Raw genomic sequence first — 57,671 nt, forward strand, 5'->3', positions numbered from 1 at the left:
GGTTTGCTGGCTGCCCAAAGCAACCAATGCCTGGAGTGAAGGTGTTATGCCAGGCATTGGAGCGTTTTTATTACATCAAAATAGGCTATGGACTTAATCCCAATTAAAACCCCTACAAGATTAGGTTGTAGGAGAGGGGGCAGGGGGTGAGGTGAATTCCACAGCTGCTCAATACCGTATTTCCCAATACGGGTTATTATGCACAACCATTTGCTCCGAAATGTATTGGCGTATCACTTTATCGTAAGCCGCGTCGTTAATTTTTTTCCCTTTTACCTTGGGCAGCTTCAGATCCGTTGGCGTGAGGGGCCGGAACGTAACGTTTGTCGCTTCGATAAGCACCGTTCCATCATCGATATCCATTTCCAGAATCAGGCCGGGCAATCCACACATCCGCTCGGGACCAGCCGAAACCGGAATATCCTGCGCAAACCAGGCTGTAATTTTCTGATTCTTTATGGGGTCTTCAGTCTCGGCTTTCATACAAATGAAACCCGAGACTTCTTTGATCTGATTGCCTATTTTCCAGACAGGCGCATGCACCGAGTCTTCAACAACGTAGGTTTTACCCAGCATTTCGATGATGTCGGTTTTCTGATCTTTTTCGAAATTTCGATACAACTGCAATTCGTACTGCCGCCAGGAATACCCACCCTCTTCGGGCTCCGTACTGAAATAGGTATACAGACTTTCGTTGGCATTAAAGGCCATCTTCATTTTTGTGCCTTTGTTGTTCTCTTCCCAGTTCTTCCGTAGCTGCGTCTGACGGTCCTTTTGTTCCTGATTCAGGAACGTCAGCCGATTGATCATTTTGCTCCAGTAGTCTTTCCGAACGTAGGTCACTACACCTTCTGTTTTCTGAGCCATAGCCATCGAGCTGACCAGGAGGCATAGGAATAGCACTAATTTCTTCATAGTTGATAGGTATGTTTAGAAACACTTAAAATCAGCAGGACTTTCGCAGAAAGCCATGCCACGGTTCTCTAACCCATAAACAACCGTGGCACGGCTTTCTGCGAAAGTCCTGATCAATAATAATCACGACGCATTTTTGCCTGAACACCGCGCATGTTGTACGTAAAGCTCAGCATAAAATACCGGGCTAGCGACTGAATGCGTTCGGTACTGGTGTAGTTCTGCCCGGCATACTGCGACACCACCACATTCCGGTTGAGCAGATCGAAGCCCGACAGACGAACCTCGGCTTTCTTTGCTTTCCCAACGATACGATAGAGTGACGAACTTAACAAGGGAATCTGTTGATTGAAATTCAGCTTCTCGTTTTTGTACGCGTTGTAGTTCAGCGTCGTGTTGAGATAAAAACCACCAGGCAATTTCAGGTTCAGATCACCCCGAACGCTATTGTTGTAAATGGTCTGGTTCTGCGTCGTATTGATCGAATACTTGGTATTGGTAATGCTCATATTCGCATTGCCGTAAAACGTGATCCAGTCTTTAGGGGTTAACTCCAGCCGAACACCGAACGAGTAATTCTGGTTGTTCGTCTCATTGAGCACCTCATTAATTCGGGTCAGGTTATGGCCAAAATTCAACTGGGTATTTAAGTTGAGGGTTGCCTTCGTCTTTTTCAGTGGGAAGCCAAATCCGATATACGATCCCAGATTTCTACCACCCGTCAGGTTTTCGGGCATCGTCGTCGTAATCAGGGTTTTCGGATCAACGGTCTGGCTATATATGATCTGGTTCACGAAGTAAGTCGTATAGATATTCGACCAGAAGTTAATGAAGCTGCCAGGATTGAAGTAGCTAAAATAGGCGCTCAGATTATGGCCCAACTGGGGCAGTAGATTCGGATTGCCACGGGTGATCGCCAGGGGATTGCTGTTGCTGGTTACCGGTTGCAAATCGCGCGAAGAGGGTATTTGCACCCCTACATCATAACTGGCGTTGAGGTACCGGTTATTTTTCAGATCGTAGTTGAGCGAGAAGTTCGGAATGACCGTCGTAAACGTCCGGTTGATGGGCTGGAGCGGCTGGCTCTGGTCGCGGGCAAACTTCCCGTCAAGCTGGAATTGCTGCCCCGCTACACCGGCCGATATATTCAGTCCTTTGTAGGAGTACCGAATACTACTTCCCAGTCGATTGAACAGGTAATTATTCTTGTAATACAAACTCAGCGAATCAATCTGCCGACGACTGTCGTTCAGATTCGATACATCGCGGTCTACTTCATCGGAACGAAGGTTGAAGTTATAGAATGTCTCCCAGAAGAATTTTTTGGCGAAGGGTTCTACGTAGAGCAGATTGGCTTTATACTGATTACTGGTCGAGTTGGTTGCCTGATCCTGATTGATTATCCGCAGCATCTCGTTAACGCTGGTTGCCTGATAAAATTCGTTCCGGGCTTTCAGCAGTAAATCGCCATCGTTTTTATTCACCTGAAAGGTTGCACTGGCGCCAAAGTTGCGCCCTTTCTTCTTGAATTTAAGCCGATACAGCAGCGTATTGGCCATAGCGAACTGGTTAGCCGAGGTGTTGTTGGTCGATTGACTGTACGTAGTCGGAATTTCTGCGCTATTGGCTACACTCTGGAACACCCGCTGCTGGCTTTGCAGGTTGCTGCTGTTGACCCCAAACCGGCTGTTACTAATTATCAACAGCGTTTGCATGGAATCAAGCTGCTTTTCCAGCCGGAAACTGATTCGGTGATTCGTCGTCAGGTTAGCCTGGCTGCTGGTATCCGTTTTCCGCAAATTGGTTGAGCCGGGCAGGTAGCTTTTATTTTCCCGAAGCGCGTCCAGGTTTAGCCGGGTCTGGTTGAAATAATAGCTTGTACTCAGCTTGGTTTTCTTGGTATCGTAGTTGTAGTTAAGGCCGCCTGCTGCGTTTTTGGTAAAGCCCCGTCCATTGCCCCCACTGATCGGGATAGTCAGGCTTTCATTGTCATCGCCGAAGTAAAGAAAGCGATTCGAGCCGCTGAATCCAAAATCGGCATTGTCGTTCCAGTTGAACGAGTTACTCCCTCTAAAGTCCTGATAATCATTAAATGAAATTCCCTGCTGGTTGGTATTGTTCCCAAGAAGTAAGGCAGAAAATTGTTGTTTACTGTCAAACTTGTTGTAGCTCCCTTTGCCCTCAAACCGGGTCGATACGTTATTCGAAGCAGGTCCTGCACCAGCCGTTACTTTACCGAAACCGCCTTTTTTAAATTCTTCTTTGAGTTGCAGGTTGACGGTTTTTTCTTTTTTACCATCGTCAACACCCGTCATTTTAGCCTGTTCGGTCTTATCATTAAAGACCTGCACTTTGGTGATAGCTTCAGCTTGCAGGTTCTTGGTCGCCAGCTTCGGATCATCCCCGAAAAAGCTCTTCCCATCGACGGTTACTTTCTTGACCTCCTGCCCCTGCGCCCGAATGTTTCCGTCCTGATCGACCTGAACGCCGGGTAGTTTCCGCAGTAAATCTTCCACCGTTGATCCGGGGGGGACCTTAAACGAACTGGCATTGTATTCGATGGTATCGCCCTTGATGGTCAGCGGAGCTTTTGCCGTTCGGACCACCACTTCCATCAGCTCGCGTGTGATCGGCTTCAGCTTCAGCGGCCCTAAGTCCATGACCGGCTCCCCCGCCGACTTAATCAGCTGATTGTACGGAATTAAGCCCACAAACGAGATTTTAAGAATATAGGTACCGGCCTTTATATTTTTAAACGTAAACGCACCGTTGTCGCCCGTACGGGTAAAATTGACCATCGACGAATCTTTGGCACTGAGCAGCATAACCGTCGATGAAGGCAGCGGAGCCGATGCGGTATCGACAGCGCGGCCCTGAAGCGTAAAACGAGTGGCAGCCGGTGGGCTTTGCGCAAAAAGCGAAGCCGTAAGCAGGCACAATAAGGCCAGCAGGGAAAGGTTTCTCATGGGGGATCGAATAGAAGATAACGGGATAATGAGAGCAAATATAAAAATCGGTTGATAAGTTGATTACAATCTTAACGATTTTTAACTAAATCCTTAGTGATTTAACTATTTTTATAGGAATAAACCCAATAACTTGCTCAAATAAGTGAAAGAGTCTTCTGCCAATAAAAAGGTTGCATCCTCTGATTAGTGAAGAGAAAAAACAGAGGTAGATTGCATAAAGCCGCAGAAAGTATTGATTAAACGGTAGTAAATCGCTCAATCACCTCCCGAATCGCCTTCGCTTTTAGCAGGCATTCGTCCCATTCCTGTATGGGATCGGCATCGTAGGTAATGGCACTACCTACTGAGAACGAAGCATAACGACTTTGTGCATTATACAGGAGCGTGCGGATAACCACACTGAAGTCAAAGTCACCCTCAGGAGTAATGAAACCAATGGCTCCCGAATAAACCCCTCGCCTACTCACTTCCAGTTCATCGATCAATTCCATCGCCCGAATTTTAGGCGCTCCGGTCATGCTCCCCATTGGAAAGGCGTTCCGAATTGTTTCAGCCCAGTTTATGCCGTTCCGCAATGTTGCCGAAACCGTCGAAATCATCTGATACACCTGCTGAAAGCCGTAAATGCCGAACAGTTCGTCAACCTGCACAGAACCCGTTTCGGCGCTGCGGGCCAGATCGTTACGAACCAGGTCAACGATCATCAGGTTTTCAGCCCGCTCTTTTTCAGATTGCAGCAGTTGAGCGCGAAGTGCCAAATCCTCATCGGGTGTTTGGCCCCGCCGAATCGTTCCTTTTATGGGTTGCGATAGAATTTTCGACCCTTCTTTTTTCAGAAACCGCTCGGGCGATGCCCCCATAATGTACTGCTCACCGATTTTCAGAAAACTGGAAAACGGCATGGGCGACCGTTGGGACAGAGCCCGGTAAATTGTCAGCGGGTCCAACTCAATAGCTTCAGCAAAAAACTCGATGCAGTAGTTCAGTTCATAGACATCGCCTGCCAGAATATGCTGCTGAATCCGACGCACATTGGCCAGATATTCCTCGTACGAAACCCGGCATTGAACAGATTGGGAATGTGATTTTAGGCTTCCTAGTACAGAAAGTGGCTGAAAATCTACAAGTTGCTTCCACAACGCATGACCATCTCCGTTACCACGAATTAGTACATGACCGGTCTGATTTTCAGACGATTCGAAATCAATAATCCAGAAAGGTTCAACAAAATAAACGTCGGGAAATCCCAACCGATTTGGGTTACGACTTTCCAGCGCTTCAAGCTGATTTTTCAGGTCATACCCAAAATAACCGACCAGAAACGAGGGCCGCTGAGCATGTGCCTCCGCCAAGTCATAAAACACATCCTCCGAAAATGAAATGACCCGTTCTGCCCCGACAAAGAGTCGATTCGGAAACGGGTCATTCGGATAGGCAATACCATTATTGGACAGGAAAGCGACAAAACCAGCCTGGTCATCCTGCTGTGTAACAGCCCAGGCCAACGCCCGCCAACGAACCGATTCAATATCGTCAACAGCTATACGCAGGACATTCATGCTTTACTGACGCAATAACCGAACGTCAATAGCAATGTCTTTACCTTCGGCATTCTGACCAATTGAGAACTCAACTTCATCGTCGATCTGCAATTCATTGAAATCCGTATCGACTAAACTTGTATAATGAAAAAACAGGTTGTTGGGCGGGTAATTCACAAAGCCATAGCCTGTTTTTAAACTGCGAATGGTGCTGATCTTACGCCCTTCCGGGTCATCATCGGCCAAATTATAATTAGGCTCAACAGATGAGTCATACGTATAATCGCTATCCAGTGATACCTGTCCATCATACGCTACGCCATTCGTGTACCCATGGCCATTGCCACTGACAGCCGAAAACGTTGGCCGTGGGGTCTGTTTGACAAACAAATTCTGAATACCTACATCATTCCGGCGACTACGATCATCGATGATGCCATGCATGGCTACCGGATACGACACTTCTTCCAGCAAATCCTGTGAGGTGCGGGTCACTTGTTTTTCGCCCTGTTCATTCAGGAACTCGAAATCCCAGCTCAGCACCATAATTCGGGAGCCAAGCGTATTAAGTTTACGAATAAGCGGCACATAATCACCATCTGAGGTAATCAGTACCACCACATCGAATTTTTTATACTGAGCCAGCTCGAAAGCTTCGAGGGCAAGCCATACATCAATGCCTTTTTCCTGCCGGTATCCCTGATACGTTTTTACGGGCAAATAATGAGTAACGACTCCCTCCGACATAAGGATATCGTCGAACAATCGATCATAAAAAAGCTGATTACCACGTTGGTTAGCCTCATGAGCATTTAGCCGCCCACGGAAATAGTGTGCATCTACAATCTGACACAGGCGTTCGTTCACCCCTTCTTCCTCTGCTACCTGACGCCGGATAAACGCGTGAAGCCCTGAAATACTAATGCGGCTGCGACGTTCGTGCGAATAATTATAGTAGTTGCTTACATGTAGAAAATAATTACCGTCATAGAAAACCCCAATACGGGTTAATCTTGATTCTGCTGGCATGCTGTACTTGGATGTTTATAATTGTATGACTATGTAAAAGAATTCTTTAAAATATCCTTTTGTATGGGGCTGACGGGTGGTATATGGATGGTATGCTACGAAGAAAAAGACGTATTGAATTCTATTTTATTCGTACTAAATACTACTTAAGAACAAGTTACTCAATCTCTAAGCAATGAACTTTATTGTATAGACTTTAATAGTTGCCGTAGGTAACAAAGAAAAAGGCTAATCAATGCGGAAATTATGAAAATACGGTAAAGAATATGATGCAAACATAATAATTTTTTAAATGCTTTCTACCCTACCCGTATCTTTGTCCGCTTATTCCCGCGTGTTATGCAAAAAATATTATTCATTGACCGTGACGGTACTCTTATCATTGAACCTCAACCCGATCAGCAGGTCGATTCGTTAGCTAAACTCGATTATATTCCGAAAGCAATTTCGGCCATGCGCAACATAGCCGAAGAAACAGATTATGAACTGGTTATGGTTACGAACCAGGATGGACTCGGCACCGATTCATTTCCTGAAGACACCTTTTGGCCAGCCCATAACAAAATGCTGACCACCTTCGCCGGTGAAAATATCCATTTCAAAGCAGTTCATATCGATCGCCATTTTCCGCGCGACAATTCGCCTACGCGTAAACCGGGCATTGGTATGCTGACTGGCTATTTTTCCGAAAACTATGACCTCCCTAACAGCTATGTGATTGGCGATCGACTCACGGATGTACAGCTAGCGATAAATCTGGGCGCAAAAGCTATTTTATTTCTTCCTCCAAATGGGCTGGCAACGGTACAAACAGCCGATGTAGCTGGTCTGACCCCAGCCATGCAGGAAGCCATCGTGCTCACTACCAACGACTGGGACCAGATTTACGAATTCCTGCGATTACCGGCCCGCACAGCCTCGGTTGAACGGAATACCAAAGAAACGCAGATCCGCGTCGACCTGAACCTCGACGGCACCGGCAAAGCCGACATTCATACGGGACTGGGCTTTTTCGATCACATGCTCGATCAGGTGGCTAAGCACTCGGGCGCGAACCTGAGTATTCATGTCAATGGTGATTTGCATATTGATGAACACCATACGATTGAAGATACGGCACTAGCCCTTGGTGAAGCGTACCGGCGCGCTCTAGGCGACAAACGGGGTATTAGCCGGTATGGATTTTTACTGCCGATGGATGAAGCGCTGGCCCAGGTAGGCATTGATTTTTCGGGTCGTCCGTGGCTCGTCTGGGATGCGGAGTTCCGTCGGGAAAAGATCGGCGATATGCCTACCGAAATGTTTTTTCATTTCTTCAAATCGTTCTCCGATACGGCACTCTGTAACCTGAATATCAAGGTCGAAGGTGATAACGAGCACCATAAAATCGAAGCGATTTTTAAAGCCTTTGCCAAAGCCATCAAAATGGCCGTCCGGCGCGACATCAAAGAACTCGATAATCTGCCTAGCACAAAGGGAGTTCTTTAAATTGATAGTCGCTAGTCGTCCGTCAATAGCCATTCGCGATTTTAGAAGTAAACGACTATTGACGGACGACTAGCGACTGTCGACTTTTCCTATTACTTTTGCATCTGAATTCAACCGAACATCGACATGGATTTATCAACTCCTTTGACCATTCTGTTCTACGTTGTCCTGCTAACTGCTTCGTTTATTACGGGCCGTTGGCTGGAGCGTAATGACCGGAAGTATTAATTTTAGTCACTAGTCATCAGTCAATAGTCGTTAGTCCGTTTCACTGTGCGCTATTAATTACTATTGACTGACGACCAGCGACTATTGACTAACTATGCTCAGTGCCATTGCACGTTGGTTGTTCAAAGTTGCCGGATGGCGATTAGAAGGTGCCGTTCCTCATCTTCCAAAAGATATTTGGGTAGTAGCTCCACACACCACCAACTGGGATTTTTTCGTGGGGCTCGGTGCCCGGGCGGCCACTCATGTCTGGATTCAATACCTTGCCAAAAGTTCACTCTTTACGTGGTATTCAGGCTGGCTTTTTCGTGCGCTGGGCGGAAAACCGGTTTACCGGGATAAGTCGCACAATCTGGTTGACGCGATCGTAGACGTTTTTAACCAGAGCGATCAACTCCACGTTTGTATCGCTCCTGAGGGCACCCGCAGCAATGTAGCCAAGCTGAAGACCGGCTTTTATTACATCGCCCTAAAAGCCAATGTTCCTCTAATACTAGTTGGTTTCGACTGGCCTCGTAAGGTTGTCATTTTCAGCAAACCGTTCTACGTGACAGGCAATTACGAAGCCGATATGGTTCCCTTCTACGAGTTTTTCTCAACCGTTCACGGCGTCAAAAAAGACTGGCTAAAGCGCTGGGAAGAAACGGGCGTGATTGGATAATAAGAATGAAGAATGAAAAGTGAAGAATAGGCTGACGCAAACTATTCTTCACTTTTCATTCTTTACTTTACCACTTAGGATAAATCTAAAAAAACGGACCAAATTCGTGGTTTGCGGTATTTTTACCGAAAATGGAGATAAATCATACTCCGTCGTTACAGTCATAGCATCAGCCCGGTGAGAAGCCGTGATCAGAAAAGGAAACTTTTTTGAGAATCTATTAGTGGGTTGGGAACTAGAAACGACCGTCGCAGATCTGCTTTTTCGTACACAAGCAAACGTTCGTTTGCCAATGCCCACCTTGGTACGCTTACAGGTACGGTGGTCTATGTAATAACACATCTTCCGTGGCGAGGAGTCAGCGGGCAACTGGTGGGCTGACAAAGGCCGCATTCGCAGCAAAAAGGTGGTCAATACCTAGCTTTGATCAAGTTATAGGCATAGGCTCTTATACGCTTAGCCACTTCGCAATAAGGCGATTTCTGTATTTATTCTTCCAAAATATACCACAAAAGTCTAGCTACGTTTATAAATGACTCATTAAAGGAGCTGGGTTACCAGGCTATTTATTCAATCGTTATTAGCTACGCGGTTTACTTACCTATGTTCTAAAAGTACCTGAGTGGGGAACAAGGTATCTAACATTATTGCCCAGATGGAGTTTACCTCATCGTACTAATCACTAATTATATTACTGGATTATGAAAATGAGAACCACGTATTTATCAATTTTGATAGCCCTTCTGTTAGGGCTCGCGACGGTGATCTCGTGCAAAAAAACAGAAACTGACTTAACGCCTACTTCGGCATCAATTTCTGGTCTTACCTGCGGATTAGCCACGTTTTCTGCCACTGCTGTTAGCGGTACCTCTACCACTATTACCGCTGTAGTGCCCTATAAGAATGGCAATGGGGCCTCTTATGCCACTGGCAGTGCCATCCCATCAAGCGGGGTGACAGGCCTGAATGCGACTTTGGTATCCGGTAATCTGGCTAATGGTGATGGGAGTATCGTCTATAATATCACGGGAACACCATCAGCAGCGGGCACGGCCAATTTCGCGCTCAATTTTGGCGGACAAACCTGTACACTGGCTCTACCCGTCACTACACCCGGTTCCACTACCGTATCACCAGCGATTGCTGGCCTTACTTGCGCATCAGCCACGTTTTCCGCTACTGCTGTTAGCGGTACCTCTACCACCATTACCGCTGTGGTGCCCTATAAGAATGGCAATGGAGGGTCGTATCCCGCGGGCAGTGCCATCGCATCAAGCGGGGTGACAGGCCTGAATGCGACCTTAATATCCGGTAATCTAGCCAATGGTGACGGGAGTATCGTCTATAATATCACGGGAACACCATCAGCAGCGGGCACGGCCAATTTCGCGCTCAATTTTGGCGGACAAACCTGTACACTGGCCCTACCCGTCACGGCACCCGGTTCCACTACCGCATCACCAGCGATTACTGGTCTTACCTGCGCATCAGCCACGTTTTCTGCTTCTGCCGTTAGTGGTACCTCTTACACCGCTACCGCTGTAGTACCCTATACAGGTGGTAATGGCGGATCGTATCCCGCAGGTAGTGCCATCGCATCAAGCGGGGTGACAGGCCTGAATGCGACCCTGGTATCGGGTAATCTGGCCAATGGTGCTGGCAGTATCGTCTATAACATCACGGGAACGCCATCAGCAGCGGGTACAGCCAATTTTGCGCTCAATTTTGGCGGACAAACCTGTACACTGTCTATACCCGTCACGGCACCCGGTTCCACTACCGTATCACCAGCGATTACTGGCCTTACCTGCACATCAGCCACGTTTTCTACTTCTGCCGTTAGCGGTACAGCTTATACCGCGACTGCTACGGTGCCCTATGTAGGTGGCAATGGCGGATCGTATCCCGTGGGTAGTGCCATCGCATCAAGCGGGGTAACAGGTCTGAATGCGACCTTAGTATCGGGTAATCTGGCCAATGGTGCTGGCAGTATCGTCTATAACATCACGGGAACGCCATCAGCAGCGGGTACAGCCAATTTTGCGCTCAATTTTGGCGGACAAACCTGTACACTGTCTATACCCGTCACGGCACCCGGTTCCACTACCGTATCACCAGCGATTACTGGCCTTACCTGCACATCAGCCACGTTTTCTACTTCTGCCGTTAGCGGTACAGCTTATACCGCGACTGCTACGGTGCCCTATGTAGGTGGCAATGGCGGATCGTATCCCGTGGGTAGTGCCATCGCATCAAGCGGGGTAACAGGTCTGAATGCGACCTTAGTATCGGGTAATCTGGCCAATGGTGCTGGCAGTATCGTCTATAACATCACGGGAACGCCATCAGCAGCGGGTACAGCCAATTTTGCGCTCAATTTTGGTGGGCAGACCTGTACACTGGCTCTACCCGTCAAGTAAAGGGGCTATGGTTAAGCAGGGCTGTTGCTTTTCAAAGCCAGCAGCCCTGCTTAAATCACTATACTTAAGTACTGGTTATGTTAATTTTTGCGTTGAAAAAGTCAATCGTACGTTTCCAGACTAACTCAGCCGCTGCTTCGTCATGATGAATTTGGCCCGTTTTTTTAGGTTTATCCCACTTAGCTCAACCGATCTTTAAAACTTTCGTAGCCATAGGTTCGCACCAGTTGGAATGACTCTGTTTCTTTCCAGATGCCAATAGCGGGTAGGTTCACTCCGTTGAAGGTAGTAGTTTTCACCATCGTGTAGTGAATCATATCGTCGAACACGATTTTGTCGCCCACGTTTAACGGCTCATCAAACGAATAATCGCCCATAAAATCACCAGCCAGACAAGTCATGCCACCGAGCCGATAGGTTGGTTTTCCAGCCACAGGCTCGTGATACGAATGAATGATTCGGGGCTTGTACGGCATTTCGAGCGTGTCGGGCATGTGAGCCGCAAAAGACGTATCCAGAACTGCAACATGAATCCCTTGGCTATCAAGCACATCCAAAACGCTCGACACCAGAACGCCCGTTTGCCAGGCAATGGCTGAACCCGGTTCCAGAATCACATCGACATTATATTTCTGACGGAATTTTGTAAGCAGACCAATCAGGTGTGCCGTGTCGTAGCCTTCGCGGGTCATCAAATGACCTCCCCCAAAATTGACCCATTTTACCTGATGGAGCAAATCAGCAAAGCGCGTTTCGAAAGCTTCGAGTGTTCGTTCGAGTGTGAAGGAGTCGTTTTCACAAAGGGTATGAAAATGAATGCCTTCGAGTCCGTCGGGTAGTTGATCGGGTAACTGATCGCGAGTAGCGCCCAGCCGCGAACCGGGTACACACGGATTGTACATGTCCGTTGCCACTTCCGAATACTGTGGATTGACCCGAATGCCACACGACACGCGCCCGACAGCCCGATCCTTAAACCGCACCCACTGGTTCCACGAATTGAACGTCAGATGGCTGCTACGTTCCACCACTTCATCAAATTCATCGTCCCGATAGGCGGGTATGTAGGCATGTGCTTTTACGCCCATGTAGTCATTAACAAGTTTGATTTCGTTGAGCGAGCTGGCCGTGGCACCACTGAGGTATTCGCGTACTAATGGAAATGCACTGTACATCGAAAACCCTTTCAGGGCCAGGATAATCGTTACGCCAGCCGCTTTCTGAACGGAATCAATCAGTTCCAGATTTCGACGGAGTTTAGCTTCTTCCAGGATAAAACAGGGGGATGGAATTGCCGGATCGGCCAGATGTTGCAGCAGGTTTGTATTCATGCGGCAAAGGTACATGGTTCACGGGCAAAATTGTTAGGAATTACGTTATACTGCTCCGTGCTTATCGGCATCCTCCTCCTTGAGCAACACGTGAACATCGTCGATTACCCGTTCATAATCGGGCTTTTGAGTAGCGTTGTAAATACCTCGTATCCGGCCTTTTTTATCGATCAGCAGCATCGATTCGGTATGCAGGAACGAGGTTGAATCCTTTTGTAACCCTAATCCTTTTTCGGCAAAATATGATGTTCTTCCCAGAGTGTAAATATGCTCCTTACGGCCGGTAAGCAGGTACCAGCGAGTTGGATCGATGCCGCGACTTTGTCCGTATTTTTGTAATCGACCAACCGAGTCAACCCAGGGCATCACCGTGAATGAAACCAGTTTTATTCGCGGATTAGCAGCAAACGTATCCTGAAGGGTTTTGAAATTCCCCATCATTTTAGGGCAGATCCCCGGACAAACGCTATAGAAGAAATTGGCCACGTAAATATGGCCTTCCAGCGAGTCGTTGGTAATCGTATGACCCAACTGGTTGGTTAGCACAAAAGGAGCTATGGTATGAATGGTCGGGTAACGAGCATCCTCTTTACTAATCCATTCGGCATCAAATTCGGCGGTATTATAAAAAGGCAGTGTTTCCTGCTCATCTGGTGCTGGTTTCTGACAAGCCCACGCCATCAGCACCAGAAATCCCAGCAGGCTATTTTTGATAAATCGACATGCAATCGTATCGACCAATAACGCCATATAATTTCCCATTTTTTACTGTGAAGTTATTAACAACCCGTCCGCTGTCGTTCCAGGTTTTTTGTTTGCCTTCCTCATACCCGTGAACATACTGGAGGCTTTGCCAGCGATGGCCGCTTTCAAAAAATGTCTTTTGCTCTCCCTCGTATTTGTCATCGTCAAACCAGTACAGGAATGCCAGTTGGCCATTCGGATACCATCCCCGATGTACCCCTTCCCGATTCCCCCTCCGGAAACTTCGTTCGTATTTCTTTCGTCCATTGGCATACCAGCCTAGGGCAACGCCCTCTTCGCGCCCGTCGACCACCGGTAATCTGGCTATTATTCGATGCCGATCTTTTTCGATGATATACCCATTGAACGGTTTTTGTCGAAATAGCCAAACTCCATTTAGTTGTTGAAGAGCTGGATTGGTTCGCTCAATGGTTATGGCTGGCGGCAAACGTATGGGTGCATCAGGCGATGTAGTACATGATAAAAGCAACATAAATATGGCCGCAGCGATGTAGGCGATGTAGCTAAGTACATCGCTGCGTAAAAGGCACCTTCCTATCCAGCACGTCCTCATGATTTAATTCACGGTGCCTTTTGTGCCATAATATTTACCTCCGTTGATATACGGTGCGGCCAGTTTCAGATCGGTGGGTTTGCTGGATGTGGCCGAAATAACGTGGTAGTGATAGATTTTATCGTTCGGAAAATCTTCCGTTGCGCTCACATGTCCATTGTAGCTGTCGAGCATAGAGGTCGTAATTTTTACCCCATTTTCGTAGGGACCATACACAGGAAACCCATCCAGCAGAAAACCCATAAACGACGAGTTTCCGAATTTGGTGGTCAGGTATTTAGGCTCGTAATGGTAATGATACTGGGCTCCAGCGGCTGAAGGTGTCGGGTGCCCCAGATACTGATCGGCATTGTTGATTTCGAGTTCATCCAAAGCCGCATTGGCCCCATTATACTGATTAAAAAACACGACCCCATTTCGGCCAATACCGATTGGGCCACCCGTTGTGGATACATGATTAGAAGTTACGGCCGGATAACGTGGTAGTGTAAACGTCAACGACTGTGAAAGCAAAGTAGGGTCGTTAATGGTCCCGTTCAGATTGATCTTGGTACTAAAATTCGGGTTGTCGCCATTATACGCTTCATACTTGGCGTTGCCCACTCCGAAAAACGGACTTTTATGATCGGGCAGATCGGTCGTTTTGATAATCACATTGGCTGTACCACTGGTATCAATGGACGTAATATTGTACATTTTTTTGTACAGACGTGAAAAATTGTTGGTAGTGGTACCATCGGTACTGGTGTTGGTCGAGCTAGTAACTTCGGCGTCTTTCTTGCAGGCGGCCAGACTTAATAGAACGAAAAGTACGGTGGGTATTTTCTTCATGGTTCATCATCGTTTTTAGCTTAGACGACAACCATAGACCATTCCTACGCTGAATCTGTTTTTTTTCGGGCCTGTCGCTTGTGCTGATAGGGCATGCACAGAGGAAACAAACATACTGATTATCAACAAGCAAGAAGTTATAGTTTGCATAGCTCAAAACGAAGTGCTTATTCCAGCGTAAATGCAATGGGCAGATTAAATTTGACCCGAACAGCCCGGCCCGACTGTTTCCCCGGTTTCCAATGAGGCATTTTCTGCATGACCCGAACAGCCTCTTCATCGCAACCAAAGCCAATGCCTTTTAGGACTTGTATATCCGTCAGGCTACCATCCGTATTGACGACAAAGCTGACATAAACCCGCCCGGCAACCCCCGCCGATGCCGCCGAACGAGGGTAATTCAGGTTCTTACCCAGAAAGTTTTTGAGAGCCTCTAACCCACCAGGATATTCGGGTTGCTGTTCGACCGTGATAAAGGGCGTTTCGGGAGCTTTTTCGACCTCAACCGCTTTTTCCTGAACAGTTGGTGCGGAAGCTTCCGGCGCCATAATTACCTCTTCTTCACCAGTACCTTCGGCGGTTTCGGTTCCTGATGTAGCGTCTTTTAATTCATCGGTAGTGGGCGGCAGGTTATCCTCGATTACCTCGTCTTCAGGCTTAACTTCGAGGGGTAGATTTCGAACGGTATTTACTGTAGGGGCGGATTTCTGCTCCGGCAATTTCATAGGTTTTTCAACTGGTGCTTCCTTAACCTTCGTTAGTGAGACTTCAGTCATTACCAGATTATCAGTTGGCAAACTTTTGGGCCAAAGGCGGTCATATAGCATAGGCCCGACTAACCCGGCTAAAAACAAACCGACACCCAGCCCTAAAGCACGGCTGAGCGTCGGTCGGTATTGCTGGCGCAGCACAAATGCACCATAGGCCTGATTACGGGCCTGAAAAATAATGTCGTCGTACGTGGGCGCGACAGAAAGAGATGTATTGGAGCGAAGCATAGCGGTAAACGGTTTATACCGCTTTGATGTCTGTGCACGCCCAATTCCACAAATTGTTTACAAGCTGTCGTATTGTTTCAGGAGAGCAATTGCGTCGCTCTCTGTTTTCAACGCATGCTTTTTGTCTGTAGAAAATGCCTTAAGTGCTTCCCTTTTGTCGCTCAATGCGTTCAGCAATTCCTGCTTTGAGAGTTTAACTTTTGTCAGGGTTTGATCGGGCCTAAGCAAAAAGTAACTTTCATACTCTCGAAACTCATCATACCGAATACCGGGAGAATAGGGCATTTTGTAATCGGCGGGCTTGAATCGTTTCTCAACCCGCTTCAGTAAGCTGGTTTTCCCCTCATAAAGCACCTGAAAATACGCTTCGTTTAACGTACCGTTATCGGCTTTGACCGGCTCGGGCAATTTTCTGAACCGATACAACTGTCCGTTATCGGCTACAAATTGAAATGACTTTACCTGATCAGCATCGACAATTGTTGAATCCCGGCCAGGCCATGCACCACCGTTAGCCAAGGTTCGGAGGAGGAGTAACTGCTGACGAAAGGCGTCAAATTTGAGGAGTACATCGGTATATGTCTGACCACCTGTCGTTTCAATTTGCCCTTTGTTCCATTCTGGCAAAAAATAAGGCGTTCCTCGTAACCCTTCATACCGAAGATCAACCGTATTAACAATTGCCCCAGGTGCTTGTCCAGCACCCGTTACGGCATCCGAACTGGTATAATTTTCATACCCATTTCGCCGACTGTTCGGGTTATAGCCTATCTGCTTAGGCTTCCGTATTTTGGTTGAGTCGGTGGTTTGTGCCACGCCGGTTGTACAGGCCACGGCCAATAGCATTATAGGGCATAGTCGTTTCATAGCAGACATGGTTTTACCCTTAATAAGAAGCAATAAACAGCAAATGGTCACATCGACAAAAACCTATACAATGTGACCACCCTCATAACCGACTGATTTTGAGACTTCTGTTCAAAGACTATCGTACTTCTGAATAAGCTGAATGGCGTCGTTTTCGGCTTTAAAATTCAAATCTGCCTGTTTCACATACGCTTTCAGTTCGTCTTTATGATCGCCCAAGGCCTCGATCAACGATTTGTCGGATAGTTTCACCTTTTCCAACGTCAGATCGGGCTTTAGCAGGTAATAGGAGATTATATCCCGAAATTCATCGTAGCGCGTGCCGTTCGAATAGGGGTTTTTATAATCAGCCTGTTTGAACGCTTTGGCAATCCGTTTGAGCAAAGCAGACTTCCCCTGATAGAGTACCATAAAATAGCCTTCTTTTAAGGTTTGATCGCTGGTTTTAACGGTCGGTATATGACGGAACAGATAAAATTGGCCATCACTGTTTTTCAGCTGAAACGACTTCACCTGATCAGCATTCACAATGATGGAGTCACTACCTGCCCAGGTCCGCAGCAAAATCAGATGCTGCCGATAAGCGTCGAACTTGATAGGCACTTCTTTGTAGTTCTGTCCGGCCACCATTTCAATCTGTCCTTTATTCCACTCTGGCAGAAAATACGGTGTTCCCCGTAAACCCTCATACCGATGGTCGATGGTATTGACCATGGTATAGGGCCCAGCTCCCACAATCTGACTGGTCGACTGGTAGGTTTCGTACCCATTCCGCCGGTCATTGGGATTGTATTGTGGTTGGTTGACAGGCTTTGTTTTGGTCGAATCTGGTTTTTGGGCATAACTAGCTGTGCAGGCCAGCATGACCATAGCGGATAGTAACAAACGTTTCATTTGATGCGTGGTTTAGTAATGACTGCCTAAGTAACGAAAAATCCCGCTTTCGTGTATTGCGGGATTTTTCGATTTAAGAAAATTTAATCAGGCTGGGTATTCGTGGGGTAGCGGGATGTTTACCCGTTCGTTTACCGGTAAGCCCTGGCTATTCATTTGTTCGATAAATGGATCGGGGTCTAATTCCTCGCAGTTCCAGACGCCCGGCTTCATCCAGACGCCGGTCAGCATGAGCATGGCCCCAATCATGGCCGGAACACCTGTTGTATAACTAACCGCCTGGCCGCGAACTTCTTTATAGGTTTCGGCATGGTCGCAGTTATTCCAGATGAAATACGTACGCTCTTCGCCATCTTTCACGCCTTTTATCTGGCAACCGATACTCGTCTGACCCGTGTAATTTTCACCCAACGAATCAGGAGCTGGTAATACGGCTTTCAGAAACTCCAGCGGTACGATATCCATACCCTGAAACTTGATGGAATCAATGCGGGTCATTCCTACGTTTTGCAACACTTCCAGATGTGTCAGATACGCCTGTCCGAAAGTCATCCAGAAGCGGGCCCGCTTCAGCGTTGGGAAGTTTTTTACCAGCGACTCCAACTCTTCGTGGTAAAGCACATACGATTCCTTCGGCCCTATACCCGGATACTCAATAGGTTTGTGGATGCTCATGGCCGGAATTTCTACCCATTCGCCGTTTTCCCAGTAGCGGCCGGGCTGAGTGATTTCCCGAATATTGATTTCCGGATTGAAATTCGTTGCAAATGCCTTCCCGTGATTGCCCGCGTTACAATCGACAATATCGAGGTAATCCATCCGGTCGAAGTAATGCTTGGCCGCATAGGCAGTAAATACCTGTGTAGCACCGGGGTCGAAGCCGCAACCGAGCAATGCCATCAGGCCAGCTTGCTCGAAGCGCTCCTTATAGGCCCATTGCCAGCTATATTCAAACTTGGCAACATCCTTCGGCTCGTAATTGGCCGTATCCATATAGTGAACGCCCGCTTCCAGACAAGCATCCATGATAGGAAGGTCCTGATAGGGTAACGCCACATTGATCACCAGCACCGGATTGAACGACCGAATCAAAGCAACTGTCTCCGCCACAACATCGGCATCAACCTGCGCCGTTTGAATCGTTACCCCATGCATTTCCTGAATCTCGGCTGCGATCCGGTCGCACTTCGCTTTGGTACGGCTGGCCAGCATAATACTGGTAAATACGTTGCTGTTCATGGCGCACTTATGCGCTACCACACTACCAACACCCCCCGCCCCAATAATGAGCACCTTTGCCATCTATCTGAATCTAAAAGTTTGTGTGTTTCGTTTTCGACTGCAAAGATAGGCAAAGCAGGGAAGGGTTGTTTAAAGGTCGATCACCTCCTACACTCGAAAAGTTCAAGAAATCACGAAAAAATTATGTTTCCCTAACAAATAATTAGTATATTTGTTAAGTAGACAAATAATTACTCCCTTATTACTCACGCTATGAAATTTGTTTCTTCCACAGGTTCTCTCGATTCATTCGAACTCGCTATTGTCGGTTATGGTAAAACTACGACTACCTGGCGGGAGCGCAACCGACTCCAGTGCCGGTTTTCAACATTCTGGCGGCAAAAAACCGATACGAGATCAGCACTTTTACAAACCTGGGAAGTAAAACGACTATTGGTCAGCTTACGCTCACTCTGGAATAAAGCATCCAATCATATTACGCTGAATTTTTCCCAACCCGGCTTAAGCGTAGAAGCCAAAGCCCTATCTAATGATCAGTATCGGCTGCAGATTCAGCTAGATCATGAATTAACTCCTGCCTGGCATAATTATCCTGACTTTCCATTGGAAATGGATATCCTTCTTAATCGAAATCAGCTTCAGGAAGCTATTCAGGAGCTATCTGGCCAGGTAGATACCTATCCCGAACGGTAATCAGGCTAGTTTTAACACATTTATAGCCGGACCATTAGCTAATTTTTTGTTTTCTCATGAGAGCCCAGTTTTTGGCTTCGGGGTGAGTTATAAGGGTATATTATTGAGGATGCCACCGAGTTGTTTGTACATCTTTTAGGTAATTATTTTTATTTTTTTATGTAACTATTGTTTGACACATCAATGGTTATAACCATATTTGTAGCTACAGTAGATTTGCAACCGATTAAGCAAGCTATTTAACTTCAATAGGGTACAAACGAATATAACTGAATCCTCTTTAACATAAACGACCCAATCGTATGAAAGTCGTCAAGCGAAGAAATCGCCAGATGACCATGGAGCGAATCCTTCGCGCCATGGGTGAAGTAATGGCGGAACGTGGTACCGAGAAAGCAGGCATTAATGCCGTTGCTGAACGTGCCGGAGTAAACAAAGTTCTTATTTATCGCTACTTCGGTGGCTGGAATGGTCTGTTGGAAGCCTATGTACACCGTGGGTTCTTCCTCTCCATGTTCAATGACAAATTCCTGGATTCGGTGCCCGACAATCTGGCTCCTGAAGCACGCAGTAAAGCCTGGTCGGAATATACTATCCAGTTTATGCGTGAATTCCGCAACCGGAAATCCTCACAGGAATTGATTCGCTGGGAGATGGCCAATGGAGAAACCGAGCTGGCTCGTCGTCTCGCTGATTTCCGCGACCAATCTTACAAAACGATGGTAAGCAAGCTGGCTCCTTATGCTGCCTTCGATCCCATTGCCATCACCAGCCTGATGGTTGCCGCCGTGACGCATCTGGTGCTCACCAGCAATCACCGCGACCATATTGGCGACATCGATCTTCGCTCTGAAGCGGGCTGGGAACGCCTTGAAACAGCCATTCGCCGAATCTATTCCAGTCTGAACATCGCGCTGGATCGCGAAAACTCGAAAAAAGAAGAAGCGAAGTAATTAATGAATAATGTAAAATGGATAATGCGTAATGGAGTCTGTTCCATTACGCATTATCCATTTTACATTATTCATTAATTATGCATCAACGCTTCAATCTCGTCGGCTTCGAGGGGGATGTTGGCCATAAGGTCGATATTTCCGGACTCGGTAAGTAAGACGTTATTTTCGAGACGAATACCGAGTTTCTCTTCGCGTATATAGATGCCCGGTTCTACCGTAAAGACCATGCCGGGTTCCATCCGCCGATATTTATTCCCAACGTCGTGCACATCTAGGCCCAGGAAGTGTGAGGTGCCGTGCATGAAGTATTTTTTGTACATTGGCGCATCCGGATCCTGCTTTTCTACCGCAGTCCGGTCCAGCAAGCCTAGTCCAATCAACTCCGACTCCATGACCTTACCCACTTCCTTATGGTAATCATCCCACAGATTACCAGGGCGGAGCATTTGTTTGGCCTCCTTCATGACCCGCAATACGGCATCGTATACGGCACGCTGACGCTCCGTGAATCGACCATTTACGGGTACCGAACGAGTCATATCGGCAGCATAATTAGCATATTCGGCCCCAATATCAAGCAACACAATGTCGCCATCCTGACACTGCTGACTATTGTCGACGTAGTGCAATACACAGGCGTTGGCTCCCGACGCAATAATTGGACTGTAGGCAGACCCTCTTGAGCGGTTCTTGAGGTATTCATGCATCATTTCGGCCTCGATTTCATACTCCCATACGCCGGGTTTGATGAACTTGAGTAAACGCCGAAACATCTTATCCGTAATGTCGATGGCGTTTTGAATCAGCGGCACCTCCAGCGGCTGTTTGATGGCGCGTAGATAATGCATCAACGGGGCAAGCCGCTCCAGATGATGTAACGGATATTTCTGTTTAAACTCATTTATAAAACGGGCATCGCGGGTTTGTACCTCGATACCCGCCCGTGTATGTTCGTTGGTGTTCAGATAAACATGGTCGGCCTCGAAAATCATCTGAATAAACACCTGCTCGAATTGGTGCGTCCAGTAAATCTGCTTCTGTGGTATACCCGTTACCTGCTCCGCTTCTGCTTTGGTCAATTTATGCCCTTCCCAGATTTCGATAAGTTCACTGGTTTCACGCAGGAAGAGCACTTCACGGAATTTCGGGTCAGGATGGTCGGAAAATAACACCAACTGAGTTTCTTCCTGATCGACGCCCGTTAAGTAAAATAAATCGCTGTTTTGCCGGAAGCCCATCGTCCCATCGGCATTGGTTGGCATGATGTCATTAGCGTTTAAAACAACTAATGATTTAGGCTTCAGCAGCCGGGTAAGCCGCTGGCGATTCTGAACAAAAAGCTGATTATCGATTGGTAAATAACGCATACGGCAGACCGTGTAGACTTATCTTTTTTGATTATATTGCAAAGAAACTCAAAACCCAGAACAGTTTCGGTGTGTTTTTGAGTTTAGCATTTAGTTCGAGCCCGTACTATGGACTCACGCGTTTTTCTTACCTAAACGAACCATGATTATACGCCTAACCGCGTTTTTCTGTCTGTTCCTAAATCTGGTACAGGCACAGTCGAATGAGGTCCGATCCGAAGCGCCAAAATACTGGGTTTTGCTTCGCGATAAAGACCATTCATCATCTTTGGCCTTATCCCAACAGTCGATTACTCAACGGCAACAGCAACACTTACCACTCGATGAGACCGACCTTCCGGTATCGGGGCTTTACATTAATGCGCTAAAACAAGCGGGTATTCAGCCTGTTTGCCAATCGCGGTGGTTAAATGCCGTATCGGTCAGGCTTACTAATGCGCAGTATGCTCAGGTAATGGCCATGCCGTTTGTAAAAGGGATTCAGGCTATCGATCCGGCCATTGTGATTACCAGCATCGATGTGCCGTCGAAGTTGCAAATGGCTCCGGTTATGACCCAGATTCAGGCACCGAATTTCGCGCAGGCAGGTCTTACTGGTCGTTTTGTCAATATTGGGGTGATCGATGCCGGTTTCTTTGGAGCCGACTCCGCCAGTTCGTTAAAGCATGTTTTTGAACGCCAGGGCGTTAAGCGTGTACGCGACTATGTCAATGAAAAGAAAACCCAGAATAACCTGTTCCGTACCCTCGAAACCATGTCCGATTTTCACGGTACCGAGGTATTGGCCGCCATTGCCGGTAGTGATCCAACGGAAAATATTCAGTTTGGCTTAGCAACCGACGCTACGTTTTATCTGGCTCGTACTGATCAGGGCAACCGCGAATACCGGGGTGAAGAAGACAATTGGGTTGCCGCTATGGAATGGATGGACAGCCTGGGCGTACGGCTGATCAACACCTCGCTGGGTTATGCCAAAGGGATGAGCAATCCGAAAGACAACTACGAGCCCAGCCAAATGGATGGCCACACGAGTTTGATCAGCCGGGCGGCTCAGATTGCGGCTGACAAAAAAGGAATTCTGATTATTGTATCGGCCGGAAACGAGGGTGATGATCGCTCCTGGCGAATTATCAGCACGCCTGCCGATGCGCAAGGGGTGCTGGCCATTGGCGCTACCAACAGTCGGCTTTGGAACCGGATTGGCTATAGCAGCATTGGCCCCGAAAATCTCCCTTATCTGAAACCCAACGTCTCCTGCTTTTCGCTTTATGGCACATCGCTATCGGCACCGGTCATTACGGGTTTTGCCGCCTGTATCATGCAGGCCAATCCGAAGTTGACCAATAAGCAGGTCATGGAAATCATTGAAAAATCGTCGCATTTGTACCCGTACGGCAACAACTATGTCGGGTATGGGGTGCCCCAGGCATCGCGGGCATTGGCCTTACTTCGGAATCAGGATTTACCAGCCACGACCCGGTCTGTAAAGGCTAGCGGCAAAACATTTCATTTACCGATTGAGGGTAATGACGCCACGGTATCGGTCTTTCACAAGAAAGATGCTACGCACGTCTTGCAGCAGGAAGCCGCCAAAGTGAATAATGGCCAATTGAGTCTACGTCGTTCATCCGGCGAAAAACAAACAACCATTGATTTGAAGAAAGAAGTGGTAGAGGTGATTTGGGAATAAATATTTTTAGTTTCAGGTTTAATGTTTCAGGTTGACTGGTGCGTGAGCCAACCTGAAACATTAAACTAAACCGTATGAAGAAAAATTAATTTCCGTTTCAGACAGACCTTAAACGGGGGGTATAGGTTTGCTTCCGTAATCACGTAGTAACACACAACTGAACATGGAAACGAACACAAAACTAATGGCCCTTGCCATCCTGGCAGCTTCCTTAACCGCTCCCCTTACCTACGCCCAACAAGCACTCCCTATCCCTCCCGACGCCCCTATGCCGGGAATTGCCCTGAATGCTCCTGAACATGGCCCACATCAGCCTGGTGGTCCTGGACCACGCAGACATGGTCGGCATGCAGATAACCTTCGTGGTCAACGTGGTCCCGGACCTGGCCCTCAAATGCATGGACTTACTTCGCTCACGACGGTTTCGGGTACAGTAGGGCAATGGATTACCAACGACGACTCTGTACTGGACGGATTCACCATCGGAACGGGGTCGGCCGCCACAACGGTAAAGTTTCCTTCGCACTTAGGCAAACAGATACAACAGGCTGTTAAACCCGGCACGTCGGTTAGTGTAACAGGATATTCGGATACAACGCCCAAAGGAGAAACTATCTTTCTGCTGAATAGCCTGACAGCCGGAAAAACCACCGTTACCCATACGCCCCCAACTCGTCCCACCACCCCACCCCAACCACCAGCCCTCACTACGGCGACTGGCAAAATTGCTGATTACCGACTGGATCGTGAAGGACGGGTGAATGGTCTGGTGCTGGACGACAAAACGATCGTAACCATCCCTCCACATGTAGCCTATCAGCTTACCAACCTGGCTAAGAAAGGCAACACGGTGACCGTGCAGGGTTACCCAAAATCGCTGCATGATGGGCAGGTACAACTCGAAAAACTCAACATCCTGCGGGCGTCGGTACTGACTATCAACGGACAACAATATCTGGTTAGATAATGATAGAATGATTGAATTGTTGAATGATTGAATAGCTGACGCAAACTCATTCAACAATTCAATCATTCTATCATTCAATCATTAGACATGTGAAAATTCTAGTTATCGAAGATGAGCGTAAACTGGCCCGGTTTATAAAACAGGGGCTGGAGCAGCATGGCCATGTTGCCGATCTAACCCACTCGGGCTCCGAAGGGCTCGATTATGTGGCTAGTGGTCTGTACGATCTAGTCCTGCTCGACCTGATGCTACCTGGACAGACCGGCTTCGAAGTCCTGCAAAACCTCCGAACATTTGGGTTAACGGTCCCTGTCATGATTTTATCGGCGCTGAGCGACCCCGAAAAAGTAGTTCAGGGACTGGATCTTGGTGCTGTTGACTACCTTCGTAAGCCTTTCGATTTCAATGAGCTATTAGCCCGTATCCGGGTACTCCAACGTCGAACAACCACCGGCGACAATGTTGTATTACGCGTAGCTGATCTGGAAATGCGGCTGGTTACCCATGAGGCATTGAAGCATGGCGAACGACTCGACTTAACCAACCGGGAATTTGCATTGCTTGAATTGCTCATGCGCCGGGCGGGGCAGTTGATTACCAAAACCGAAATTGCGGAAAAAGTCTGGTCGGTCGATTTCGATATGGGCAGCAATGTGATTGAGGTGCATATCTATCAGCTTCGTAAAAAACTGGATGCAATTGGCAAACCAGGGCTGATCGAAACCATTATTGGCCGGGGCTATCGGCTCAAAACGGCATGAGTCTGCGCAGCCGGATTGTGCTGGCCGTTACGGTCGTATTCGCAGGAGTAAGTCTGCTGGCCGGTTGGCTCATGCTCAATCGGGCGGAAAAAAGCCTCCAAATTGCCTTCGACCGAGCCATTCAAACACGGGCCGACTGGCTGCTTTCGTTAGTCAGCGTTGATCCTGTAGTACTGCCTCTCCCTACTGATCGGGAACGAATGCTGGTCAGCTATCAAACCTACGGCATTACGCGCGAATTGTTCCGGAGTCCCGGTTTTCCCAATACGGTACGCCGAGGGCGTCATAGACAATCTTTTTCCTACTCCTATCGGTCCGTCATGACACAAACGACCAGCAATCAATTACCCGATGGTCAGGTGCTGTTGACACTGGCGGTACCCGATGCCACCCTGCAACAGGATATTGATCAACTTCGATGGCTTTTTGGCATCGGTTGGCTAGTTAGCCTGTTACTGGCTTTCGGAGCGGGTTATGGCGTAGCAGGGTGGTTACTTCGGCCAATTCAGGCCATTGTCGATCAGGCCAATACCATCAGTACCACCGGCAACAGCAGCCGGATTCAGCTACCCCAAAGTCGTGATGAACTCTATCAACTGACCGACACCTTAAACCAGATGCTGGCCCGTATTCAGGAAAATGTTGAGTTACAGCGGAATTTCTTTGGCGCAGCCGCCCACGAGCTACGAACGCCACTTACCATTATGAAAACCGGCCTGGAGGTAACCCTGGGCAATGGCCGGCTTGACTCAGCCACAATCGCTTTTCTAACCGGACAGTTGGACGAGGTTAGTCGCCTGGCCCGGCTTATCGATGAATTTTTAGTCTTAAGCCGACCGGATGCGCTGACGCAACCACTTAAGCTGTCGAATGTCGATTTATCCATTTTACTGACCAACTGCCTGGCTCAACTAACCGTTATCGCAACCGACTACGAGGTAAAAACTAAGCTTGATTTAGCTGAAACGATTGAAGAAAGTTTGCGGACCGATGCCGTCAAACTGGAACATATTTTGCTTAACCTGATTGAAAATGCCATCAAATACGCCGTAGCTGGCAGTGTGGTGAGCGTTCAGTTAGAGCGTACGGAGACTAACTGGCAACTCGCTGTACAGAATCGAACCGCTCGGGAAAGTGGCCCAACTCTTGATCTGACAGAAGCGTATTTTCGTGCCGATCCGCTTAAAGAAGGTCACGGCCTGGGGCTCTGGATAAGTTTTCGACTAACAACCTTACTCAACGGCGAGTTACGTCTTAACTGGCAGGATTTCACGTTTACAAGTACTTTAACTTTGCCGGTTGAACCGAAAAAGTAAGTTATCACTCATCCATGAAAGGACTTTATTGCATTCTACTATTAACGTTATCGAATGTATTCATGACACTGGCCTGGTATGGCCACCTCCAATTTAAACAGTACCCACTTCTAGCCAAACTATCGCTCTTCGGCGTGATTATGCTGAGTTGGGGATTAGCTTTTTTCGAATATATTTTTCAGGTACCTGCCAACCGAATCGGGTCTCAGGAAACAGGAGGGCCATTCTCACTTTTTGAACTCAAAACCATTCAGGAAGCCGTATCACTGACCGTCTTTACGCTCATTACCGTATTCTTTTTTAAAACCGACAAACTGGCCTGGAATCATCTGGTCGGATTCGCCTTCATCGTTGTGGCAGTCTTTTTTATCTTCAAAAAATGGTAAGCCACCTTAATTAAAGATATTCGCCTTTGCTCAGGTAGTTTTTGACGTAATCTGCAATGCCTTCTTCAAGGGTGCAGAACGGACGATCATAGCCGATTGACCGAAGCTTTGCCATATTGGCCTGGGTAAAATACTGGTATTTATCGCGGATATCGGCTGGTGTATCCATGAAGTCGATTTGGGGTTCCAGATTCTGGGCGTAAAATGTATTTTTGGCCAGATCGAGGAACGTACGGGCTTTGCCACTGCCCAGGTTATAGATGCCCGAATTGCGCCGATGATGCATTAGAAACGAGCACACGTCAACCAGATCTTTCACGTACACGAAATCACGCATCTGTTCACCATCAGCAAAGTCAGGGTTATGCGACCGGAATAATTTCATCCGACCCGACTGCTTTATCTGATTGAAGGCGTGAAAAATAACCGACGCCATACGGCCTTTGTGGTATTCATTCGGACCATACACGTTGAAGAATTTCAAGCCAGCCCAAAAGAATGGTTTGCGTTCCTGTTCCAGCGCCCAGATGTCAAACTCATTCTTTGAGTCGCCGTAGGGGTTCAGCGGTTTTAATTGTGGGATTAGTGACTCGTTATCATCGTAGCCTAATTCGCCCATGCCGTAGGTAGCGGCCGATGACGCATACACAAGCGGAATTTGATACTCAATGCATCGATTCCAGATCTGCTTGGAATACTCAACGTTCAGATGCTCGAAAATCTGGCGGTCAAATTCCGTTGTATCCGTACGGGCACCGATGTGAAAAATGAACTCTACTTCCTGGTAATTTTGATCAAGCCAATCGAAAAATTCCTCCCGATCTACACGTTCCTGAATTCGTTTTCCAGCCAGATTTGCTTCTTTTTCCGGGTATGAAAAATCATCGACTGCAATGATAAAATTGAAGTTTTCCTGATTTAACTTGCTGATTAAGCAACTTCCGATAAAACCGGCGGCTCCCGTAACTATAATCATAAAGTGGTAGTCGTAAACGTGTTTATACTGGCAATTAGATGGGTGTCAGCCTTAATGAAGTGAAATTGGCTGTAAAGATACATCAATTTTATCGGACAATCGACTATCGGATTCAGTGATTAAATTGTATTTTTCCAATAATTGCCATTTTTAAATGTCACTCTAACACTTATTCGAAATCAGTTATGTTTTTATAAGGCAAGTTCGATTCGTACTTTTGTGATTTCATTTTCACATGGGCGTTTCTGGCAACCGCCCCATATAAACCAGAACAATGGTATATATCAATCGAATTGAGCATTTTAATGCGGCTCATAGGCTGCATAATCCAGCCTGGTCGGAAGAGCGAAACCAGGAAGTTTTCGGTCCCTGCGCCAACGCAAACTGGCACGGGCATAATTTTGAGTTAATCGTAACCGTAAAAGGGGAACCCGATCCGGATACGGGTTTTGTGATCGATTTGAAGCTGTTGGGCGATATTATTCGGCGGGAGGTTATCGATAAAGTTGATCACAAAAATCTGAACCTCGACGTCGACTTTATGCAGGGCAAAATGGCCAGTTGCGAGATTCTGGTGATGGAAATCTGGAAAATTCTCGAACGCGCCCTCGCTCCCGTTACAGAAGCCCATTTGCATCAGATCCGACTCGTTGAAACCCCAAAAAATTCAGTCGATTATTTTGGTGAATAATGTTTCTATGTATGATATATGATGTAGGATATATACGACAACTACCCTATATATCCTACATCATATATCATACATCATTTCATGACCTATTATTTGATTGCTGGCGAACGATCGGGCGATTTGCACGGTGCCAACCTGATTCGAGCGATTCGTCGTCATGATTCCGATGCAACCTTTCGGGCTTATGGAGGGGAGCAGATGGAAGAAGCGGGCGCAGTACTGGTGCGACACTACCGGGATATGGCGTTTATGGGATTTCTGGAGGTGGTCAAAAACCTGGGAACCATCCGCCGGATTATGCGGGAATGTCAGGCTGACTTGCTGGCTCACCGACCCGATGTACTAATTCTGATCGATTATGCCGGTTTCAATCTGCGTATGGCCCGCTTTGCCAAACAGCACGGTATTCGGGTGTTTTACTATATTTCGCCAAAGGTTTGGGCCTGGAATCAACGTCGGGCGCTGAAAATCAAAGCCAGTGTAGATCGGTTGTTTACGATTCTACCGTTCGAAACCGAGTTTTTTGCCAAATACGATTACAAAGTGGATTATGTCGGTAATCCGCTCCTGGATGCGCTGGCCGATTTCCAGCCCGACCCGATGTTCCGGCAAAAATCTGGCCTGGACGATCAGCCCATTATTGCGTTACTGCCCGGAAGCCGTCGTCAGGAAATTACGGGGATTCTGCCCACCATGCTTGAGGTAACCCGACAGTTTCCCGATTATCAGTTTGTTGTCGGTACCGTGAGCAATCTGCCCGAGGCTTTATATAACAGCCTACTAGCCGCTTATCCAGCCGTTAAGCGTGTAAACGATGCGGCTTACGACCTGTTGCATGTGTCGGTAGCGGCTCTGGTCACGTCGGGAACGGCTACGCTCGAAACGGCGCTGCTTTCCATTCCACAGGTTGTTTGCTACAAAACCACAACAATTTCATACGCCATTGCCAAGCGACTCATTGCGGTACCGTTTATTTCGCTCGTCAACCTAATTGCAGGGACTGAAGTCGTTAAAGAATTGATCCAGAACGATCTTACGTCCGAACAGGCGACTGCTGAGCTAAAGCAGATTTTGCCCGGTGGTCCAAAACGGGCTGAACAGTTGGCAGGCTATGTGGCTATTCAGCAGAAAATGGGTAGTTCAGGAGCTTCCGAGCGGGCAGGCCAGTTGATGGTTGAGGCATTACAGTAGACCTCACCCCTTACCCCTCTCCTGTGACAGGAGAGGGGAAGTAAACCCTATTTCCCCATCCAGTATTTAAAATCGCTGACTTTTTCGCGGCTGACGAGGGCCTCTTTGTCGAAAACAGGCCGGAGGGTTAACGCCAGCCGATTGCCGAAATACGGTTGAATCTGATCGACAGCCTGATGCGTTACGATGACACCCCGATTGATGCGGAAGAAACGGGCAGGGTCAAGCGCATCAGCAATTTCGTCCAGCGTGTAATCAACCAGGAATTTTTGCCCGGTATGCATCGTAAAAAAGCTGTAGCGATCTTCGGTGAAAAAATAAGCAATGTCGGTTACCTCAACGGACAGCATCCGTTGCCCCTGTCGGACCAAAAACCGCTGCCGGTAATCGCGGGTTGACTGATTCTGAAGCTGTTGCAATAGTTTTTCAATATTCAACCCGGGCGAAACAGCCGAACGGCTTCGCAGATCCTCATATTTTTGAAGGCTGCGCTGTAGGTCGTCGCGCTGAATGGGCTTCAACAGATAATCGATACTGTTGACTTTAAATGCCTGAAGCGCATATTCATCGTAGGAAGTCGTGAAAATGACTGTACTGCGAACGGTGGTCCGTTCAAAAATCTCGAAACTTTGCCCATCCGCCAGTTCAATATCCAGGAAAATCAGATCGGGATCGGCCTGACCGGTTGCGCGAAGATTTTCCAGCCAGGCTACTGTATCGTCAATACTAGCCGTCACCCCCGATACGGTCAGTGTTGGGGCTACTTCCTGCAATAATTTCTGAAGCTTGCGTACAGCTAATTCTTCATCTTCGACTATCAGGGCATTCATGCGTTTGTTTGTTTTTTCGCCAGCAGCGGTAATGTTATGGTAAAATAATCGGGGCCCGGCTCAATGATGGGCACCGGACAAGCCAGTAATTCGTACTTAGCCTGAATATTGCTTAAGCCAACCTGCGTCGAATCCATGGGCACAGGCCCCGAACGGCTGGTTTTCCTTTGAAGATTGTTGCGGACGACAAGATCCCCCTGATCGGTCGTCAGAATATCGATGCATAAAGGCCGACTCGCCAGGATGACATTATGCTTAACTGCATTTTCGACCAACAGTTGGAGCGTCAGGGGTGGTAGTCGGTGTTGCCGGTATTGATCGGCCACCTCGACCGTCAATTGCAGCCCCTCGCCATGCCGGGTTTTCAGCAGATGGAAATACGAATCGATAAAAGCTAATTCCTCGTCGAGTGGCGTCAGTTCATCACTATCATCGTCCGTTACTGCTTTAGGGCCAAACAGGTAAGTAGGGCCAACCGGTCGTTGAACTGTATCCCGCATGGAACCCGATCGTTGGTTGGTTTGCAACATATAGCGGTAAACGCGGGCCATCTGATCCACAAACTGTTCGGCACGTTTGGGTTCCTCGGCAATGAGCGACGACAGCGAATTCAGGCTATTGAACAAAAAATGCGGATTCACCTGACTGCGCAACCCCTGCAATTGACCACGCAGGTTTTCTTTTTTCAGCTTCTCTTTATTCATCTGGTACTGCTGCCAGCGATACATTGAATAAGAGGTTTCATAAATGCCAACCAACAGAAAAATAGCCACCAGGTCAAAGCCAAATACAGCAGGTACAGTTTCGTAGGTCAATTGTGAGTTGAACGGCCGAAACCGGATAAACAGCCAGGTGTATATCGTCAGAAAAGCACCCGACAGCCCAATGAACGCCAAACACATGAGCCCCGCCCGCACCAATGTCTGGCCTAGCTCGGGATAGCGTCGGGCAATGGCGTCAGCAGCCCAGTCGTGGCAGATAAAAGCGATGGTCGACAGCAGCCAGACAAATACAGTAGCACCCAGAAAATTGACCCAATGATGGAGGTAAGCTTCTCCTACCAGGAAGTAGGTAATTAGCGGAACGAACCAAGGCATCAGGAACACATACGACCACCCTCCGCGTGTCGTCAGACGCAGCCAACGGCGAATACGGTCAAATAGGGTCGTTCTCATGAGATTTTATGTGGACAGATAACTAACTGTTTAAACTGATTGCTGAAACCTGGACTTGAAGTCACTGATGGTAAATATACAGTCAGTGTGAAGTTAATAACAGGCCAGTTTGTGTCAATTGATGAATAAATGTTGTGAATTGTATAAATGTGTTTGTAGAAAGTAGTCATTCGCAAACCTTGTCTTTCTGCGCAGGTAGCTCAAAGTAGATTAGGCGTTAAAAGCGGTAGTTTGACCCGAAATTGTACTTCGTTGGATTCAACCATAATTGCTTTCTCTGTAAACAGTCGATACTTGGCCGTCAAACTCCCTAATCCCGACCCTCCCGTTTCCAGACGAATGGTTCGGGGTTGTCGGTTATTGGTCACCTCTACCCAGTCTGAATCATTTACATCGATGGAGATGCACAGCGGAGTAGTTGCCGACATAGCATTGAATTTTATGGCGTTATCGATCAGCGTTTGCAGGCTCAGCGTGGGTACTATACAGGCCGTATATGCCTGATCCGCCGGGGCAGGCAATCGAACCTGAAGGCTTTGGCCATAGCGAACCCCCAACAGGTCGGTATACGAACGAATGAAGTTCAGTTCGGCCTGTAGCGTAGCCAGTTCACCCGTATTTTTCATCGAGGATTGGCCATTACGACGGTCGGCCTGTAACATGTAGCGGTATACAACGGCCAGCTTATCCACAAAGCGTTCGGCCTGCTTCGGTTCTTCACTGATCAATACCGAAAGTGAATTGAGCGCATTAAACAAAAAGTGTGGATTTAACTGTCCTTTTAGTGTGTCGTACTGCTGCTGTAAAGAAACCCGCTGCAACTGCTCACTTTCGGCCATGTCCTGCCTCCAGCGTGCATACGTATAAAATAGACCTAACGCCAGGCAGAGGAACGCATCGAAAATAACGCCTAACACCCAGATTGGCTTAACGGCGGCCCAACTGAATCGAACGCCCGTAGCTGGTACCAGACTATACACCCAGACGTCGAAAATAGCCAGCGCGATGGTCAGACTCACAACACTCAAAAGCATAACCAACGAACGGCGGATGGTTTGATGCGCAGCGGGGTATTGACGGATGGCCCACCAGACAGTCAGTGTGAGGGTGATGATCGAGAGCCAATATAGCCCAAATACGATACCCGTTCCGACAACGAATTTGACAGGATCGCTAAAGTACGCTGGCCCGATGAAGTAATAATTACCAATCGGGAACAGGATAGGCATCATCAGCAGATGATACCACCATTCGTACTTGGAAAAAAAACGCGGTCGACGAAGAGGCACTGGCTATCGGAACGATCGGCCTATATCAGAAGCCGAAGCGAGTATCCGAAATTGGTTAATCCTGTGCTAACCCCTGGGCCAGTTCTGCGCGAATTGTTAAAAAGGCTGTATGAATTGTGAGAAAAGATGTATGAATTGTAAAGGGGATTGTAGTAAGTCCAAATCACCCTATTAACTGTAGAAAAATTTCCACAACCACTCTTAACCGATGCCTAAATGATCGCAGGTAAGGCCAGCTAATCAATTTATATTCGCGAAAAATCTAGTAATTTAGTAGTTTGAAGATCAGACTTACTGTCTGGCCACTGCGATACATGTTTCGAACTAGTTTACAACGTCTGACTACCTTCTTTTCGAAATGGGAGCTTTGGTATCATGCGTTAGTGATGCCCATCCTGTTTCCATTTGGACTTTATTATTTGATAGGACCGGTTTTTCTGTCCGACTGGCGAGTCTTTGTTCTGGGTATTCTGATTGGCAGCATTAACTATGTTCTGTCGATTGTGGTACTGACCTTACTAGTCCGTCGAATCATTAGCTGGTTTCCCGGTGTAAAGCAGACGGTGGCTCGTACGCTGGTCATGCTGGGTCTGGTACTGATCCTGACGGTTTTTATCACGACAGCAGCACTGTTTCAGTTTAGCCTTGTCCCCTGGTTTGGTACTCAGTTCAACTGGCCTACCATCCAGGCTCTGTTTTTGCTGGACATCATTTTTGATATTTTTCTCTGTATTACCCTCAACGCATTTTATGCCTATAGGCAATGGTCAAACGATCAGACCGAAAATGAGCAGCTACGGCAGGCTACGTATCAGAACCAGCTCGATGCGTTAAAAATGCAGATCAACCCGCACTTTCTATTCAACAGCCTAACGTCGCTCTCGTCGCTTATTGGCGAAAATCGCAAACAGGCCAGTCAGTTTGTGGATGAGCTTTCGAAGGTATATCGATACTTACTGCAGGCCAATCAGCACGAACTGGTAACGCTGCATCAGGAACTGGACTTTATCACCAGCTACGGCAATTTGCTCCAGACCCGTTACGGAACCAGTTTACAGATTTCCTACCAGATTGATGAGGGATATAAGGGGTATAGCCTACCAGCACTGAGCTTGCAGATGCTGGTCGATAATGCAATGAAACACAACAGCATGGCCACCAATAACCCCCTGATAATTCACCTGAAAACAACGTCAGGTGGTAAATTACTGGTCCAGAATAATCTCCAGCGCAAAATCAACAAGGTCGAACAGATTCAGGCACGACTAACCAACTTAGCCGCCCGGTACCGATCTATAGGCAATGGGGAACTGGAAATCGAAGAGACCAACACGCACTTTGGCGTTCGTATTCCCTTACTCATAGATACGCAGGTGAGCGTTTGTTGAGATCTTAGCGAATCCGCTTACCCGAATTAAACCGCAAAGGTGCGAAGACGCAAGGGCTATTAATCAAACCTCATCTTTGCGTCTTAGCGCCTTTGCGGTAAACGAATGCGTGATTATGTCTGCTGTTAACTAATCGGCCGAGTAACGATGATATAATCCTGGTAGAAAGAAGTTCCTGACTTACCCTGTATTCGGATTCGGTTGCTACCTGCATTAAGCTGAATTGGCAGGTTGTACATCCGTTTCCCTCCATCGGTTCCTTCCAGCGGAAAATCAATCGACGAACCTGAATTTACGATAATGGTAGCCAAACCGGGCGTTTGCGAATTGGTTTGATACCGTATCGTCAGTGTGTAGTTAGATGCCGTAACGGGCACATCTGTAATAGCGTAAAGCAAATAATCACTACTGGAGGTATAAGGCCCGCGCAGGTTGTTATCGCCGGATTGCTCCGTAAAGGCGCCCGTACCCGTAGCGTCTTCGGCTTGTAGTTTCCGGAAAAAAGGCGGGTTAGCACTACTACCCGGTTTGGTCAGAGGTGGGCGAGTTCCTGCCGCAACTACAGCCCCATTGTCGAGCATAAGTGTGAATCCACCGGCGCTAGCGGCAGCTTCAAAAGCTGCCTGCCCGGCACTAGTGAGCGGATACACGTCGGTATCCCGAGTGGTGGTTGCCTGATAAATTTCCTGTCCATCGCTGGTGCGACGAATTTTGACGAGTTGTGTGCCAATGGCCATGGTTAGGTAATTAATGTAGCTAGAACGGTGGTTAAAGTAGCCAATAGTATTAACCACCGAAATGACAATAATTAGGCCAAAACCCGGCACAATCAATAACGAACTGTAAAACAGCAATTTACAGGCAGACAGTCCGTGCTATTTAGTATGTTGGAATATGCTTGGGCTACGTATGCGAACGAGAGAGCATATTCGATGATAGAGTAACTACATTTGTCAGGTCACAAGGTTACTTTACGTACTTAAACACGTTGCGCTACGGCTCTGGTTTTAAAATCCTTCCGCAAAGAGCTAATCAGCAGAGGATACCCAATGAGCGAAAACACAACCCCAAGAAAGCCAAACACAGCAGGCAAAATCCAGCCATCAACCCCATCAAGGATAATATCTTCCTGTGGATTATTGGGCAAATACCATAGCGTAACGGTTTCACCCACGTCAAAACTTGGTGGCGATGTATAGGTGCTTGAGTAATAGGTGATCGACCTGCCCTGCTGGGTCGTAAACTGGACAACCGGAGCCTGCGAACTGGTTGTTCGGCCATGGCTGTCGTAATTGTAGCGATTCCCGACCACAACGCCTTTCGTTTCGATACCTGTATTCACGATTTTCTGGGTCGATTGCCAGGTCATGTAGGCCACAATCAGGAAAATAGTCCCCACCAGGGCAAAGAGGCCTAAAAAAATATACTTGAGTTTATCTAAGTCCATAATCTGTAAGCTTCTGGTAAGCAATAGGATATGTCAGTTACCAGAGCAGCAAACCTATCACCTATCTACTCGATTCACCAAGTAATTTTGTGTATTCGGTTATAGATAAAGTAAAAAGTAATAGGAGCGAGGAGTGAGGACCGGGCCGCCGGAGCGGTGAGAATAGCTGACGCGTATTTGTGGTGTTGCGTCAACCATTCTCGCTCCTCACTCCTATTACTATTCAAAAATCCGTATTCGCGGCTTTCAAATCCAGTGGCTTAATCCAGATATTGCGGTAGAGTACATCGTGACCTTCGGCCTGAAGTTTTAAACCACCCGGTGTATCGGTAATCCCTTTGCCACCATCGTTTCCGCCATCGATCCCGGAGTTAGGCCCACCCCATACCTGACTGATCTTCTGGTTGCTATGCACCTTTTTGCCATTGAAATACATAGTTACCATAGCCGGTTCGACCTGTTTGCCATTCTCGAAACGAGCTGCCCGAAACTGAATATCATAGGCATTCCATTTTCCGACGCCATTATACGCGTAGTAAGGCGATGGTGTCTCGTTGATCACAGCCGCCAGACCATGGCTGGTAGAGTCGCCATCAAGCACCTGAATTTCGTAGCGGTTCTGCAAATACACCCCACTATTGCCACCGGGTTTGCTGATGTAAAACTCAATATGCAGCCGAAAATCACGGAAGGCTTCCTTTGTGACAATATCGGCTGAGCCATACTTACCGCCCGCAGCCGCCGGGTCATTGGTATTCATAACGGTACCTGGTCCGGCCGGGTCTTTCTCAATTTTCCACTTAATAGGCAACGTTGCTGCCAGTCGTGGGCCTTCCCAATACGTCCATTTCTCATCAAGCATTTTGCGGGAGCCATCAAACATCACTTCGGCTCCTTTGGCTGGTTTAGCCCCTACGCCAATCTGAGCCAGTGTCTGCGTAAAAACAAGACCAGTAAAAGCAGTGAGTAACAGGGCCTGACGAATAATGGATGAATTTATAATAACGAGTTTCATGATAAGGCAGTCGACAGGTTTATGTGCGTTACCATAAGCCATCAATCGACAGTATTTACCCGTCGATGGCTAGTTAGCGGCCTTATCAGCGGCTAGCGGATTTTGATGAAATATTTCTTCCAGACGGGCAAACAGGGCCGGATGTTTCTCTTGCAGCAGATCAGGGCGTTTGAAAAAATACTCCGATACGACAGCAAAGAACTCTGCCTCATTTGTAATCCCGTACGGGTTTATGTCCGACTGATTGGCCCTGATGTCATGAATACTTTTATGAATGAGCTGTAGCCATGGCTTAATGTGGTCTTTGGGGAGTAAATATTCTGGCAATCCGTCGGTTGCGCCATCCACCTTATCCAACAGGTGTACAAATTCATGAATACCTGTATTGCCTTTACTGGTCTTGTTGGCAAAACCCTCATGCAAAGCTGGTTTGGACAGAACCATCGTACTTTGTAACGCTCCTCCTTCACCTACCATGCCCAGAATGGCCCGATCGTCACCTTCTGTTTCGTACTTCTCATTGAATCGATCGGCGTAAAGCAACACATCCGTGAGAGGATAATACCAATCGCTGAACCCGAATATGGGGATAATAGCGCTGCTGGCAACCAACACCTTGTCCAGTTCATCGACCGTAGTGCCAATGCCTTCGATTCGGGTATGGCTCAGAAAATGAGCGATACGCTTTTCAAATTCTTTCTTTTGGTCGTCGCTCAATGAGCGATAATAATCAACATGCTGCTGTAGTAATTGCGAATACGTATCCGTGCCGGGAGGAGTTTCTACCGTTCGGGGTTGTGCATATTGCCAGATGAGCCAACCCAGCAGGAGAAGAACAGGTACGCTTAGTAGAAACATCATTTTTCAAACAGCTTGTTGATTGTCCATTATGACGGGATGTACTACAGTAGGCGACATTGCCATCTATAACTGGTTGATTTTTAAATCAATCTTCGAATTTACTTTGATCAGAGCCTGAATACCATCGGGACGGATCGCTATTTTTTGGGGTATAAATCGAAACGAACGAATGTCCAGATCCGTCTTTTTTCCAGCTCCTCCCTGCTCAAAAGCCGTGTCGATCTTACGGGGCAATTGGGCAATATCATCGTCCAGCCGAATCGTGAGTATTTCCTTCAATAGCAATTGTAACGGTTTGTGCCAGACTGGTTTTGTACTTTTGGCAAATAGGCTACTGGTCTGAGCGTCGAAATCCAGATTGGCCACTTTCAGCGTATTCGTTAACGTATCAAATTCGGGCCGACCACGCAGATAAACCGGTCCGTCGACCAGACCATCCATATCGACTTTCACAATCAGGTTGCGTTGCGCTCCATAGACCGATACACCTTTAACCGTAAATGAACCCAGGGCCATCTTTTTCGGCTCCTTACTGATGGTTAGTTTCATGATTCGGTTAATATCGGCATACGGGATAAAACTCATCAGGTGCAAATCAGAAACCTGCGAAACTGTATCTCGCTTTTGTAACCGGGGAAGCGATGTCTTGGCATGTACAGGTGTGGAAGGTTTCAATTCGGTCTTTGTCCGAAACGCAATCCGAATATGGGTTGTCAATTGGTTGGCATTGCCCGTAACGGGGCCAGCGGCAACGCTAATGGGTGTGGGTACCAGCCAGAGGCCATAATCGCGGTTGATGAGCAGCGGATTTTGCATGTCGCGCCAGATTGGCCTCACCATTTGATCGAGCCGCAAATCGTGATGAATGGCCGAATCGATCATAGTTTCGATGGCGGTACGGTGCTTATCGAGGATGTTCTGAACTACGTTGGCCAGCGAAATACCCTTGCCCAGCAGCCGCAGTTCGGGTTCTTTAATCCAGGTATAGTCAGTAAACTTGGTCTGGCTGGCAAACCGCCAGTTGGACGTTACCCCAATAGGTGTCTGAAAATTGACGTGAAGGGCGCAGAATGGTTTTTTAGGGGGCGTTGTGTCGTTACTGAACGGCTTGGTAAGCCACATTTGTAGTGGAGCCGACAAACTTACTTTTCCATTGGCATACTGAACCTGAACGGCCCCTAATCGCTTGACCCGAAACGATATAATGCCTTTTACTTTACCATCTTTTGTTTCCTTCCCGATCAATACCGGATCAAGCTCCCGGTTGATTTTTTCCTGAAGCTCATCCAACTGAAAGATGATAGGACCGGCCACGTATGAGATGGTCTCTGGAATGGGCGGATCAAAGCCTTCGGCCTGCGGAGGCTGTGCTTTTTTGGTCTGGCATTGGCCCAACAACAGGCACATTGCCAGCGAAAGCAACAACAGATTTTTTTCGGACGATTTCATTAACGTGTAGTGACTTACTGCAGAAAGCAAGCAATCAATCAGCCTGAATTTAAGCAGTTTCACTATAGTTAACTTCTCTCCTATTTAGTTGTTTTTGAGAAACCTAGTTAGCTCCGCCATTAATAGCAGTTTCACCTCGTTCCTGCTTCTGAAGATAGTCAAGCCAAATGGCCAAATTTATGATTCGTACAAGCGGAGGCATAGCCGCATACTCTCCTTTATTAAGAAGCGCTATATTTTCCATAACGGTAGCTCTATTTACTATTTTCCAGATTGGGTGATTCAGCGGTGTCTGCTTTTCAAAATCATTCCATAAATCCTTAAACAAAGCGGCATAGTGCGTAGTAAACACAGCTTTGGTCGTCCGATTACTAATTTCTTCTGGTAAATAATTGCTTAATGCTTTTCGGACTGTTCCTCGTTTTCGCCCATTGTCAAACTTAATTCGTAGTGGTACACTCAAACAAAGCTCAAGCAGCTCTCTATCGAAAAAGGGGTGGAACGTTCGCATATTATTTTGCCTGTACAATTCAAAATACTCCTCCTGACCATATGCCTGGCTTCCTTTAAAGATAGTTTTTAACTGGTGTTTTTGAAAAAAACTTTGAGATGCATTAGTAGTATCTGCTACAACAAGCTGCTCGAACGGGTAATTAGTTAAAATTCGTTCTCTTTCAGAAAGTATGTCTGCATGTATCAATCGATCAGCATTAGGTCTGAGCGGTTTTACTTTATATTTAGCGATAAGTAATTTTAAGAAATCCAAAATAGAACAATCAAAATATCGTATTAATAACCAGATTAATTTTGGCATACGTCCCCATGCCCTGGCCTTCTTAGCCCCCTTAAGAAAAAGCTTTATTGTGTAAGCTCTCTCCATAGAAACCTTCTTTTTTTCGGAACTTACAATCTTGTTAGTATAGATAGAATTGCTGAATAATTGGCTTACCGCCTTCTTTAAGGCAGGCCAGTCTTGTTTAATAAACAGTTCTTCAGGATACAATAAACCGTAGTCAACTACCTGATCGCCCCAATGCCCAGACAATACTACATTACAATTATTCTCTTTTGCGGACTTTATTAACTCAAGTTGAATAGTATGGTTAATTACGAATAGAGGTTGACCCGTTTGTTCTATGATTGCCTTAATAGCATCGTAACTGGAAAGGCCCGACTGAATAGTCCTGTGTATGTTTCCCCATTTACCTACAACAGCCTTTATATAATCATCCTCTTGGGCTTCATTAGTTTCTGGCTTAAAATTAAACGTATAAATAGGTTTTTTTTGTAATGATTGGGCCACACAACACACAGATGAAGAGTCCAGACCACCACTTAACGATGCGGCTATTTTCTCTGAATGTGTCGTACTTTTCTTTACCGACTTAACAAATAGATCCCGAAAAGTAGTAATATAGTCTTCATCTGTAAAAGATTTATATTTTATTATATCAAATCTACCATATCGTTTCAATACTTTGGTATCTCCCTGGTCAATCAGTGTAATATAACCAGGCAGTAACCTGTATATATCGCGATAGAACGTATGGTTGTTAGGAAGTTCAAAAACATTAGCACCTATATATTCTACTATTTTTGCATAGTTAATATTACTATTGACCTTACCTGATACAGTCAAAGCTTTCATCGAGAAAGAAAAAACCCTTTGCCCTGTTTCTCCTGGTGATTCGTAATAATAAACAGGAAAATTTCCCATAAAATCACGAACGGCGATTATTGTATTAGTATTGGCGTCATAAACGATGAATGACGAATCGCCAAGTTGCATGTGATCAATAAACTGCTTGCCATATTTTAAATATGATGACAGAATTAAGTCCTGAGAATTATAACCACACTCCCATACATATATGCTATTAGTACACTGAAAATTAATAATATAATTGGCAGATGAGTTTCCTGACGAATCAAGCTCAGCCTGCCAATTATAATCGCAAAAAATAAAAGAGCTGGTTGAAGAAACAAGCGTTTGTAAACCGCTATTCATTAACTCACATTATTTATAGGCACTCTAGAAGAGGTCCTCTATTCCAGAGCTTTCATCAAACTCTGCACTACCGGCTCCTAATGTTAGTTGCTTAACATTGCCAAATTTTATTAAATCAGGTTTATGGTACTGCCTCTTGACAAGCTTATCAAGTTGTAAGCGAACCTCGCTTTCTTTCTCCATTTTCATTTAAATTTAAAACACTTAAACAGGCTATTGCATCGCGAAAGGTACAAATTAATTCCATTATTTTTTAATGTAAAAGATATTAACAGCATAGAAAAACTAAAAAAACAAATAAACAATTAGAAGACACCATTATACTACACCTTAACTATATTGTAAAAAAACACAGCCAAAACAAGAATGTTTAACACAAATAAGTAACAGTATACTAGTCTTATATTGTTACTTATTTTATCACTAGACCAAACCAGGATTAATTGATTTTAGCATCCCTACTTATTCAATAGATTTTAATTAGAAACTGAATTATGGCATAATTTTATTTAGACCACTAATTACACTGTGATAAATCTTCTTTAGAATTTAATGAATTGAGCCAAGCATAACCAGACCCTATACGCTGACTAATTAACCAACATCTTAATTTAATCTATGCTTCGAGATTGCAACTGATAAATAGGATATTAGAATCAACACCCCATTAAATATGTAGTAGTATTTGGCCGAAGAGGTACCCTATGGAGATCCAAACACTCTATAAGATCTGGTTGAATATCAAATGCCTTTTGCTAAATACAAAGGTCGGCTGATTCGGCAATTGCCCGTTTCGTAGCTGGAATGGTTTGTCCAGAAAGGATTTCCGGCCGGAAAGTTAGGCCTATTGCTCCAGACAATGTATGAAATAAAGCTTAACGGCTTAGAATAGAGTATATCCTTGCGGGTTTCGCAACTAACAAAAAAGGCTCGCGAATGGCGAGCCTTTATGCTTTAGAATAATTTCTCATTAGGTGGCTTGATGCCTTTCATCCGAATGTAGATGGTGCATTGCCCACGGTGGTGCGTCTGGTGTTCGAAGGCTTTAGCCAAAACAACCTCCCGACTCATTTCACGCTGTCCCATCTTCACCATATCACCCAGTTGTCCATCATTCAGGCTTTTTACGGCATCGATCATGTAATCGTAGCTGTCCATAACGGCCTTGGTCAGCGCAGCTTTATTCTTCAGATCAGCCATTTCTTCCATTTTTTTCCCTTGCATAGGGTTTGCCTTTCCGCTAGCCAATGCCCCAAAATTGTAATTGGCCTGCGCCAGATGCAGCATCTGATCGGCAAAGCTCCGAATCTCGGGCGTCGGTTTAAAATTGACACCCTCTTCCGACATCGCGTCCAGGTATTCTTTGGTATACTCTTTGGCCCGCTGCCAGTCAGCCGTCATTTGCGACACTGTCATTAGCGGAGCACCCGCCTGAACGACCATCGTACCAAACAGGCATAGGATAGCGAAAAGAAGTGGTAACCGAAATTTGTTCTGCATAAATGTGTGTTGGTTGGTTAGTGAGTGATGTAATTGGTGGCTACACAGCTAAAGCTTTGCCCTATTTAAAAAGTAAATTGCCTCGAAAGCTACTGAGTGAATGGATCAGCTTTGTGATTCCGGACCACCCACAAGTATAGAAAAAACAGGCTTCTCCGTCTCCCGACGTGTCATTTTCAGCGTTTTCGGCTATCTTTCTGAACTTGACCTTTCATTTCCTATGCCCTCACGTCGTTCGTTTCTACAGGCTGGTAGTCTGGCTCCTTTTCTGTCACTATTTCCCGCTCAAACTCCACCGACGCTCATCAAACCGGCTCGTTTAAAACCAGGCGACACGGTGGGCTTGTTTTGCCCAGCCGCACCAGCTTATAGCCAGGAAACGGTAAAGATTGCGCAGGAATCGCTGATGGCACTGGGGTTCCAGACCAAACTTGGGCCACATATTTATGACCGATACGGTTATCTGGCTGGTCGCGATGCTGACCGAGTATCGGACTTACACACCTTTTTCAACGACCAGAGCGTCAAAGCCATCATGGCTATTCATGGCGGCTGGGGTTGCGCCCGATTATTACCCCTGCTGGATTATGATCTGATTCAGCGAAATCCGAAAGTACTGATCGGCTATAGCGACGTAACCGCCTTATTGCTGGCCATTTACGCCAAAACTGGTCTGGCAACGTTTCACGGTCCAGTTGGGTCGGCTACCTTCAATGCCTATACGGTCGATTGGTTCAAACGGCTTTTGATGGATGCGGAAGCCCTGACGATGCGCAACCCAACCGAAAAGGGCGATAACCTGACCCAGGTACAAGATCGAATCACTACCCTCCGACCCGGTTTAGCCCGTGGTCGTCTGGTCGGCGGTAACCTGACCGTATTGAGCCACCTGATCGGTTCGCCTTACCTACCTGACTGGAAAAATACCATCTTGTTTCTGGAAGATACCCACGAGGATATTTACCGCGTGGATCGGATGCTGACCCACCTCAAACTGGCGGGCATTCTGAATCAGGTAGCCGGTTTTGTGTTCGGCAAATGCAGCGACTGTAACCCCAGTAGTGGTGGCTATGGCTCGCTCACGCTCGACGATATACTGGCCGAACACATCGTCACATTGGATAAACCTGCTTTTTCGGGAGCCATGATTGGTCATATTCGCGATAAATTTACGGTCCCATTAGGCATCGACGCCGAAATCGATGCGACCACTGGCACGATTCGCCTGCTGGAATCGGCCGTTAGCTAATGTAATCGTTGCTACCTATGACTGAAGCACAAGGAAACCCAGAACTGCTCAAAGAATTACTTCATTATCAGATGCCCTTTGGCAAGCACAAAGGCCAGTTAATCCGGGCATTACCCGTTTCGTACCTGGAGTGGTTTGCCCAAAAGGGATTTCCAGCCGGTAAACTGGGTATGCTACTGCAAACCATGTACGAAATCAAATTGAACGGCCTGAACTACTTGCTGGACGAACTGACCCGGATTCAGCGAAGGGGATAACTATCAATACGTTAAACCACGAGGACGCAAAGACGCAAAGGAATAAAAATTAAATTCTTAGCGCCTTTGCGGTTTAAATACGAAGCTGTTTAAACTTTTGTGCAATAGGCGTTTTTGTCATTGCGACGCAGGAGCAATCTTCGGGTATTCATAAAAAAGACCCTATTCCCAAGATTGCTCCTGCGTCGCAATGACAAAAAATACACTTGATATAGCTCACTTTCAAAAAGTTTAAACAGGTTCCATATCACTTTTTCTCCTCCTCTTTCAGCTTCAAAGAGGGCGATTTCCAGAAATCGGGCATACCGTACTTGCCTCTCGCTACCTCGCCACCGTACAGCACTGAATTTAGCAAAACCCGGTACGTTCCCAGCGGCTGACCACGCCATTGCGGACGAAACCCGATCAGAACAACATGCCCCCTCCCCTGCTGAACATCCAGCGAAGCCGCGTAACCTTGGAGATATTTTTCGCCCAGCAAATAGCCCGACCGTAAGGGTGAGCCTGTTGATGCAAACTTAGCGAGTGCCTGCCCTTTAAATCCATCCAGTGTGGCAAATACCGGACTGCCATCTACAAATACGATAGCTTTACCGGGCATGCCCGCCATCACCGGATGCGTCGGGTCGGTTTCGACTTCCAGCAATGAGCCACCCGTGAAATAATCTTTTCGGGCAACACCAGCCACCACATTTTTAACAGGCAGATGCAGAGCATCGATGGCATAATCGCAACTGGCGTTCAGGCAGACCAGCGTTCCGCCCTGACTCACAAATTTGGTTAAACTGGCACTGCCTAATTCCCCTAAACCACCTTCATATGCAGGAGGAACAGCGCCCTTTGCAAATCCGTTTTTGATGGTCTGTGGGCGGTCGGAAGCCATCAGGATCACATCAAAACGGTCGCTCAGGTCATTGGAAATCATATCCGTATTGGTGAGATTCTCGAATGGTATACCAAACTGTTCCAGCACCCATTCGGTCCAACCGGCATCCATACTGGCCGTCCAGGGTTTATAAAGCGCAATACGCGGTTTTACGGTGGCTCCAGCGGTATTGGTGGTCCGTTCAGCCGTTATACCCAGTTCGCTCACCCATTGTTCCAGTGTAGTAGTATTGACGCCACTAATTGCATAGTGCTGGCTATCGGCATGGTACTTCACGGTTCCGCCCGATTTCAATGTCCGGCCAATCACCTTGAACGAATTATTCTGGACCGGACTTACCAACGCCACAGTTCCAGATCCTGTCAATCGACCTTCGGGAGCTTTGATGCCAACTGAAATCGGATTCGTATCAAAACCAATGCCCGTTACGAAATCGGCGGGGGTAGCATCTTTTTTATCATCTTTCTGCCAGTCTTTAGCCGTTCCCGAAACTAGCTGAATAGCCGCTTTCTGATCGGCTGTCAGCGGTGTCATGGCGGGTTGTACGTTCAGTTCAAATTGCAGCGGTAACGTCCAGCCAGCCGCATCGTAGGGCTGCTCAGGCGGACCACCAGGAAACTCACGTAGATCAGGATAAACCTGCACATCCAGCAGTTGCCGGGTTAGTTCGGCATATTCCTGATTCATCGGAATCACCCAGGTACCTTTCGGGTAGGTATGCCCATCCTGCTGAATATCCTTGCTTAACCGCCCAATCCGAATGCCATGGAAAGCCAGTCGGCGCAGGAGTTCAACCGGTCGAACCGGATCTCGCTGTTTCTGCGGGATGAAGTACGCATAGGGTGGTTCCTGCTCATATTTTTTGATGGTGTTCCGTCCTGCCTGATAGCGGTTATACAGTAACACATCGCTGTATTTGGCCGCATAGTCGAGCGTCGCCAGCGAAGCCGTTTGCATATACGCCATCGCATCGCTGATCCGCCACCACCCACCCGGCCACGGACTCGAATACAGGGATTCGGCTCGTAAGTCTTTTTTGTCCTGCGGAAAATCGCGGATGGTGTAAAAATGGGGCGTTGCATAGTTATACAAGGCCGTTTCGGTCCAGAACGACGGGATGTTCTGCATCACCGGCATGTAGTCGATGTATCCCGGATACCAGGCATCAAAGCCCGTTCCCATGTGTGTAGCGCCTTTCTGTCCGTTACTTTCGAGCGCCTGCGCCATCGCCATCCCGATCATATTCACTTCACGGGCAATAATCGGTGGCGTTTGTGGCGCAATGGGTTCGGCAAAGGGGGGCAACCAGATTCGGGTCGGGAATGGCGAGGTCTGATGATGCACAAAAATGATGTTCGGCTCCCACTCGCGCCAGGTACGCGCCACCACCCGCGACTCGATCATGTTGAGCATGTACGCATCCCGGTTGTTGTCGTGACCAACGTATTTCTGATACAAAAACGGGGGTGGCGCAATCTCGTAAGGCGTTCCGACATTCGATTTGTACCAATCACCAATCATCGTTTGCCCGTCCGGATTGAGCGACGGCCACAGCAGCAGAATCACATTGTCGAGAATACCCTTCATTTTAGGCTCCGATGCTTTACTCAGCATGTCATACGCCAGCGAAATGGTATGCTGCGCTCCGGCAACTTCCGACGCATGCAATCCCCCGTCGATATGCACCAGCGGTTTACCTTCGAGTGAAAGTTTTTTCGCTTCCTCATCCGTCAGTCCGGCTGGGTGTGCCAGTCGCTGGGCAATGCTCCGGTATTTGTCGATGTTGGCCAGATTCTGGGGCGATGAGATCAGGGCAAAATACCACGGACGACCTTCGGAGGTTTCGCCTACGTAAACCAATTTCAGCATGTCGCTGGCTTCATCGAGCTTTTTAAAATAACTGAGCGCCTGTTCGTAGGTCGCCAGTTTATAGTCAGCCCCGACCGGAAAGCCGAGCGTTTCTTCGGGTTTGGGAATGGGCTTTTGCTGAGCGCTGGCTACCAAGCTAGTCAGCAGACACCAAACGATCATGAGTAGGCTCGCCTGCTGGCGTACGTACACGTTTTTTAGCATAGTTCAGGTTGTATTAGTATTTCTTTTCGGCAGCGTCGAAGTCATCGGCTAGTCGTTTTAGCCACAAGTTCCGCACCCGACCATTCGATACCCGCAGCCCAACAACGGCATTTTGCGCGTTACGTACAGCCTTAATCGACGAAAAAAACCACCAATTCGCTGAAAAGCGATCTTTTTCTACAGGCTTCAGGGCGGTTTCACCGTGATGCACATGCACCAGTTCCAGCTCATCGCCCTTCTGACGGATGGTGTAAATAGCCTCTAACTCCGGGCTATAATAGCGTCCGACATAGTCGGCAGGCGTCATTTTATCAGGCTTGGTCTCCGTTGTAGGCGGCTTAGGCGCAGGTGGTGTATCGGTAGGCTTTTGCTGATAGGACGCCAGATACAGGTCAGCCATTTCCATAGCCTTGGCATTCGTATTCGCTTCAGCCTGATTGCTCAACACAATAAATCCGTAATCTTCCTTCGGGAAATAGGTTAGGTTGGCCCGGAAACCCGCATCAGCTCCATCGTGGCCGTAGTAGGCCAATCCTTTACGGTTGCCATGCACCAGTGCAAAGGCATACGGAATACTGTCCCCTTTGGCCAAGCGACCCCGTTCCAGCATCTGCTTCATGGTAGCCGCATTGCCAACCGCTGGATTTTTGAAGTTGTCGATCCAGCGAGCCAGATCGGTAACGGTTGTGAATAAACTGGTAGCGCCCGCGTTGGCGTAACTCAACACACTTTTCTTGTAGAAGCCAGCAGAGGGATCGTATGATCGATGAAACGAATAAGCCCGGCTCTTTACAATCCGCTCATCATCGTCGTAGAACAGCGTATTTTTCATACCCAGTGGCTTAAAAACATACTGTTGCATCCAGTTCCGAAAGGGTTGTTTGCCAACTCGGGCCACAATTTCGGCCAGTAAGGTATAACCCGTATTGCAGTAGAGATATTCCGCTCCCGGTGCAAAATTCAGCTCCCGCTGACGCCGAACGAGGTTAAAAATATGCTGCTTCGTAATCACATCGCTCATATCCCAACCAGCCATGGTCAGCAACGCCCATTGATCGCGCAGGCCGCTGGTATGATGAATCAGATGACGAATGGTGATTTTCTGGCCAAAATCAGGCACTTCGGGCAGGTATTTTCGGATATCATCATCGAGTGAGAGCTTTCCCTCCTGCGCCAGTAATACAATGCCATAAGCCGTAAACTCTTTTGAGATCGACGCTACGTGAAAGATGGTTTCGGGCGTAATCGGTGCGCCCGTTTCTACATCGGCATCCCCAAACCCTTTAGCGTAAATTAGTTTGCCACCATGAACAACGCCCACCGCAACGCCCGGCCGACCGGAACCATTCCATTCCGAAAATAGCTTATCTACTTTAGCTGACAATGTATCGGGCGCGCTTTGAGCCGTTAAACGATAGCTGCTTAAACAGACCAGAAGGAGAACCAGAAGCCGTTTGAGGGTAGAGGGAGGTAGCATAAGTAATGCGGTGGTAGTGCTCTACAAGTATAGTCACAACTTGCTTAATTCCTCTTTCAATCAGCCGGAAACACGCATAAAATCAGGCACATCGCCTAAAATAACACAAGGCATTACCTTTACGAATGAACTACTTTGACGATTTGCTCGACTTACTAAAGATCGAGCAAGCTGAAGACCGTGCCCAATACCAGAAACTGACCGAAACTACTTCCATCGCCGACCGACGGGCCAACGGCCTGACCTGGTATCCAATTGCTATTCGAGGTTCTGAAATGAGCCGGGGCGATTACCTGACCGTAGAGGTCGAACGCACCACTCATCAGGACATTCCGCATCAGCTCCGGTTTGGGGCTCCCGCCGTTCTGTTCAGCAACCACGATCCGAAAGCAGACCGGGTCGAAGGCACCATTACCTATCAGGGTGGTAACCGAGCCAAAATAACCCTCCGCACCGACGAACTTCCCGATTGGTCGCGGGATGGGAAATTAGGTATTGAAGTCCTGTTCGACGAAAACAGTTACGACGAAATGGAACAGGCACTGAAAACGGGCAAAACTCAGCGCGACAAATCGGATAATCGCCTTATTCAGATTCTGACGGGCGAAAAAGTACCTACGTTCCAGTCAAACGTACCCCAACTGACACTCCCCCGCCTGAACCCAAGTCAGGTAGCCGCCGTCGGGAAAATAGTGGCCGCCAACGAACTGGCTATTGTGCATGGTCCTCCCGGTACCGGCAAAACCACTACGCTGATTCAGGCCATTAAAACGCTGATTAAACAGGATCATCAGAAAATACTGGTGGTGGCTCCCAGCAATACGGCCGTCGATCTGCTCAGCGAGAAGTTGCACGGCGAAGGACTCAATGTACTGCGAATCGGCAATCCGGCCCGCGTATCTGACCGATTAATGGCCCTCACGCTGGATCATAAAGTATCGGAACATAGCGCCATGAAAGAAGCGAAAAAGCTAAAAAAACAGGCGAATGAGTTTCGGAACATGGCCCATAAGTACAAGCGAAATTTTGGCAAAGCCGAGCGCGACCAACGCAAAGCCCTGTTCGACGAAGCGTACCGAATTATGAAGGACGTAGCCAATACGGAGCAGTACGTGATTGACGATCTGATTGCCAAAGCGCAGGTAATAACAGCGACTTTGGTCGGTGCCAACCACTACACCGTCCGTCATCTGACGTACCATACCGTTGTAATCGACGAAGCCGGACAAGCTCTCGAACCCGCCTGCTGGATTCCAATTCTGAAAGCCCGGAAAGTGGTGCTGGCCGGTGATCATTGTCAGCTCCCGCCCACCATCAAATCGCCCGAAGCGGCTCGCAAGGGGCTGGCCAAAACCTTACTCGAAAAATGCGTGGAGTTGCACCCCGAAGCCGTATCCCTGCTGGATGAGCAGTACCGGATGCATGAACACATCATGGGTTACTCGTCGCAGGTATTTTACGAAAACAAGCTGAAAGCGCATGAATCGGTGGCCCGTCATTCACTGTTCGAGGGCGACACATCGCTGGTATTTGTCGATACGGCCGGTTGCGGATTCGACGAAAAGCTGGACGGTACCAGTTCGACCAACCCCGAAGAAGCAGCCCTGCTGATGCGCCATCTGAGTCGGCAGGTAGCCGATTTAAGTCCCCATTATACCGTAAACAATTTTCCTAGTATTGCCATCATCTCGCCCTATAAACAGCAGATCAACATCCTGAAAGAGCAGTTGCTGCAATACCCTGATCTCTTGGTTTATGGCGATAAAATTTCGGTAAATACCATCGACAGCTTCCAGGGACAGGAGCGCGACATCGTCTACATTTCACTGGTTCGGAGCAACACCGAAGGCGACATTGGCTTTCTGTCCGATATTCGCCGGATGAACGTCGCCATGACCCGCGCCCGCAAAAAACTGGTGATCATCGGCGACAGCGCTACGCTGGCCAGTCTGCCCTTCTACGCCGATTTCATCACTTATTCCGAAGCCCTCGATACCTACCAAAGTGCGTGGGAGTGGATGGAGTGAGGACTTTTTAGGCCTATAAACTAAGCACAGAGTGCACTTTTATATATTTCCAGCATTTTTGACACATGGAAACAGGCATATACATTCCAATTATCTCAGATTACGGATTCAAAGCTACTTTTGGGAATGAAGCAGACAGTTTGTTCCTGCGTGTAGCCTTACAAGCCCTTATTAAATCAGAAACACCGATTCGCGAAGTGCATTTCGACAAAAACGCTTTCGAGGCTCTTACAATTGATGGTCGCAGCGGCATTTTTGATTTATCCTGCACCGATGACAACGGGAATCAGTTTATTGTCGAAATGCAGATGGGCTTTGCTCCCTATTTTGTACAACGCATGAAATTCTATGCGTTACATAAGTTCAACACCTTAGTGGAGCGGGGAGAATTCGACTATGCAAACCTGCCTAAACTATATGCTATTGCATTTCTAGAGAAAAGTATCCTGCCATCGGCTCAATTTCATACAGTAGCTAATCTGCGAAGCGAACAAGGCGAAATCATTGATAACCAAATGTCGTTTATCACGATAGAATTGGCTAAATTTGATAAGTCTGCAAGTGAGGTGAAAACGGATTTGGAAAAGCTGGTCTATACCATGAAAACATTACATACAACTGAACCAACTCAGTACCCCGCTTTCTGGAATGAGGAATGGCTCAAGCGAGCTATTGATGAGTTAGATACGCGAAAGATGTCTCCAGAGGAACGAGCGTACTTCGCCCGTGTAACAGCGGCTAATGCCGAAGCAGTAAAAGCAGAGAAGACACGGATCGAAGAAGTAAAAAAAACTGCTATTCAAAAAGCACTTAAACGAGGAAAACTCACAATGGCAGAAATAGCGGAGGACAATAGCGTTACTATTGAGTTTGTTCGTGAAGTTCAGCAACAAGTTGATAATAACTAAACCATTACCAGCTTCTCTGCGGCTATATAGCTCAAAATCAACTTTGCCATCACCACTATCGAAGCAGGGCTACCCTTCACCATACAACCATGCGGTATTACCAACAAGTACTGGCATTACTTTTTGTTTTATTCAGTCAGGCAATTTTTGGGCAATCCCTCAACTCGTCCTCTTATAAAATTCCCTTTCAACTAACGAGCTATAATAACCTATCGATCAAAGCGATACTGAACCAACAGGATACGGTAAACCTGATGTTCCATACGGCGGCCAACGCGGTTACGCTGACCGAAGACGCGCTCAAAACCGTCAAAAGTCTTCGCTTCGATGGAGCCGATAGCGTAAAAAGCTGGGGCGGTTCCAATAATACATCGCGGTTCAGTAAGAGCAATCGGCTCCAGATTGGTGGACAAACGTGGGCTAATACACCCATTTGGGAAAACAAAAACTCTGGCCCGCAAACCGATGGAAAATTTGGTATTGATCTTTTCGAAGGCAAGGTAATCGAGCTGGATTTCGACACAAACCAGATGATCATTCACGCGAATCTTCCCGACAAAACCAGTCAATACGAGCGGCTTAAACTCGTATTTGACAATGATATGCTCTTTCTGGAAGCTAATTGCACCGTCGGCAATCGGACGCTAAAAAACCGGTTTTTGATGCATTCGGGCTATTCGGGTGCTGTCTTGCTGGACGATCAGTTTGTTGCTGACCATAACCTGGACAAAAGCCTTACCGTCATCAGTGAAAAGGCGTTGAAGGATTCGTTCGGTAACGTCATTAAAACACAAAAAGCCATTTTGCCAGCGTTGACAATCGGAACTCAGACTTTAACCGATGTGCCCGTTGGTTTCTTCAAAGGTGCCCTTAGCCGGCAGAAAATGAGCATTATAGGTGGCGATATTCTGAAGCGATTCAACATCATCATTGATGCGAAACGCGAATACGTTTACCTGAAACCGAATAACTTGCTGAAAACAACATATTCCGCAAGCTAACACCGAGTCATGTCCGATTCGCTACAGAAACATATCCAAAAATTCATTGCCATCGATGACCAGGAATTGGCCGACGCGTTGACGTTCTTCCGGTCAATAAATCTGTCTAAAAAAGAAAATCTGCTGGTTGAAGGTCAGGTTTGCAGATCGAATTATTTCGTGGTAAAAGGCTGCCTGCGGATGTTCTTTGTCAATGATAAAGGCGTTGAACAAACCGTGCAGTTTGCGATTGAAAACTGGTGGCTTTCCGATTACACGTCGTTCTCTACGCAAAAGCCAGCGGTGTTTTCGATCCAGGCCGTTGAAAAATCGGAAGTCATAGCCCTTGATTATACGGCCAATGAGACCATGCTGGCGCAACACCCTTGTCTGGAACGTTATTTTCGGCTTGTTCATCAGCGGGCGCATGCAGCGGCCCAGTATCGGATGAAGTATCAGTACGATCATTCCCGCGAGGAGCTATACCACGAGTTTGTCCGGCTTTTTCCGGAGTTTGTGCAGCGTATCCCGCAGTATCTACTGGCTTCTTATCTGGGTTTTACGCCCGAATATCTGAGCGAAATCAGAAGCCGAAAGCTTTCTTAAACCAGTTTAAGAAGTCTAGCCTACGAGTAAATCTACCTTTGTTCCGTCACAAATGAAAAAGCAATGGAACAACGAGTAAACATCGAAAAAACGCTGCCTGCGCCCTGGAAAGCCATGTATGGATTGTCGGCGAGTGTAAGCCAACTGAGCATAACACCCATTCAGAAAGAGCTGATCAAGATTCGGGCCTCACAAATCAATGCCTGCGCTTTCTGCCTGAACATGCACACCCGGGATGCCCTAAAACTGGGCGAAACGCCACAGCGGATTTTTTTGCTGAACGCCTGGCGTGAAACCGACCTGTTCACGCCCGAAGAGAAAGCGATTTTGGCCTTAACCGAGGAAGTAACGCTGATCCATCAGCAGGGCGTTTCGGACGCTACCTATCAGCAGGCCGAGCAGTTTTTCAGCCCCGAAACAATTGCCGAAATCATTATGTCGGTGGTGCTTATCAACGCCTGGAACCGCATTGCCGTAAGTACAAATTTGCCGATTAATTAAGCAGCACCTTTGGTAAAAACGTCAAACCGCCTTTATTTCAATTGAATAGGTATCGTGTTTGTCATTCCAACCGCAGGGAGGAATCTCAACGTTCCTCAATGAGCAAGCTTGAGATTCCTCCCTGCGGTCGGAATGACAAAAACGCACTCATTTTTAGCTAGTTTGAAAAGTTTAAACAGGTTCTAAGAAGAGACACTGTCAAAGATTATCAAGATAACCCCGCATCGGGAACGAAGTTTCGTTCCCGATGCGGGGTTACTGTAGTCAAAGTGAAATGCTTATCTTTGCAGGGCGAACACAAAACAACTTTTCCCAACATGTAAGATCTAAGTAACAGGATAATCCCCTACATCCTGAGTTCCAGTTGAGTGGAACGTTTGACAGACCCTTTGTCAAATCGTCAACGACACGATTTATCTGTGCGTTGACCCATACTTAGAAAGCATGTAATCTAATCTCCGACAATCGAGTCATTGCTAGCCCATTTGCCGGTTCGCCCAGCAAACGCTACGACTCCCCTGCACGGTCCGTCTGTTTCGGACCTGTATGGCTATTTCATTAATCTACCTCAGTTCATTTTTTAAAGTCCTCTTCCTCATGAGTATCGTCGTGAACGCACTTTCCTATATCTATCCCGATCACGAAATCCTGTTTCAGCACCTTCACCTGTCGGTAGATACCGGCGAAAAAGCCGCACTGGTTGGCCACAACGGGTCGGGCAAATCAACACTATTACAACTGATTGCCGGGAAGCGAATGCCCTCCGAAGGAGAGATTAGCCTTTCCGAAAAACTCTACTATGTACCGCAACATTTAGGGCAATATGACGACTACACGGTTGCTCAGATCCTGGAGATAGAAACCAAATTACATGCCCTGCACGCCATTCTGAAAGGCGACGTCAGCACCGACACATTTGCGCAACTGAACGATGAATGGGACATCGAAGAGCGCGTACAGGCGGCTTTGTCGTACTGGCATCTGGAGCAGGTAGACCTGAATGAACCGATGAAGCGGCTGAGCGGTGGGGAGAAAACAAAGGTTTTTCTGGCGGGTATTCTTATTCATGAACCGGGTATTATCCTACTTGACGAACCATCGAACCATCTGGATATGCAAAGCCGTGAACTGCTCTATGCGTTTATCCGGAAAAGCAAAGCGACGATGCTGGTGGTTAGCCACGACCGGGCTTTGTTGAATCTGCTCGACACTACGCTGGAGTTAAGCAAAAGCGGTATTGAGGTTTTCGGTGGCAACTATGATTTCTACCGGGAGCAGAAAGACGGAAAACTAAACGCCTTGCAGGTTCAGCTAGACGAGAATGCCAAAACACTGAAACAGGCCCAGCAAAAAGCCCGTGATGTAGCCGAACAACGCCAAAAGCAGGAAGCCCGAGGCAAAGCACAGGGCAAAACCCAATCGCTTCCCCGAATCATTGCCGGTGGTCGAAAAAGTCAGGCAGAACAGAGTACGGCAAAGCTGAAAGATGTTCAGCATGAAAAGATTAGCGACCTGTCTGATAACCTGAAACAAATCAGGAGTCAGATTCAGGACTATCAGGTTTTGAAAATTAATCTTCAGCCATCGGGCCTACACCGGGGCAAGATGTTGATTGAAGCGAAGGACATCAATTTTAGCTACGGTAGTCAGATGCTCTGGCCGTCTCCGCTGAGTTTTCAGATCCGCTCCGGCGACAGAATCCGTATATCCGGGAATAATGGCTCGGGCAAAACAACGTTGATCAACCTGATAACGGGCGTTCTTCAACCGTCGGTCGGGAGTCTGTACCGGGGTGAGTTTCAGTATGTATTTATCGACCAGGAATATTCGGCCATCAATCGCCAACTATCTGTGTACGAACAGCTTCAACAACACAACAGCCGAAATTTACTGGAGTCGGAGCTGAAAATGATGCTGTTCCGTTTCCAGTTTCCGCACGAAGCCTGGGATCGGAAATGCGACGAGTTGAGTGGGGGTGAAAAAATGAAACTAACACTGTGTTGCCTGATCGTCTGTAACAATGCACCGGACCTGTTGATTCTGGACGAACCGACCAATAATCTGGATATTCAGAGCCTGGACGTACTCACATCGGCTGTTAAGGACTTTGCGGGTTCCGTCGTCGTTATTTCGCACGATCAGTATTTCATTGATGCCATCAACATTGACTCGACAATCGCCCTGAGTTAATCCTGATTTTCAGCTGTTCACCACGGTCAAAATCCTCTTATCCAATACCCGTTGAACGGCTGACGGATACATAATTGCTTTGTTGCAAAATACCCTAAACGATGAACTGGACTGCAGCACAACAGGAAGCTTTACTGGACGTAATCCGGCGTAAAAACGAACGCGATCAATTGCAAAAGCAACTGGAACGGACCAAAACCGAATTAGTTACGCGCCAGCAGCAACAAGCCGATCTTCGCCGACAGTGGCAGCGCGAACAGGCCGACGTTGACCGATTGGACCGACTCAGTTGGGCCAGTTTGTATTACGACTTACTGAATACGAAGCCACAACAGCGTAGCAAGGAGGAAGCCGAAGCGCAACAGGCTCGTCTCCGGTACGATGTTGTTTCGGCTTCTGTTGATGAGCTAAAGCAACAGCTTGCCGAACAGGAAACACGACTAACGGCGTATGCAACCGTCGATCCTGACTATGACCGGTTTATTCAGGAAAAACGTATTGCATTAAGTTTTTCAGCAGGTTATTTGGGCAATCAGTATCAAAAACGTTTGAGTGAGCTTACGGAACAAAACCGTCAGTTACAGGAGTTGGACGAGGCTCACAAAGCAGGATTACAGGCGCTTGATGAAGTATTTCGGCTTCGAAAATTGCTGGAACAGGCCCGTAACTGGGGCACCTGGGATATGCTGGGCGGATCGGCATTAGCCTCGATTGGCAAATACCAGAAGCTGGACGATGTTCGCGATCAGTCGTACCGAGTCACTCAAAGTCTGGAACGGTTCCGAGCCGAATATGCCGATCTAAATCAAACGTTTCTGACGGAGTGGCGATTCGACCATACTTTCACCCGTTTCGTGGATATTTTCTTCGACAACATCTTCACTGACTTATCGGTCCAGTCACGCATTCGGTCGGCCGCACAAACGGCACAGGCACTCGAAAATCAGTTAGTCAAAGAACTAACAAAGCTCAAGGCCCAATTGGAACAGGGCGTTGAGCAGACCAAACAAAAATCCAACGACTTACAGCACTTTTTGGAAACAGTGTAATTACAGTAAGGCTGTTTTAAATTTTGCGTACTGTTTTTTTGTCATTGCGACCGGTCCGCCGGTGCGGAAGGAGCAATCTTCGGGAATACTAAGACATCTTCTCCGAAGATTGCTCCTTCCGCACCGGCGGACCGGTCGCAATGATAAAAATATTGACGGACGAATGTCTAATCATTCGAAGATAGATAGGTATCGCTGGATGGATGCATCGAATACGGCCCGGCCATTTTCCGCAATGACCATACCTTCGAAAGCGCCGTAGATGCGGTCGAACGAAACCCCGGCCATCCGATCCCGAATTTGCTCAATAGCCTTTTTGGGCAACGGAATCAAATTCGGATAGCTGTACATAAACGTAACGAGTCGTCGGCTGCGGGCTACGTAGATGGTATCGCCGGTAAGGAGGTAGTTTTTGCCGGACAAATCGGGTTGGAGCAGTACGCAGCTTCCCGGAAAATGACCGCCTGTATTGATGATCTCCATCCCATCCCAAAGCGTTTTTCGCTCGCTCGTCCAGAATGCCACAGCCGACGTTGGATTTTGCACCCAAACGGCGTCGTTCTGGTGAATATAGACCGGGCAATCAAAAATACGCGCCCACTCAGCCATCAGGCTGTAGTAGTGCGGATGCGAAATGGCGATGGCTTTCAGACCACCCAGAGAGCGAATGAAGGCGATGGTTGGCTCATCCAGAAACGGCAGACAATCCCACAGTACATTCCCCGATTCGGACTGAATCAGAAAGGCCCGCTGCCCAATGGCAAACGCGGGCGTGATTCG

At 47.4% G+C, this 57,671-nt stretch carries 49 protein-coding genes and 1 pseudogene (1 of these 50 running past the window's edge); 23 read left to right on the forward strand and 27 right to left on the reverse strand.

All coding sequences use genetic code 11. The features are described 5' to 3' along the window. Positions 1-168: 168 nt before the first annotated feature. From ACYVFD_RS34355 to ACYVFD_RS34370, 4 genes are all read right to left on the reverse strand, one after another. Entirely contained in the window at positions 169-915 is a 747-nt protein-coding gene (locus tag ACYVFD_RS34355; RefSeq protein ID WP_461095148.1) for a GLPGLI family protein, read from the reverse strand. Positions 916-1,028: 113 nt separating this feature from the next. After that, positions 1,029-3,881 (reverse strand): outer membrane beta-barrel protein, encoded by a 2,853-nt coding sequence (locus ACYVFD_RS34360; protein ID WP_461095149.1) that lies wholly within the window; start codon positions 3,879-3,881, stop codon positions 1,029-1,031. A 239-nt stretch (positions 3,882-4,120) separates the two neighbouring features. Beyond that, the gene (gene pabB / locus ACYVFD_RS34365) at positions 4,121-5,443 is read right to left on the reverse strand and encodes an aminodeoxychorismate synthase component I (protein ID WP_461095150.1); all 1,323 of its coding nucleotides are present in this window, start codon (positions 5,441-5,443) and stop codon (positions 4,121-4,123) included. Positions 5,444-5,446: 3 nt separating this feature from the next. Then, entirely contained in the window at positions 5,447-6,454 is a 1,008-nt protein-coding gene (locus ACYVFD_RS34370; protein WP_461095151.1) for an NYN domain-containing protein, read from the reverse strand. 339 nt (positions 6,455-6,793) lie between these two features. Here ACYVFD_RS34370 and hisB point away from each other — a divergent pair, with 339 nt between their 5' ends. From hisB to ACYVFD_RS34385, 3 genes are all read left to right on the forward strand, one after another. Beyond that, a complete protein-coding gene (gene hisB / locus ACYVFD_RS34375; RefSeq protein WP_461095152.1) occupies positions 6,794-7,942 on the forward strand; it encodes a bifunctional histidinol-phosphatase/imidazoleglycerol-phosphate dehydratase HisB in 1,149 nt (382 codons plus the stop codon). Positions 7,943-8,264: 322 nt separating this feature from the next. Next, on the forward strand, positions 8,265-8,831 hold the full coding sequence (locus ACYVFD_RS34380) for a 1-acyl-sn-glycerol-3-phosphate acyltransferase (protein ID WP_461095153.1): 567 nt from the start codon (positions 8,265-8,267) through the stop codon (positions 8,829-8,831). Between the two features lie 731 nt (positions 8,832-9,562). Next, positions 9,563-11,251: a beta strand repeat-containing protein gene (locus ACYVFD_RS34385; protein ID WP_461095154.1), complete on the forward strand. Its 1,689-nt coding sequence runs from the start codon at positions 9,563-9,565 to the stop codon at positions 11,249-11,251. 179 nt (positions 11,252-11,430) lie between these two features. On the opposite strand, the gene nspC is transcribed toward ACYVFD_RS34385, so the two are convergent. The 8 genes from nspC to ACYVFD_RS34425 form a co-directional block, all read right to left on the reverse strand. Continuing rightward, a complete protein-coding gene (nspC, locus tag ACYVFD_RS34390; protein WP_461095155.1) occupies positions 11,431-12,582 on the reverse strand; it encodes a carboxynorspermidine decarboxylase in 1,152 nt (383 codons plus the stop codon). Positions 12,583-12,627: 45 nt separating this feature from the next. Then, positions 12,628-13,344, reverse strand: coding sequence for an SCO family protein (locus ACYVFD_RS34395; protein ID WP_461095156.1), 717 nt, complete (start codon positions 13,342-13,344; stop codon positions 12,628-12,630). Then, positions 13,286-13,819 (reverse strand): toxin-antitoxin system YwqK family antitoxin, encoded by a 534-nt coding sequence (locus tag ACYVFD_RS34400; protein ID WP_461095157.1) that lies wholly within the window; start codon positions 13,817-13,819, stop codon positions 13,286-13,288. Before ACYVFD_RS34400 ends, ACYVFD_RS34395 begins: the two co-directional genes overlap by 59 nt. An 84-nt stretch (positions 13,820-13,903) precedes the next feature. After that, a complete protein-coding gene (locus ACYVFD_RS34405; RefSeq protein ID WP_461095158.1) occupies positions 13,904-14,731 on the reverse strand; it encodes a YHYH protein in 828 nt (275 codons plus the stop codon). Between the two features lie 167 nt (positions 14,732-14,898). Continuing rightward, positions 14,899-15,729, reverse strand: coding sequence for an energy transducer TonB (locus ACYVFD_RS34410; protein ID WP_461095159.1), 831 nt, complete (start codon positions 15,727-15,729; stop codon positions 14,899-14,901). Positions 15,730-15,786: 57 nt separating this feature from the next. After that, on the reverse strand, positions 15,787-16,596 hold the full coding sequence (locus ACYVFD_RS34415) for a hypothetical protein (RefSeq protein WP_461095160.1): 810 nt from the start codon (positions 16,594-16,596) through the stop codon (positions 15,787-15,789). Between the two features lie 111 nt (positions 16,597-16,707). After that, a complete protein-coding gene (locus ACYVFD_RS34420; protein ID WP_461095161.1) occupies positions 16,708-17,490 on the reverse strand; it encodes a hypothetical protein in 783 nt (260 codons plus the stop codon). An 87-nt stretch (positions 17,491-17,577) separates the two neighbouring features. Further along, a complete protein-coding gene (locus tag ACYVFD_RS34425) occupies positions 17,578-18,792 on the reverse strand; it encodes a saccharopine dehydrogenase family protein (RefSeq protein ID WP_461095162.1) in 1,215 nt (404 codons plus the stop codon). A 192-nt stretch (positions 18,793-18,984) separates the two neighbouring features. Between ACYVFD_RS34425 and ACYVFD_RS34430 the strand changes: the two genes are divergently transcribed. Together ACYVFD_RS34430 and ACYVFD_RS34435 are read left to right on the forward strand one after the other, a co-directional pair. Beyond that, the gene (locus tag ACYVFD_RS34430) at positions 18,985-19,425 is read left to right on the forward strand and encodes a WapI family immunity protein (protein WP_461095163.1); all 441 of its coding nucleotides are present in this window, start codon (positions 18,985-18,987) and stop codon (positions 19,423-19,425) included. A gap of 302 nt (positions 19,426-19,727) precedes the next feature. Further along, entirely contained in the window at positions 19,728-20,378 is a 651-nt protein-coding gene (locus ACYVFD_RS34435; protein WP_461095164.1) for a TetR/AcrR family transcriptional regulator, read from the forward strand. 74 nt (positions 20,379-20,452) lie between these two features. On the opposite strand, the gene ACYVFD_RS34440 is transcribed toward ACYVFD_RS34435, so the two are convergent. Then, positions 20,453-21,748 carry an aminopeptidase P family protein gene (locus ACYVFD_RS34440; RefSeq protein WP_461095165.1) on the reverse strand — a complete coding sequence of 432 codons (1,296 nt, stop codon included), beginning with the start codon at positions 21,746-21,748 and terminating at the stop codon, positions 20,453-20,455. A 142-nt stretch (positions 21,749-21,890) separates the two neighbouring features. Here ACYVFD_RS34440 and ACYVFD_RS34445 point away from each other — a divergent pair, with 142 nt between their 5' ends. The 5 genes from ACYVFD_RS34445 (at position 21,891) to ACYVFD_RS34465 (ending at position 26,868) form a co-directional block, all read left to right on the forward strand. Next, entirely contained in the window at positions 21,891-23,438 is a 1,548-nt protein-coding gene (locus tag ACYVFD_RS34445; protein ID WP_461095166.1) for a S8 family serine peptidase, read from the forward strand. A gap of 163 nt (positions 23,439-23,601) precedes the next feature. Then, complete coding sequence (locus ACYVFD_RS34450) at positions 23,602-24,405, forward strand: hypothetical protein (RefSeq protein ID WP_461095167.1); 804 nt, start codon at positions 23,602-23,604, stop codon at positions 24,403-24,405. An 89-nt stretch (positions 24,406-24,494) separates the two neighbouring features. Next, entirely contained in the window at positions 24,495-25,166 is a 672-nt protein-coding gene (locus ACYVFD_RS34455; RefSeq protein WP_461095168.1) for a response regulator transcription factor, read from the forward strand. Beyond that, the gene (locus tag ACYVFD_RS34460) at positions 25,163-26,482 is read left to right on the forward strand and encodes a sensor histidine kinase (protein ID WP_461095169.1); all 1,320 of its coding nucleotides are present in this window, start codon (positions 25,163-25,165) and stop codon (positions 26,480-26,482) included. The genes ACYVFD_RS34455 and ACYVFD_RS34460 overlap by 4 nt, the downstream gene beginning before the upstream one ends. A 14-nt stretch (positions 26,483-26,496) precedes the next feature. Further along, the gene (locus ACYVFD_RS34465; RefSeq protein ID WP_461095170.1) at positions 26,497-26,868 is read left to right on the forward strand and encodes a DMT family protein; all 372 of its coding nucleotides are present in this window, start codon (positions 26,497-26,499) and stop codon (positions 26,866-26,868) included. 10 nt (positions 26,869-26,878) lie between these two features. Here the strand turns inward: ACYVFD_RS34465 and rfaD are convergent, their stop codons facing one another. After that, a complete protein-coding gene (rfaD, locus tag ACYVFD_RS34470; protein ID WP_461095171.1) occupies positions 26,879-27,844 on the reverse strand; it encodes an ADP-glyceromanno-heptose 6-epimerase in 966 nt (321 codons plus the stop codon). Between the two features lie 274 nt (positions 27,845-28,118). On the opposite strand from rfaD, the gene ACYVFD_RS34475 reads away from it, so the two are divergent. After that, on the forward strand, positions 28,119-28,535 hold the full coding sequence (locus tag ACYVFD_RS34475; protein ID WP_461095172.1) for a 6-pyruvoyl trahydropterin synthase family protein: 417 nt from the start codon (positions 28,119-28,121) through the stop codon (positions 28,533-28,535). Positions 28,536-28,616: 81 nt separating this feature from the next. After that, complete coding sequence (gene lpxB / locus ACYVFD_RS34480; RefSeq protein WP_461095173.1) at positions 28,617-29,726, forward strand: lipid-A-disaccharide synthase; 1,110 nt, start codon at positions 28,617-28,619, stop codon at positions 29,724-29,726. A gap of 47 nt (positions 29,727-29,773) precedes the next feature. On the opposite strand, the gene ACYVFD_RS34485 is transcribed toward lpxB, so the two are convergent. The 3 genes from ACYVFD_RS34485 to ACYVFD_RS34495 form a co-directional block, all read right to left on the reverse strand. Beyond that, a complete protein-coding gene (locus ACYVFD_RS34485) occupies positions 29,774-30,556 on the reverse strand; it encodes a LytR/AlgR family response regulator transcription factor (RefSeq protein WP_461095174.1) in 783 nt (260 codons plus the stop codon). Continuing rightward, the gene (locus ACYVFD_RS34490) at positions 30,553-31,731 is read right to left on the reverse strand and encodes a sensor histidine kinase (RefSeq protein ID WP_461095175.1); all 1,179 of its coding nucleotides are present in this window, start codon (positions 31,729-31,731) and stop codon (positions 30,553-30,555) included. The genes ACYVFD_RS34485 and ACYVFD_RS34490 overlap by 4 nt, the downstream gene beginning before the upstream one ends. Positions 31,732-31,931: 200 nt before the next feature. After that, positions 31,932-33,020: a sensor histidine kinase gene (locus ACYVFD_RS34495; RefSeq protein ID WP_461095176.1), complete on the reverse strand. Its 1,089-nt coding sequence runs from the start codon at positions 33,018-33,020 to the stop codon at positions 31,932-31,934. Positions 33,021-33,334: 314 nt separating this feature from the next. On the opposite strand from ACYVFD_RS34495, the gene ACYVFD_RS34500 reads away from it, so the two are divergent. Continuing rightward, the gene (locus ACYVFD_RS34500; RefSeq protein ID WP_461095177.1) at positions 33,335-34,408 is read left to right on the forward strand and encodes a sensor histidine kinase; all 1,074 of its coding nucleotides are present in this window, start codon (positions 33,335-33,337) and stop codon (positions 34,406-34,408) included. A 125-nt stretch (positions 34,409-34,533) separates the two neighbouring features. Here the strand turns inward: ACYVFD_RS34500 and ACYVFD_RS34505 are convergent, their stop codons facing one another. The 6 genes from ACYVFD_RS34505 to ACYVFD_RS34530 all read right to left on the reverse strand — a co-directional run bounded on the left by ACYVFD_RS34505 (position 34,534) and on the right by ACYVFD_RS34530 (position 41,188). Next, positions 34,534-35,145, reverse strand: a complete 612-nt coding sequence (locus ACYVFD_RS34505; RefSeq protein WP_461095178.1) for a carbohydrate-binding protein — start codon at positions 35,143-35,145, stop codon at positions 34,534-34,536. 242 nt (positions 35,146-35,387) lie between these two features. Then, on the reverse strand, positions 35,388-35,855 hold the full coding sequence (locus ACYVFD_RS34510; protein ID WP_461095179.1) for a DUF3592 domain-containing protein: 468 nt from the start codon (positions 35,853-35,855) through the stop codon (positions 35,388-35,390). A 223-nt stretch (positions 35,856-36,078) separates the two neighbouring features. Next, positions 36,079-36,870 carry a 3-keto-disaccharide hydrolase gene (locus ACYVFD_RS34515; RefSeq protein ID WP_461095180.1) on the reverse strand — a complete coding sequence of 264 codons (792 nt, stop codon included), beginning with the start codon at positions 36,868-36,870 and terminating at the stop codon, positions 36,079-36,081. Positions 36,871-36,939: 69 nt separating this feature from the next. Then, positions 36,940-37,731 (reverse strand): M90 family metallopeptidase, encoded by a 792-nt coding sequence (locus ACYVFD_RS34520; protein WP_461095181.1) that lies wholly within the window; start codon positions 37,729-37,731, stop codon positions 36,940-36,942. 63 nt (positions 37,732-37,794) lie between these two features. Then, positions 37,795-39,180: a DUF4403 family protein gene (locus ACYVFD_RS34525; RefSeq protein WP_461095182.1), complete on the reverse strand. Its 1,386-nt coding sequence runs from the start codon at positions 39,178-39,180 to the stop codon at positions 37,795-37,797. Between the two features lie 103 nt (positions 39,181-39,283). After that, a complete protein-coding gene (locus tag ACYVFD_RS34530) occupies positions 39,284-41,188 on the reverse strand; it encodes an asparagine synthase-related protein (RefSeq protein ID WP_461095183.1) in 1,905 nt (634 codons plus the stop codon). 730 nt (positions 41,189-41,918) lie between these two features. On the opposite strand from ACYVFD_RS34530, the pseudogene ACYVFD_RS34535 reads away from it, so the two are divergent. Then, a pseudogene (locus ACYVFD_RS34535) lies at positions 41,919-42,080 on the forward strand (DUF3820 family protein). A 62-nt stretch (positions 42,081-42,142) separates the two neighbouring features. On the opposite strand, the gene ACYVFD_RS34540 reads toward ACYVFD_RS34535, so the two are convergent. Continuing rightward, positions 42,143-42,688: a DinB family protein gene (locus tag ACYVFD_RS34540; RefSeq protein ID WP_461095184.1), complete on the reverse strand. Its 546-nt coding sequence runs from the start codon at positions 42,686-42,688 to the stop codon at positions 42,143-42,145. Positions 42,689-42,908: 220 nt separating this feature from the next. Here ACYVFD_RS34540 and ACYVFD_RS34545 point away from each other — a divergent pair, with 220 nt between their 5' ends. Both ACYVFD_RS34545 and ACYVFD_RS34550 read left to right on the forward strand, forming a co-directional pair. Further along, positions 42,909-43,937, forward strand: coding sequence for a S66 peptidase family protein (locus tag ACYVFD_RS34545; RefSeq protein ID WP_461095185.1), 1,029 nt, complete (start codon positions 42,909-42,911; stop codon positions 43,935-43,937). A gap of 17 nt (positions 43,938-43,954) precedes the next feature. Next, positions 43,955-44,194: a DUF3820 family protein gene (locus ACYVFD_RS34550; RefSeq protein WP_461095186.1), complete on the forward strand. Its 240-nt coding sequence runs from the start codon at positions 43,955-43,957 to the stop codon at positions 44,192-44,194. Positions 44,195-44,441: 247 nt separating this feature from the next. Here ACYVFD_RS34550 and ACYVFD_RS34555 read toward each other — a convergent pair whose 3' ends face one another. Together ACYVFD_RS34555 and ACYVFD_RS34560 are read right to left on the reverse strand one after the other, a co-directional pair. Beyond that, entirely contained in the window at positions 44,442-47,153 is a 2,712-nt protein-coding gene (locus ACYVFD_RS34555; protein ID WP_461095187.1) for a M14 family metallopeptidase, read from the reverse strand. Between the two features lie 13 nt (positions 47,154-47,166). Further along, positions 47,167-48,630, reverse strand: a complete 1,464-nt coding sequence (locus ACYVFD_RS34560) for a serine hydrolase domain-containing protein (RefSeq protein ID WP_461095188.1) — start codon at positions 48,628-48,630, stop codon at positions 47,167-47,169. Positions 48,631-48,755: 125 nt separating this feature from the next. On the opposite strand from ACYVFD_RS34560, the gene ACYVFD_RS34565 reads away from it, so the two are divergent. The 7 genes from ACYVFD_RS34565 (at position 48,756) to ACYVFD_RS34595 (ending at position 56,891) form a co-directional block, all read left to right on the forward strand. After that, positions 48,756-50,657 carry an AAA domain-containing protein gene (locus ACYVFD_RS34565; RefSeq protein ID WP_461095189.1) on the forward strand — a complete coding sequence of 634 codons (1,902 nt, stop codon included), beginning with the start codon at positions 48,756-48,758 and terminating at the stop codon, positions 50,655-50,657. A 65-nt stretch (positions 50,658-50,722) separates the two neighbouring features. Continuing rightward, positions 50,723-51,565, forward strand: coding sequence for an Rpn family recombination-promoting nuclease/putative transposase (locus ACYVFD_RS34570; RefSeq protein ID WP_461095190.1), 843 nt, complete (start codon positions 50,723-50,725; stop codon positions 51,563-51,565). 89 nt (positions 51,566-51,654) lie between these two features. Further along, positions 51,655-52,566: a hypothetical protein gene (locus ACYVFD_RS34575; RefSeq protein ID WP_461095191.1), complete on the forward strand. Its 912-nt coding sequence runs from the start codon at positions 51,655-51,657 to the stop codon at positions 52,564-52,566. Between the two features lie 9 nt (positions 52,567-52,575). Then, on the forward strand, positions 52,576-53,151 hold the full coding sequence (locus ACYVFD_RS34580; RefSeq protein ID WP_461095192.1) for a Crp/Fnr family transcriptional regulator: 576 nt from the start codon (positions 52,576-52,578) through the stop codon (positions 53,149-53,151). Positions 53,152-53,214: 63 nt separating this feature from the next. Continuing rightward, a complete protein-coding gene (locus tag ACYVFD_RS34585; protein ID WP_461095193.1) occupies positions 53,215-53,652 on the forward strand; it encodes a carboxymuconolactone decarboxylase family protein in 438 nt (145 codons plus the stop codon). A gap of 597 nt (positions 53,653-54,249) precedes the next feature. Then, positions 54,250-55,842 carry an ABC-F family ATP-binding cassette domain-containing protein gene (locus ACYVFD_RS34590; RefSeq protein ID WP_461095194.1) on the forward strand — a complete coding sequence of 531 codons (1,593 nt, stop codon included), beginning with the start codon at positions 54,250-54,252 and terminating at the stop codon, positions 55,840-55,842. Positions 55,843-55,943: 101 nt separating this feature from the next. Then, the gene (locus tag ACYVFD_RS34595; protein ID WP_461095195.1) at positions 55,944-56,891 is read left to right on the forward strand and encodes a hypothetical protein; all 948 of its coding nucleotides are present in this window, start codon (positions 55,944-55,946) and stop codon (positions 56,889-56,891) included. A 171-nt stretch (positions 56,892-57,062) separates the two neighbouring features. On the opposite strand, the gene ACYVFD_RS34600 is transcribed toward ACYVFD_RS34595, so the two are convergent. Next, positions 57,063-57,671, reverse strand: partial view of an MBL fold metallo-hydrolase gene (locus tag ACYVFD_RS34600; RefSeq protein ID WP_461095196.1) — the 3' portion only. It continues 210 nt past the right edge of the window; the window shows 609 of its 819 coding nt (coding positions 211-819); its start codon lies beyond the right edge, outside the window; its stop codon occupies positions 57,063-57,065.

The organism is Spirosoma gilvum, from assembly GCF_054776815.1.

What these genes read in the sequence shown, in the direction of transcription:
- rfaD (WP_461095171.1), bottom strand. Translation starts at nt 27,844, where the DNA reads ATGATTATAGTTACGGGAGCCGCCGGTTTTATCGGAAGTTGCTTAATC.
- ACYVFD_RS34360 (WP_461095149.1), bottom strand. Translation starts at nt 3,881, where the DNA reads ATGAGAAACCTTTCCCTGCTGGCCTTATTGTGCCTGCTTACGGCTTCG.
- ACYVFD_RS34550 (WP_461095186.1), top strand. Translation starts at nt 43,955, where the DNA reads ATGACTGAAGCACAAGGAAACCCAGAACTGCTCAAAGAATTACTTCAT.
- ACYVFD_RS34525 (WP_461095182.1), bottom strand. Translation starts at nt 39,180, where the DNA reads ATGAAATCGTCCGAAAAAAATCTGTTGTTGCTTTCGCTGGCAATGTGC.
- ACYVFD_RS34420 (WP_461095161.1), bottom strand. Translation starts at nt 17,490, where the DNA reads ATGAAACGTTTGTTACTATCCGCTATGGTCATGCTGGCCTGCACAGCT.
- ACYVFD_RS34545 (WP_461095185.1), top strand. Translation starts at nt 42,909, where the DNA reads ATGCCCTCACGTCGTTCGTTTCTACAGGCTGGTAGTCTGGCTCCTTTT.
- lpxB (WP_461095173.1), top strand. Translation starts at nt 28,617, where the DNA reads ATGACCTATTATTTGATTGCTGGCGAACGATCGGGCGATTTGCACGGT.
- ACYVFD_RS34405 (WP_461095158.1), bottom strand. Translation starts at nt 14,731, where the DNA reads ATGAAGAAAATACCCACCGTACTTTTCGTTCTATTAAGTCTGGCCGCC.
- ACYVFD_RS34590 (WP_461095194.1), top strand. Translation starts at nt 54,250, where the DNA reads ATGAGTATCGTCGTGAACGCACTTTCCTATATCTATCCCGATCACGAA.
- ACYVFD_RS34410 (WP_461095159.1), bottom strand. Translation starts at nt 15,729, where the DNA reads ATGCTTCGCTCCAATACATCTCTTTCTGTCGCGCCCACGTACGACGAC.
- nspC (WP_461095155.1), bottom strand. Translation starts at nt 12,582, where the DNA reads ATGAATACAAACCTGCTGCAACATCTGGCCGATCCGGCAATTCCATCC.
- ACYVFD_RS34575 (WP_461095191.1), top strand. Translation starts at nt 51,655, where the DNA reads ATGCGGTATTACCAACAAGTACTGGCATTACTTTTTGTTTTATTCAGT.
- ACYVFD_RS34565 (WP_461095189.1), top strand. Translation starts at nt 48,756, where the DNA reads ATGAACTACTTTGACGATTTGCTCGACTTACTAAAGATCGAGCAAGCT.
- ACYVFD_RS34530 (WP_461095183.1), bottom strand. Translation starts at nt 41,188, where the DNA reads ATGAATAGCGGTTTACAAACGCTTGTTTCTTCAACCAGCTCTTTTATT.
- hisB (WP_461095152.1), top strand. Translation starts at nt 6,794, where the DNA reads ATGCAAAAAATATTATTCATTGACCGTGACGGTACTCTTATCATTGAA.
- ACYVFD_RS34585 (WP_461095193.1), top strand. Translation starts at nt 53,215, where the DNA reads ATGGAACAACGAGTAAACATCGAAAAAACGCTGCCTGCGCCCTGGAAA.
- pabB (WP_461095150.1), bottom strand. Translation starts at nt 5,443, where the DNA reads ATGAATGTCCTGCGTATAGCTGTTGACGATATTGAATCGGTTCGTTGG.
- ACYVFD_RS34510 (WP_461095179.1), bottom strand. Translation starts at nt 35,855, where the DNA reads ATGGACTTAGATAAACTCAAGTATATTTTTTTAGGCCTCTTTGCCCTG.
- ACYVFD_RS34540 (WP_461095184.1), bottom strand. Translation starts at nt 42,688, where the DNA reads ATGCAGAACAAATTTCGGTTACCACTTCTTTTCGCTATCCTATGCCTG.
- ACYVFD_RS34355 (WP_461095148.1), bottom strand. Translation starts at nt 915, where the DNA reads ATGAAGAAATTAGTGCTATTCCTATGCCTCCTGGTCAGCTCGATGGCT.
- ACYVFD_RS34520 (WP_461095181.1), bottom strand. Translation starts at nt 37,731, where the DNA reads ATGATGTTTCTACTAAGCGTACCTGTTCTTCTCCTGCTGGGTTGGCTC.
- ACYVFD_RS34490 (WP_461095175.1), bottom strand. Translation starts at nt 31,731, where the DNA reads ATGAGAACGACCCTATTTGACCGTATTCGCCGTTGGCTGCGTCTGACG.
- ACYVFD_RS34515 (WP_461095180.1), bottom strand. Translation starts at nt 36,870, where the DNA reads ATGAAACTCGTTATTATAAATTCATCCATTATTCGTCAGGCCCTGTTA.
- ACYVFD_RS34465 (WP_461095170.1), top strand. Translation starts at nt 26,497, where the DNA reads ATGAAAGGACTTTATTGCATTCTACTATTAACGTTATCGAATGTATTC.
- ACYVFD_RS34435 (WP_461095164.1), top strand. Translation starts at nt 19,728, where the DNA reads ATGAAAGTCGTCAAGCGAAGAAATCGCCAGATGACCATGGAGCGAATC.
- ACYVFD_RS34485 (WP_461095174.1), bottom strand. Translation starts at nt 30,556, where the DNA reads ATGAATGCCCTGATAGTCGAAGATGAAGAATTAGCTGTACGCAAGCTT.
- ACYVFD_RS34555 (WP_461095187.1), bottom strand. Translation starts at nt 47,153, where the DNA reads ATGCTAAAAAACGTGTACGTACGCCAGCAGGCGAGCCTACTCATGATC.
- ACYVFD_RS34500 (WP_461095177.1), top strand. Translation starts at nt 33,335, where the DNA reads ATGTTTCGAACTAGTTTACAACGTCTGACTACCTTCTTTTCGAAATGG.
- ACYVFD_RS34370 (WP_461095151.1), bottom strand. Translation starts at nt 6,454, where the DNA reads ATGCCAGCAGAATCAAGATTAACCCGTATTGGGGTTTTCTATGACGGT.
- ACYVFD_RS34400 (WP_461095157.1), bottom strand. Translation starts at nt 13,819, where the DNA reads ATGTTGCTTTTATCATGTACTACATCGCCTGATGCACCCATACGTTTG.
- ACYVFD_RS34380 (WP_461095153.1), top strand. Translation starts at nt 8,265, where the DNA reads ATGCTCAGTGCCATTGCACGTTGGTTGTTCAAAGTTGCCGGATGGCGA.
- ACYVFD_RS34440 (WP_461095165.1), bottom strand. Translation starts at nt 21,748, where the DNA reads ATGCGTTATTTACCAATCGATAATCAGCTTTTTGTTCAGAATCGCCAG.
- ACYVFD_RS34415 (WP_461095160.1), bottom strand. Translation starts at nt 16,596, where the DNA reads ATGAAACGACTATGCCCTATAATGCTATTGGCCGTGGCCTGTACAACC.
- ACYVFD_RS34570 (WP_461095190.1), top strand. Translation starts at nt 50,723, where the DNA reads ATGGAAACAGGCATATACATTCCAATTATCTCAGATTACGGATTCAAA.
- ACYVFD_RS34430 (WP_461095163.1), top strand. Translation starts at nt 18,985, where the DNA reads ATGAAATTTGTTTCTTCCACAGGTTCTCTCGATTCATTCGAACTCGCT.
- ACYVFD_RS34595 (WP_461095195.1), top strand. Translation starts at nt 55,944, where the DNA reads ATGAACTGGACTGCAGCACAACAGGAAGCTTTACTGGACGTAATCCGG.
- ACYVFD_RS34460 (WP_461095169.1), top strand. Translation starts at nt 25,163, where the DNA reads ATGAGTCTGCGCAGCCGGATTGTGCTGGCCGTTACGGTCGTATTCGCA.
- ACYVFD_RS34445 (WP_461095166.1), top strand. Translation starts at nt 21,891, where the DNA reads ATGATTATACGCCTAACCGCGTTTTTCTGTCTGTTCCTAAATCTGGTA.
- ACYVFD_RS34395 (WP_461095156.1), bottom strand. Translation starts at nt 13,344, where the DNA reads ATGGGAAATTATATGGCGTTATTGGTCGATACGATTGCATGTCGATTT.
- ACYVFD_RS34560 (WP_461095188.1), bottom strand. Translation starts at nt 48,630, where the DNA reads ATGCTACCTCCCTCTACCCTCAAACGGCTTCTGGTTCTCCTTCTGGTC.
- ACYVFD_RS34425 (WP_461095162.1), bottom strand. Translation starts at nt 18,792, where the DNA reads ATGGCAAAGGTGCTCATTATTGGGGCGGGGGGTGTTGGTAGTGTGGTA.
- ACYVFD_RS34580 (WP_461095192.1), top strand. Translation starts at nt 52,576, where the DNA reads ATGTCCGATTCGCTACAGAAACATATCCAAAAATTCATTGCCATCGAT.
- ACYVFD_RS34505 (WP_461095178.1), bottom strand. Translation starts at nt 35,145, where the DNA reads ATGGCCATTGGCACACAACTCGTCAAAATTCGTCGCACCAGCGATGGA.
- ACYVFD_RS34450 (WP_461095167.1), top strand. Translation starts at nt 23,602, where the DNA reads ATGGAAACGAACACAAAACTAATGGCCCTTGCCATCCTGGCAGCTTCC.
- ACYVFD_RS34475 (WP_461095172.1), top strand. Translation starts at nt 28,119, where the DNA reads ATGGTATATATCAATCGAATTGAGCATTTTAATGCGGCTCATAGGCTG.